Origin of the sequence: Pseudoalteromonas rubra, from assembly GCF_000967655.1 — a bacterium.
Lineage (GTDB): Bacteria > Pseudomonadota > Gammaproteobacteria > Enterobacterales > Alteromonadaceae > Pseudoalteromonas > Pseudoalteromonas rubra_A.
On record NZ_JXYA01000052.1, the window covers coordinates 1 to 56,785 of the forward strand.

The 56,785-nt window shown below is 49.6% G+C and carries 57 protein-coding genes (1 of these 57 cut by a window edge); 21 read left to right on the forward strand and 36 right to left on the reverse strand.

What is annotated here, in order from left to right; translation table 11 throughout:
- Positions 1–87 precede the first annotated feature (87 nt).
- Together aroC and prmB are read right to left on the reverse strand one after the other, a co-directional pair.
- Positions 88–1,188 carry a chorismate synthase gene (gene aroC, locus TW77_RS19405; RefSeq protein ID WP_046006632.1) on the reverse strand — a complete coding sequence of 367 codons (1,101 nt, stop codon included), beginning with the start codon at positions 1,186–1,188 and terminating at the stop codon, positions 88–90.
- Between the two features lie 55 nt (positions 1,189–1,243).
- Positions 1,244–2,179 (reverse strand): 50S ribosomal protein L3 N(5)-glutamine methyltransferase, encoded by a 936-nt coding sequence (gene prmB / locus TW77_RS19410; protein ID WP_046006633.1) that lies wholly within the window; start codon positions 2,177–2,179, stop codon positions 1,244–1,246.
- A gap of 85 nt (positions 2,180–2,264) precedes the next feature.
- Here prmB and smrB point away from each other — a divergent pair, with 85 nt between their 5' ends.
- The 3 genes from smrB to TW77_RS19425 all read left to right on the forward strand — a co-directional run bounded on the left by smrB (position 2,265) and on the right by TW77_RS19425 (position 4,343).
- Complete coding sequence (smrB, locus tag TW77_RS19415) at positions 2,265–2,819, forward strand: endonuclease SmrB (protein ID WP_046006634.1); 555 nt, start codon at positions 2,265–2,267, stop codon at positions 2,817–2,819.
- Between the two features lie 241 nt (positions 2,820–3,060).
- The gene (locus TW77_RS19420; protein WP_046006635.1) at positions 3,061–3,861 is read left to right on the forward strand and encodes a response regulator; all 801 of its coding nucleotides are present in this window, start codon (positions 3,061–3,063) and stop codon (positions 3,859–3,861) included.
- 194 nt (positions 3,862–4,055) lie between these two features.
- A complete protein-coding gene (locus TW77_RS19425) occupies positions 4,056–4,343 on the forward strand; it encodes a hypothetical protein (RefSeq protein WP_046006636.1) in 288 nt (95 codons plus the stop codon).
- A gap of 194 nt (positions 4,344–4,537) precedes the next feature.
- Here TW77_RS19425 and TW77_RS19430 read toward each other — a convergent pair whose 3' ends face one another.
- The 3 genes from TW77_RS19430 to TW77_RS19440 all read right to left on the reverse strand — a co-directional run bounded on the left by TW77_RS19430 (position 4,538) and on the right by TW77_RS19440 (position 6,994).
- The gene (locus tag TW77_RS19430; protein WP_010382361.1) at positions 4,538–5,143 is read right to left on the reverse strand and encodes a peroxiredoxin C; all 606 of its coding nucleotides are present in this window, start codon (positions 5,141–5,143) and stop codon (positions 4,538–4,540) included.
- A gap of 312 nt (positions 5,144–5,455) precedes the next feature.
- Positions 5,456–6,169 (reverse strand): fatty acid metabolism transcriptional regulator FadR, encoded by a 714-nt coding sequence (gene fadR, locus TW77_RS19435; RefSeq protein WP_046006637.1) that lies wholly within the window; start codon positions 6,167–6,169, stop codon positions 5,456–5,458.
- A 210-nt stretch (positions 6,170–6,379) separates the two neighbouring features.
- A complete protein-coding gene (locus TW77_RS19440; protein ID WP_205623890.1) occupies positions 6,380–6,994 on the reverse strand; it encodes a class I SAM-dependent methyltransferase in 615 nt (204 codons plus the stop codon).
- Positions 6,995–7,104: 110 nt separating this feature from the next.
- Between TW77_RS19440 and TW77_RS19445 the strand changes: the two genes are divergently transcribed.
- Both TW77_RS19445 and TW77_RS19450 read left to right on the forward strand, forming a co-directional pair.
- The gene (locus TW77_RS19445) at positions 7,105–7,509 is read left to right on the forward strand and encodes a helix-turn-helix domain-containing protein (protein ID WP_046006638.1); all 405 of its coding nucleotides are present in this window, start codon (positions 7,105–7,107) and stop codon (positions 7,507–7,509) included.
- 153 nt (positions 7,510–7,662) lie between these two features.
- The gene (locus tag TW77_RS19450) at positions 7,663–8,835 is read left to right on the forward strand and encodes a DUF418 domain-containing protein (RefSeq protein WP_162197975.1); all 1,173 of its coding nucleotides are present in this window, start codon (positions 7,663–7,665) and stop codon (positions 8,833–8,835) included.
- Here TW77_RS19450 and TW77_RS19455 read toward each other — a convergent pair.
- Positions 8,784–9,890 carry a helix-turn-helix domain-containing protein gene (locus tag TW77_RS19455; RefSeq protein ID WP_046006640.1) on the reverse strand — a complete coding sequence of 369 codons (1,107 nt, stop codon included), beginning with the start codon at positions 9,888–9,890 and terminating at the stop codon, positions 8,784–8,786. The genes TW77_RS19450 and TW77_RS19455 overlap by 52 nt on opposite strands.
- A gap of 16 nt (positions 9,891–9,906) precedes the next feature.
- A complete protein-coding gene (locus TW77_RS19460) occupies positions 9,907–10,314 on the reverse strand; it encodes a nucleotide triphosphate diphosphatase NUDT15 (protein WP_046006641.1) in 408 nt (135 codons plus the stop codon).
- A gap of 177 nt (positions 10,315–10,491) precedes the next feature.
- Between TW77_RS19460 and dsbB the strand changes: the two genes are divergently transcribed.
- Complete coding sequence (gene dsbB / locus TW77_RS19465) at positions 10,492–11,001, forward strand: disulfide bond formation protein DsbB (protein WP_428838751.1); 510 nt, start codon at positions 10,492–10,494, stop codon at positions 10,999–11,001.
- Between the two features lie 7 nt (positions 11,002–11,008).
- Positions 11,009–11,311, forward strand: coding sequence for a hypothetical protein (locus TW77_RS19470; protein WP_046006643.1), 303 nt, complete (start codon positions 11,009–11,011; stop codon positions 11,309–11,311).
- Between the two features lie 38 nt (positions 11,312–11,349).
- Here the strand turns inward: TW77_RS19470 and TW77_RS25270 are convergent, their stop codons facing one another.
- Entirely contained in the window at positions 11,350–11,508 is a 159-nt protein-coding gene (locus tag TW77_RS25270) for a hypothetical protein (protein WP_156158717.1), read from the reverse strand.
- A gap of 284 nt (positions 11,509–11,792) precedes the next feature.
- On the opposite strand from TW77_RS25270, the gene TW77_RS19475 reads away from it, so the two are divergent.
- Positions 11,793–14,144, forward strand: a complete 2,352-nt coding sequence (locus tag TW77_RS19475; protein ID WP_046006644.1) for a TonB-dependent receptor — start codon at positions 11,793–11,795, stop codon at positions 14,142–14,144.
- 12 nt (positions 14,145–14,156) lie between these two features.
- Complete coding sequence (locus TW77_RS19480) at positions 14,157–15,047, forward strand: hypothetical protein (RefSeq protein WP_046006645.1); 891 nt, start codon at positions 14,157–14,159, stop codon at positions 15,045–15,047.
- A 62-nt stretch (positions 15,048–15,109) separates the two neighbouring features.
- Here the strand turns inward: TW77_RS19480 and TW77_RS19485 are convergent, their stop codons facing one another.
- Complete coding sequence (locus TW77_RS19485) at positions 15,110–15,403, reverse strand: ComEA family DNA-binding protein (protein WP_046006646.1); 294 nt, start codon at positions 15,401–15,403, stop codon at positions 15,110–15,112.
- A 384-nt stretch (positions 15,404–15,787) separates the two neighbouring features.
- Here TW77_RS19485 and TW77_RS19490 point away from each other — a divergent pair, with 384 nt between their 5' ends.
- Positions 15,788–16,099 carry a YebG family protein gene (locus TW77_RS19490; protein ID WP_046006647.1) on the forward strand — a complete coding sequence of 104 codons (312 nt, stop codon included), beginning with the start codon at positions 15,788–15,790 and terminating at the stop codon, positions 16,097–16,099.
- 65 nt (positions 16,100–16,164) lie between these two features.
- Here the strand turns inward: TW77_RS19490 and TW77_RS19495 are convergent, their stop codons facing one another.
- The 4 genes from TW77_RS19495 to TW77_RS19510 form a co-directional block, all read right to left on the reverse strand.
- Positions 16,165–17,358, reverse strand: a complete 1,194-nt coding sequence (locus TW77_RS19495; RefSeq protein WP_046006648.1) for an amino acid aminotransferase — start codon at positions 17,356–17,358, stop codon at positions 16,165–16,167.
- A gap of 104 nt (positions 17,359–17,462) precedes the next feature.
- Positions 17,463–18,122, reverse strand: coding sequence for a GAF domain-containing protein (locus TW77_RS19500; protein WP_046006649.1), 660 nt, complete (start codon positions 18,120–18,122; stop codon positions 17,463–17,465).
- A 113-nt stretch (positions 18,123–18,235) separates the two neighbouring features.
- The gene (locus TW77_RS19505; protein WP_046006650.1) at positions 18,236–19,882 is read right to left on the reverse strand and encodes a fused response regulator/phosphatase; all 1,647 of its coding nucleotides are present in this window, start codon (positions 19,880–19,882) and stop codon (positions 18,236–18,238) included.
- A gap of 18 nt (positions 19,883–19,900) precedes the next feature.
- Entirely contained in the window at positions 19,901–20,206 is a 306-nt protein-coding gene (locus TW77_RS19510) for an STAS domain-containing protein (RefSeq protein ID WP_046006651.1), read from the reverse strand.
- A 145-nt stretch (positions 20,207–20,351) separates the two neighbouring features.
- Here TW77_RS19510 and TW77_RS19515 point away from each other — a divergent pair, with 145 nt between their 5' ends.
- On the forward strand, positions 20,352–20,681 hold the full coding sequence (locus TW77_RS19515; RefSeq protein ID WP_046006652.1) for a translation initiation factor: 330 nt from the start codon (positions 20,352–20,354) through the stop codon (positions 20,679–20,681).
- A 44-nt stretch (positions 20,682–20,725) separates the two neighbouring features.
- Here the strand turns inward: TW77_RS19515 and TW77_RS19520 are convergent, their stop codons facing one another.
- Positions 20,726–23,710, reverse strand: a complete 2,985-nt coding sequence (locus TW77_RS19520) for a putative bifunctional diguanylate cyclase/phosphodiesterase (RefSeq protein ID WP_046006653.1) — start codon at positions 23,708–23,710, stop codon at positions 20,726–20,728.
- Between the two features lie 316 nt (positions 23,711–24,026).
- Between TW77_RS19520 and TW77_RS19525 the strand changes: the two genes are divergently transcribed.
- Entirely contained in the window at positions 24,027–25,181 is a 1,155-nt protein-coding gene (locus tag TW77_RS19525) for a chorismate mutase (RefSeq protein WP_046006654.1), read from the forward strand.
- A gap of 40 nt (positions 25,182–25,221) precedes the next feature.
- Here the strand turns inward: TW77_RS19525 and tyrA are convergent, their stop codons facing one another.
- From tyrA to TW77_RS19555, 6 genes are all read right to left on the reverse strand, one after another.
- Positions 25,222–26,355, reverse strand: a complete 1,134-nt coding sequence (gene tyrA, locus TW77_RS19530; protein WP_046006655.1) for a bifunctional chorismate mutase/prephenate dehydrogenase — start codon at positions 26,353–26,355, stop codon at positions 25,222–25,224.
- Positions 26,356–26,515: 160 nt separating this feature from the next.
- The gene (gene rplS / locus TW77_RS19535) at positions 26,516–26,875 is read right to left on the reverse strand and encodes a 50S ribosomal protein L19 (RefSeq protein ID WP_046006656.1); all 360 of its coding nucleotides are present in this window, start codon (positions 26,873–26,875) and stop codon (positions 26,516–26,518) included.
- A gap of 33 nt (positions 26,876–26,908) precedes the next feature.
- Positions 26,909–27,673, reverse strand: a complete 765-nt coding sequence (trmD, locus tag TW77_RS19540) for a tRNA (guanosine(37)-N1)-methyltransferase TrmD (protein ID WP_046006657.1) — start codon at positions 27,671–27,673, stop codon at positions 26,909–26,911.
- A complete protein-coding gene (gene rimM, locus TW77_RS19545; RefSeq protein ID WP_046006658.1) occupies positions 27,673–28,206 on the reverse strand; it encodes a ribosome maturation factor RimM in 534 nt (177 codons plus the stop codon). The genes trmD and rimM overlap by 1 nt, the downstream gene beginning before the upstream one ends.
- 17 nt (positions 28,207–28,223) lie before the next feature.
- A complete protein-coding gene (gene rpsP, locus TW77_RS19550) occupies positions 28,224–28,472 on the reverse strand; it encodes a 30S ribosomal protein S16 (RefSeq protein ID WP_010382415.1) in 249 nt (82 codons plus the stop codon).
- A gap of 276 nt (positions 28,473–28,748) precedes the next feature.
- A complete protein-coding gene (locus tag TW77_RS19555; protein WP_046006659.1) occupies positions 28,749–30,839 on the reverse strand; it encodes a TonB-dependent hemoglobin/transferrin/lactoferrin family receptor in 2,091 nt (696 codons plus the stop codon).
- 240 nt (positions 30,840–31,079) lie between these two features.
- Between TW77_RS19555 and TW77_RS19560 the strand changes: the two genes are divergently transcribed.
- From TW77_RS19560 to TW77_RS19575, 4 genes are read left to right on the forward strand one after another with little or no spacing between them, the layout of a single operon-like run.
- A complete protein-coding gene (locus TW77_RS19560) occupies positions 31,080–31,898 on the forward strand; it encodes a heme/hemin ABC transporter substrate-binding protein (protein ID WP_052713281.1) in 819 nt (272 codons plus the stop codon).
- On the forward strand, positions 31,895–32,941 hold the full coding sequence (locus tag TW77_RS19565) for a FecCD family ABC transporter permease (protein ID WP_046006660.1): 1,047 nt from the start codon (positions 31,895–31,897) through the stop codon (positions 32,939–32,941). The genes TW77_RS19560 and TW77_RS19565 overlap by 4 nt, the downstream gene beginning before the upstream one ends.
- The gene (locus TW77_RS19570; RefSeq protein ID WP_046006661.1) at positions 32,934–33,731 is read left to right on the forward strand and encodes a heme ABC transporter ATP-binding protein; all 798 of its coding nucleotides are present in this window, start codon (positions 32,934–32,936) and stop codon (positions 33,729–33,731) included. The genes TW77_RS19565 and TW77_RS19570 overlap by 8 nt, the downstream gene beginning before the upstream one ends.
- Positions 33,724–34,464 carry a HugZ family protein gene (locus tag TW77_RS19575; RefSeq protein WP_046006662.1) on the forward strand — a complete coding sequence of 247 codons (741 nt, stop codon included), beginning with the start codon at positions 33,724–33,726 and terminating at the stop codon, positions 34,462–34,464. Before TW77_RS19570 ends, TW77_RS19575 begins: the two co-directional genes overlap by 8 nt.
- A 61-nt stretch (positions 34,465–34,525) precedes the next feature.
- Here the strand turns inward: TW77_RS19575 and ffh are convergent, their stop codons facing one another.
- Complete coding sequence (ffh, locus tag TW77_RS19580; RefSeq protein ID WP_046006663.1) at positions 34,526–35,905, reverse strand: signal recognition particle protein; 1,380 nt, start codon at positions 35,903–35,905, stop codon at positions 34,526–34,528.
- Positions 35,906–36,067: 162 nt separating this feature from the next.
- Between ffh and TW77_RS19585 the strand changes: the two genes are divergently transcribed.
- Both TW77_RS19585 and TW77_RS19590 read left to right on the forward strand, forming a co-directional pair.
- Positions 36,068–36,874: a cytochrome C assembly family protein gene (locus TW77_RS19585; RefSeq protein ID WP_046006664.1), complete on the forward strand. Its 807-nt coding sequence runs from the start codon at positions 36,068–36,070 to the stop codon at positions 36,872–36,874.
- A gap of 93 nt (positions 36,875–36,967) precedes the next feature.
- The gene (locus tag TW77_RS19590) at positions 36,968–38,251 is read left to right on the forward strand and encodes an HlyC/CorC family transporter (protein ID WP_046006665.1); all 1,284 of its coding nucleotides are present in this window, start codon (positions 36,968–36,970) and stop codon (positions 38,249–38,251) included.
- Between the two features lie 50 nt (positions 38,252–38,301).
- Here TW77_RS19590 and TW77_RS19595 read toward each other — a convergent pair whose 3' ends face one another.
- The 6 genes from TW77_RS19595 to rluD all read right to left on the reverse strand — a co-directional run bounded on the left by TW77_RS19595 (position 38,302) and on the right by rluD (position 46,091).
- Entirely contained in the window at positions 38,302–38,910 is a 609-nt protein-coding gene (locus TW77_RS19595) for a lipoprotein (RefSeq protein ID WP_046006689.1), read from the reverse strand.
- Positions 38,911–39,026: 116 nt separating this feature from the next.
- The gene (gene gshA, locus TW77_RS19600; protein ID WP_046006666.1) at positions 39,027–40,604 is read right to left on the reverse strand and encodes a glutamate--cysteine ligase; all 1,578 of its coding nucleotides are present in this window, start codon (positions 40,602–40,604) and stop codon (positions 39,027–39,029) included.
- A 71-nt stretch (positions 40,605–40,675) separates the two neighbouring features.
- Entirely contained in the window at positions 40,676–41,611 is a 936-nt protein-coding gene (locus TW77_RS19605) for an NADP-dependent oxidoreductase (RefSeq protein ID WP_046006667.1), read from the reverse strand.
- Between the two features lie 122 nt (positions 41,612–41,733).
- Positions 41,734–44,307: an ATP-dependent chaperone ClpB gene (gene clpB / locus TW77_RS19610; protein WP_046006668.1), complete on the reverse strand. Its 2,574-nt coding sequence runs from the start codon at positions 44,305–44,307 to the stop codon at positions 41,734–41,736.
- Positions 44,308–44,386: 79 nt separating this feature from the next.
- Positions 44,387–45,112, reverse strand: coding sequence for a peptidoglycan editing factor PgeF (gene pgeF / locus TW77_RS19615; protein ID WP_046006669.1), 726 nt, complete (start codon positions 45,110–45,112; stop codon positions 44,387–44,389).
- 1 nt (position 45,113) lies between these two features.
- Positions 45,114–46,091, reverse strand: a complete 978-nt coding sequence (gene rluD, locus TW77_RS19620) for a 23S rRNA pseudouridine(1911/1915/1917) synthase RluD (protein ID WP_046006670.1) — start codon at positions 46,089–46,091, stop codon at positions 45,114–45,116.
- Positions 46,092–46,212: 121 nt separating this feature from the next.
- Between rluD and TW77_RS19625 the strand changes: the two genes are divergently transcribed.
- Positions 46,213–46,974, forward strand: coding sequence for an outer membrane protein assembly factor BamD (locus TW77_RS19625; protein WP_046006671.1), 762 nt, complete (start codon positions 46,213–46,215; stop codon positions 46,972–46,974).
- 78 nt (positions 46,975–47,052) lie between these two features.
- On the opposite strand, the gene glnB is transcribed toward TW77_RS19625, so the two are convergent.
- Positions 47,053–47,391: a nitrogen regulatory protein P-II gene (glnB, locus tag TW77_RS19630; RefSeq protein ID WP_010382451.1), complete on the reverse strand. Its 339-nt coding sequence runs from the start codon at positions 47,389–47,391 to the stop codon at positions 47,053–47,055.
- Between the two features lie 134 nt (positions 47,392–47,525).
- On the opposite strand from glnB, the gene TW77_RS19635 reads away from it, so the two are divergent.
- Complete coding sequence (locus TW77_RS19635; protein WP_046006672.1) at positions 47,526–48,065, forward strand: GspH/FimT family pseudopilin; 540 nt, start codon at positions 47,526–47,528, stop codon at positions 48,063–48,065.
- 204 nt (positions 48,066–48,269) lie between these two features.
- Positions 48,270–48,785 (forward strand): GspH/FimT family pseudopilin, encoded by a 516-nt coding sequence (locus TW77_RS19640; RefSeq protein WP_046006673.1) that lies wholly within the window; start codon positions 48,270–48,272, stop codon positions 48,783–48,785.
- Positions 48,786–48,847: 62 nt separating this feature from the next.
- Here TW77_RS19640 and TW77_RS19645 read toward each other — a convergent pair whose 3' ends face one another.
- The 8 genes from TW77_RS19645 to ispH form a co-directional block, all read right to left on the reverse strand.
- Entirely contained in the window at positions 48,848–49,270 is a 423-nt protein-coding gene (locus TW77_RS19645; protein WP_046006674.1) for a type IV pilin protein, read from the reverse strand.
- Positions 49,257–52,376, reverse strand: coding sequence for a pilus assembly protein (locus tag TW77_RS19650; protein ID WP_046006675.1), 3,120 nt, complete (start codon positions 52,374–52,376; stop codon positions 49,257–49,259). Before TW77_RS19650 ends, TW77_RS19645 begins: the two co-directional genes overlap by 14 nt.
- The gene (locus TW77_RS19655) at positions 52,376–52,864 is read right to left on the reverse strand and encodes a hypothetical protein (protein ID WP_046006690.1); all 489 of its coding nucleotides are present in this window, start codon (positions 52,862–52,864) and stop codon (positions 52,376–52,378) included. The genes TW77_RS19650 and TW77_RS19655 overlap by 1 nt, the downstream gene beginning before the upstream one ends.
- Positions 52,864–53,841, reverse strand: coding sequence for a PilW family protein (locus tag TW77_RS19660; RefSeq protein ID WP_046006676.1), 978 nt, complete (start codon positions 53,839–53,841; stop codon positions 52,864–52,866). The genes TW77_RS19655 and TW77_RS19660 overlap by 1 nt, the downstream gene beginning before the upstream one ends.
- 1 nt (position 53,842) lies before the next feature.
- Positions 53,843–54,409 (reverse strand): type IV pilus modification protein PilV, encoded by a 567-nt coding sequence (pilV, locus tag TW77_RS19665; protein ID WP_046006677.1) that lies wholly within the window; start codon positions 54,407–54,409, stop codon positions 53,843–53,845.
- Positions 54,410–54,504: 95 nt separating this feature from the next.
- A complete protein-coding gene (locus TW77_RS19670; protein WP_046006678.1) occupies positions 54,505–55,179 on the reverse strand; it encodes a LytR/AlgR family response regulator transcription factor in 675 nt (224 codons plus the stop codon).
- Positions 55,157–56,200: a sensor histidine kinase gene (locus TW77_RS19675; protein ID WP_046006679.1), complete on the reverse strand. Its 1,044-nt coding sequence runs from the start codon at positions 56,198–56,200 to the stop codon at positions 55,157–55,159. The genes TW77_RS19670 and TW77_RS19675 overlap by 23 nt, the downstream gene beginning before the upstream one ends.
- A gap of 12 nt (positions 56,201–56,212) precedes the next feature.
- On the reverse strand, positions 56,213–56,785 hold the 3' portion of the coding sequence (gene ispH / locus TW77_RS19680; RefSeq protein ID WP_046006680.1) for a 4-hydroxy-3-methylbut-2-enyl diphosphate reductase. 357 nt of this gene lie beyond the right edge of the window; 573 of the gene's 930 nt are visible here — the last part of the coding sequence; the start codon falls outside the window, past its right edge — the gene reads right to left on this strand; its stop codon occupies positions 56,213–56,215.

Below are 56,785 nucleotides of genomic sequence, written 5' to 3' on the forward strand. Positions count from 1 at the left end.
ATAGAACACTTAATTAAGCAAATTGGGATAAACCATACAGACAAAAAAGCCAGCGTAAAAACGCTGGCTTTTTTCCCGGCGGCGCTGTTAAGGTCTTTGCGCCGCAATTGGGCCATGTTGCAAGTCAACATGCGGGTTTTGCCCACGTTGTCTGAGCAAATGATCCATCAGGGTAATGGCCATCATGGCTTCGGCAATCGGGATAGCCCGGATCCCCACACACGGGTCGTGACGGCCTTTGGTGATCATCTCTACCGATTCATTCTGGGTGTTAATGCTCTGACCTGGGATAGTAATGCTCGACGTCGGTTTAAGCGCTATCGAGGCAATGATATCCTGACCAGTCGAAATGCCGGCCAGCACGCCACCGGCATGATTGCTGGTAAAGCCTTCGGGTGTCAGTTCATCCCGGTGTTCTGAGCCTTTTTGCTCTACCACCTCAAAACCGTCGCCAATCTCAACGCCTTTTACGGCATTAATGCTCATCAGAGAGTGCGCCAGTTCGGCATCCAGTCTGTCAAATACCGGCTCGCCCAGACCAACAGGTACGCCTTTGGCCACCACTTTTACCTTTGCACCGACCGAGTCACCTTGTTTTTTCAGGTCGCGCATATATTCATCCAGCGCATCCAGTTTAGTGACATCGGGAAAGAAAAAGGGGTTCTGCTCGACCTGTTGCCAGTCGAACTGCTCGGCTTTAATCGGCCCAAGCTGCGACAGACAGGCATGGATCTCAATGCCATGCACTTGCTTGAGATATTTTTTCGCTATGCCACCGGCTGCAACACGAATGGCGGTTTCCCGGGCTGACGAGCGTCCGCCGCCGCGATAGTCGCGGTGTCCGTATTTATGCCAGTAGCTGTAATCACCGTGGCCGGGACGGAATACGTCCTGGATTTTACTGTAATCTTTAGAGCGCTGATCGGTATTCTCGATTAATAAGCCAATACTGGTGCCAGTGGTTTTGCCCTCGAACACGCCAGAGAGTATTTTAATTTCATCCCCCTCGCGACGCTGCGTCGTGTACCGGCTTTGTCCGGGTTTACGCCTGTCCAGGTCGACCTGGAGATCCGCTTCGTCCAGTTCCAGTCCCGCCGGGACACCATCCACCACACCACCCAGTGCAACGCCGTGACTTTCGCCAAAGGTCGATACCCTGAATAACTGGCCTATGCTATTGCCTGCCATTGATTTTCCTCATTCCAAAAAACACCTTTGCGCTTCCCTGACCACAGGAAAACGCTTAGTCGTTAAAGTAATCCAGTAATTGTTTTTTACTGATCACAAAGACACCCAGCCCGCCGCGTGCAAATTCCAGCCAGGTAAATGGCGCACCGGGATAAAGCGCTTCCATATGTACCATAGAATTACCCACCTCGACAAATAGCAGCCCCTCTTCGGTGAGGTGTGCTGCGGCTTCTTGTAGCAAAGTGCGTGTTACATCCAGCCCATCCTCTCCCGACGCCAGACCCAGCTCAGGTTCATGATGGAACTCCTCTGGTAAGTCCGCCATATCTTCCGCATCCACATAGGGAGGATTGGCCACGATCAGATCATATTGCTGTCCGGGCACCCCGCTGAACACATCCGACTGGATAGCAAAAACCTGCTCCTGGACCTGATGGTCATGGATGTTCATCTCGGCCACTGCCAGCGCATCAAACGAAATATCAACCGCATCCACCTGAGCCTGCTCAAACGCTTTGGCCAGCGCAATGGCAATGCAGCCAGAGCCTGTACACATATCCAGGATCCGGGTCACTTTCTCCGGCGACTTTAGCCAGGGCTTGAACTGGGTTTCGATCAGCTCAGCAAAGGGCGAGCGTGGTACCAGTACGCGCTCATCGACATAAAAAGGCAGTCCCGCGAACCAAGCCTGGTTGGTCAGATAGGCAACCGGAATGCGCTCATCGATACGCAATCGCAGGTATTCTACCAGCCTGACTTTTTCGCTGTGTGTCAGGCGTGCGCTAATTAGCTCTTTAGGTGCATCAACAGGCAGATTCAGCAATGGCAAAACCAGACTGACCGCCTCGTCCCACGGGTTGTCTGTGCCGTGTCCAAAGAACACACCATTGCCTGCAAACTGGCTGGCGGTCCAGCGTAACCAGTCCTGAATGGTGATTAAATCCTGATAGGCTTCTTCAGCCATCGCCTGAGAAATAACAGAGTCGCTCATGAGTTGCTCTCACTACTATAAGTATGGCGGCATTGTAACGGTTTTTACGCTAGGTTTTTACGCTTTTTTTCTTTAAAATGACGCTATGAACACAGATAAATCAAACTCACAATTGCCAGCCGACGATTTCGCCCTGTTCCGCGAAGCCGTCTCGGGCACCAGTCAGTTCAAGCAAGATACCGTGCAGCAGCCAAGGCGCCAGACGCGCTTTAAGGGTGAAGTCATCGCCGAGCAAAAGAAGCAGCATCAGGCTGAATTTTACTTCTCGGACGAATATGTACCAGATATAGATACACATGGCACCGTCAACTATGTCCGCCCGGGTGCCGACAAATACCTGGCCAAACAGTTGCGCCGTGGTGACTATGCGCCTGAGCTGATCCTGGATATGCACGGCATGAACAAAGAAACTGCGAAAGACGAGCTGGCGGCCTTGATCCACGCCTGTAAAAAACAGCACGTGGCCTGTGCCTGCGTGGTCCATGGCATTGGCGAGCGCGTGTTAAAGCACAAAGTACCGCAATATCTGGTGCAGCATCCTGATATCCTGGCTATCCACCAGGCACCGCTGGAATATGGCGGCAAAGGCGCCGTGCTGATCCTGGTAGACTTACCCCAAAGCATGGAATTTCGTCGCTAAGTTTAATGTTGGGCCATCGCCAATGTGCGTATTGCCCTTCATCCCAGCCCTTATCAAATCCCTCTCAAAACACCCGCTGACTGAGTTTTTGTTTTTACTTTGTGCGCCTTCTCACGCTAGATGTAAATTAGCGCCGAGATCCCGTTTTAACACCCTGCTCACTAAGCTAGCGACACGGTAACAAATACGTTATATTGCCAGTTAATCTGACTCTTTTTTATTGTAACCTGACTCTCAAACCATGAATGAACTTTTAAGCTCAGACTTGAGCATCTTACTCCTGGAGCCGTCCCAGACCCAAAGACGGATCATCAGCAACGAACTTCAGGAAGAAGGGATCCAGAATATCGAGTGTGTGGACACACTTGCGGCCGCCATAGAGAGCCTGAATAGCAGCAAACCCGACTTAGTGATCAGTGCACTCTATCTGCCAGATGGTGACGCACTCACGTTATTGCAGCATATCCATACGGTTTTAGCAGACCATCAGCTGCCCTTTATGCTGATCTCCAGTGAAACCCGCAGGCCGCAACTGGAAGCCTTTAAACAATCTGGCGTCGTGGCTATTCTGCCTAAGCCCTTTAACAAAACCCACCTTGGCAAAGCCCTCAATGCGACCCTGGATATTTTATCCCCGGAAGAGTTAGAGCTGGACTTGTATGATATTCAGGAACTCAGGATCCTGGTCGTGGATGATTCCCGCCTGGCACGTAATCATATCCGCCGGGTACTCAACAACCTGGGCGCATCCCGAGTCAGCGAAGCCGAACATGGCGCACAAGCGCTGACTATTTTGCAAGACACCATGTTTGACTTGATCATCACCGACTACAACATGCCAGAAGTGAACGGTCAGGAGCTGGCTGAGGCCATTCGTAACTCCAACGAGCATAACCATGTCCCCATCCTGATGGTGTCTTCTGAGGCCAATGAAACACATCTGGCCAATATCGCGCAGTCTGGTGTCAATGCCTTGTGTGACAAACCATTCGAGCCCCAGGTTGTAAAACAGTTGATCTACCAGCTACTTGAACAAAACTAACCAAAAGTTGGTGAAAACCGCTATTCAGGCTGGTCAAAACCCTCACCATGGGTTGTGACCAGCCTAAAACAAAAAAGCAAAACTCCATATATTTCAATGCATTAAAAATTTTCTTTAAGCTGGCACAACCTTTGTAATAGTTAGAACGACTAACACATTAACGTCATCGTGACTAACCCAAAAGGAACCAGACAATGAAAACTGCAACCCAACTTAGCATGCTTATCCTGACTCTTGGCCTAAGCACCAGCGCTGTCGCCGCAGGCAATACCAGCGTCGCAGCCAGTGTCAATGCCAGCACCATTACCAGCAATGCGACCGCAGCCGTAACGCAAGAAGTGCTCAGCGAGATTAAGTCTCATGTCAGTCAGACCATCAAAGCGAACCTGATTGAGCTGAAAAGAAGCACCAAAGCGGCGCTTATCCAATCTTTAACACCGGAACAAAAAACAGCCCAGCAAGCGCAAGATAAAGGACAATAACATGCTGAATGAAATAACACTGTTGAGCTTACTGGCCACACCCGTTATCAGTCTGATGCTGGCATATGGCTCAATTGAATTGATTAAACTTCTCAATCAGAAAAGGTCAATGGGACGTACATCATGACAGGGCAAAACCGGGGTATAAAAAAACCCGCACAAGGCGGGTTTTTTTCAGAAAAACTCAGTCGAACTTACAGGTCGCCTTCGTTTTCTGACAGGAACTTAGCAACGCCTTCAGGGCTTGCGTCCATACCTTTTTTGCCTTCAGTCCAACCAGCTGGACATACTTCACCGTGCTCTTCGTGGAACGCCAGCGCGTCAACCATGCGCAGCATTTCGTCGATGTTACGGCCAAGAGGTAGGTCGTTTACTACCTGGTGACGTACGTTACCTTCAGAATCGATTAGGAAAGAACCACGGAAAGCAACACCTGCTTCTGGGTGCTCAACGTCATACGCCTGACAGATTTCGTGCTTCACGTCAGCAACCAGGTCATATTTAACCGGACCGATACCGCCTTCGTTTACAGGCGTGTTACGCCATGCGTTGTGAGAGAACTGAGAATCGATAGATACACCGATCACTTCAACACCACGCTTTTGGAATTCTTCGTAACGCTTGTCAAATGCGATTAGCTCAGAAGGACAAACGAAAGTGAAGTCTAGTGGGTAGAAGAAAATAACCGCTTTCTTACCTTTGATACGCTCATGTAGATTGTAACCATCTACGATTTCACCGTTACCTAAAACTGCAGCTGCTGTAAAGTCAGGTGCCTTGCGGCCTACTAATACACCCATTGTTATCTCCAAATAGTTAGTTTGAGTTCCAAAGTCTCACAATCACACAGAGCAACATGCCATGTCAGGCAACGCTTTTCTGTATCACTGCGAATTGTCACTTATTATTGAGGCGTTTTATAAAAAAACAACCCCTATACCAGATGGTATTATTTGGCGCTCAGTGTATGCTGTTCCTTCAAAAGGATACAATCGAATTATCCGATAGCAGCCATCTAATAAATTGATGGCGCAGCGAATAACCAATATCACCAGAGTTTGCAGACACAAAAAAAGCACCCTGAGGTGCTTTTTATCATAGAGCCGTCAAACTTAGTCCATGATGTCGTCTGGCATGTCGCCACGCAACTGCTGCCAAATCTCACCAGAACGATGACCGTAACGACGCATCAGTGCAATGGCACCGTCATGATCACCTTTTTCTGCCAGCGCTGTCAGATCGGCGTAAAACTCGCGAGCCAGCTCACGGGTGCGCGGATCTGAGAAATAATGACAACCAATCTTTGAGTAAAGGCCTTTAAAGCCATTGAGGATCAGTACGTAGATTTTGTTGTTCCCGGCACTGGCCAGCTGATGGTGCACACGGTAGTCGTACTCGGCAAAGGCTTCTGCTGTGTCGGCCACTTCTGCATGCTTAGACAGAATATCAATCACAGATTGTGGATTAAACTTAATCGCAGCACGGGTATAAATGGCACTGATATTGGTGCGTGCAGACAACAGCTGATCGGTCAGTTCAGGCACTTTATCTTCATCCAGGCGAGCCAGCGTCTCAAGAATATTCAGACCAGAGGTTTCCCAGAAATTATTTACCCGCGTTGGTTTGCCATGCTGGATAGTCAACCACCCATCACGTGCCAGACGCTGCAGTACTTCACGCAGCGTGGTGCGAGTCACACCAATAAGCTCGGACAGCTCGCGCTCGGCTGGTAAAATCGAGCCTGGAGGGAATTCGCCATTCCAAATTGACTCAACTATATACTCCTCAGCAAAACCTGCTGGGCTCTTGGCTTTAAAGATTCTCATTTAGCACCACTTTTGACAACATAAGGTACGTCGACAAGCCTGTGCTTCAGTGTGTAGCACACCAACAGGCTTCTGCAACTCAATAATCCACTGATTGTACCAGATGATTTGCAACTAACAAGGCATATCTGTTCCACCTTATAACAGCATTCAACAAAGGCCGAGAAAAGCCCCATTAAAGGGACTATTCCCCGACTAAGCCGTCCTTTTTTACGGCTTGATGAGTGGTTTTATGGCAACGCCCTGAACCACGGCGGCGAGGCCTGTGTGATACTGGCCTTCGACCACCTGGCGCTCCAGCTGTTGCAGGTGTTTCCATTCCAGCGGGCTTAACTCTTCAGCGAGTTGAGTCGCACTCAGCATGGTGCTCACATCGCTGCCGCCGCCAGTGCCAAAATGTATTTGTTCTGGTGCGTAGGCCTCCGTTAAAAAAACACCACCGGGCTTGAGCGCCCGCACCACGCCTTGATGCAATTTTTCACGTAACGGACGGGCAAATGGCGCAAAAATAGCGATAATGTTATCCCAACATTGATTGCCGAGCTCAAACTTACTCAGATCGGCATGAATAAATTGCACCTTTACACCCACTGCCTGAGCCAGCTTTTGCGCCTTCTCTATCCCTTTAACAGAGCCGTCTACCGCTGTTACCTCAAAGCCCAGCTTTGCCAGGTACACGGCATTGCGCCCTTCTCCTTCTGCCAGACTCAACACACGTTTACCTTTTAATTGTTTAACCTGAGCCTTTAAAAAATCATTTGGTTCAGTGCCATACGCGTAATCAGGCCCAGCAAAGCGTACATCCCACATAGGATCAAAATTCATCACGGTCTCCTCTCGTCAAGTGATATAAAGCATGCTACAACTTAAAGTCGACTTTAGGTCAAGCCCTGACAGGCACACTTTTTCTTCACCTTCACATAAAAGAGAACCACATGGATATTGCCGATGTCGCCAAAGCCTCCGGGCTCAAGCCTTCCACCCTCAGATATTATGAACAAAAAGGGTTGATCCGCAGTGCAGGACGCCACGGTCTGCGCCGCTATTATGACCCCTCAGTACTGGAGAAACTGGCATTGATCAACCTGGGCCGTCACGTTGGCCTGTCTCTGGATGAAATTGGCCGGATGCTGCTGCCTCAGGGCGTTGATATTGATCGTGCACTGCTGATAGCAAAAACCGCTGAGCTGGATAAGCAGATTGCCTCTATGCAGGCTATCCGCGATGGTCTGCATCATGCAGCTCACTGCCCAGCCCCCAATCACCTCGCCTGCCCGACTTTTCAGCGCCTGGTGAAGCTGGCCGGAAAACGCCTCAAACCACTTACGCATAAAATCTAGTCTGACAACATTTATAATCATTATTATCAATTAGTTAGTTTATATGGCTGTGCCTTGTAAGCGTGCTACCATGTCAATTCCGGTCAGATTGACCAAGTACTCCGGCTCAGTATGTTAGCGTCTGGCTTCTTTTACATTTTACCGAGACCTGACGTGAACCAATCCCGACATACTTTACTGGACGTCATCAGAGGCGCTGCCGTACTGGGCATTTTGCTGATGAACATCCGCCTGTTCTCAGAACCCTATGCGGCTTATTTTTCACCACTGATGCTATCGGCTCAGTCATCGCTGGGGCACCTCTGGTGGCAGCTCCAGCACCTGCTTGCCGATCAGAAGTTTATGGCGATTTTTTCTATGCTGTTTGGCGCCAGTACCGCGCTGATCTGCGATAAACGGATACAGGCTGGCCAACCTCCCTATGGTTACTACCTAAGACGACAACTCATTCTGCTCGCGTTTGGCCTCGTTCATGCGTACCTGATCTGGCATGGGGATATTCTGGTGTATTACGCCGTGTGCGGTGTTATCCCTTTATTATTTGTCCGCGCCCCGGCTGGGCTGATGCTACTTTGTGGCCTGGCGATACTGGCTGTCGGCTCCATCAACAGCCTGACGACATTTGCCGCCCTGAAACAACTGCCCGAGCACATACTCTTTGACGTGATAACCCAGCACTTTGCCCACAGCGCCCTTATCAGCCAGGCAGAGCTGGACGCTTTCTCTGGCAGCTGGTTTGAACAATTGGCGATGCGCGCCCAGCTGGCCAGGGAGTTTCACCTTTCAACCTTTCCCGCCTGGGGCGTATTCCGGGTATCCGGCCTGATGCTGATTGGCCTGGCGTTGTACCGGTTCGGCTTTATCAGTGGCCATCTTTCACGGCGCTTTTATGGCTATTTTGCGCTCTGCACTATCTCCGCTGGGATCACTATGTCGCTGGCCGGGTTATGGTTTAATCATCAGCAACAGTGGCTGTTTCCGGACTACTTTTTTAAGCATACACTGTGGAATTACTGGGGATCTGTACTTACCGCCTGTGGTTACATGGCTTTGCTGGCATACATCAGTCTGCGAGGCTGGCTGAGTCGCTTGCGGGGCTACCTGAGCCTGGTTGGACGCATGGCGCTGAGCAACTATTTGCTGCAAAGCCTGTTATGCTCTGTGTGGTTTTACGGGCTGGGGTTTTACGCCAATACCGGGGCGGCAGGGGCCATTTTAACTATCGCCACGGTCTGGATGATACAACTGGGCCTCTCAAAATGGTGGCTGATGCACTATCCATCGGGCCCGGCTGAGTTACTCTGGCGTACGCTGTCAGGCCGTTGAAACTGAATACGCCATTTAGCGGGCGTGAGCTGGTGGTGTTTTTTAAATGCCGTGTAGAAAGCGGCCCGGGTACCAAACCCGCAGTCATAGGCAACCTCTTCGACCGAGCGGCTGGTATTCTTCAGCAGCTCAGTCGCATGTTTGACCCGCCAGTGGTTTATATAGTCATGATAATTGGTCTGCAGATGTTCATTGAGTAACTGCGACAGATTATGCGGGTTCAGCCCAACTTGCTCCGCCAATGCCGACAAGGTCAGTTCACTATCCAGATAAGGCTGCTTGTCGCGGATCAGGGTATCCAGTTTGCGCCCATAGTAGTCTGACAGCGCGGGCGTCAGACCAGACTTTTGATATTTCTGACGCGCAGCCTGGCGCTGCTGCTCAGTAAAAATAACCTGGGGTGCGTGAGCCGCACGCCAGGCAATCAGGAGTAAAAACAGCTGCAATACCGTGTTGAGCAATGCCCTGCTATTCATTGCTGGCAACACATCGAATTGACGAACAATATAGTAGCCAGTCTCCAGCAACAGTATGATCAGGTTGAGATAGCATAAGTAATTCAGCCAGCTCAGCTTTACAGGCGCCGACCCATCCGCAGTCTGACTGAGCACATGCGAGGTATGCCGTAATTGCGATATAGCAGCCAGCACATATATCAGCTCCATGAGAGCAATTGAATGCAAGACCGTATTGTGACTGAACACAGGCGTGGCAATCACCTGCCCCTTAAACAGCAGCAAATGCAACATCACCAGGGCGGCCGGAGAAAAAAGCAACACTCGCAGCCACGGGCTGGCTTTTGAACAAGGGGTCTGTGACGTCACATACAGATAAAAGAGCGGACCCAGCATCAGCGCCAGTGGCCCGATCAACAGGTGCAGGGTGTCACCCGGCTTGCTGGCAATGTCCACCAGCTGCACCGCGCCGATTAATAACAAGTAGACCAGCAAGTAGCGGCTGTTAGTGCGCTGCTGGTGCGACAAAGACAGCAGTAAAAACACAAACAGCAGACACGTTGTGGCACTGCTTACCAGGATAAGATCTTGAAATGACACTGGAGGACTCAGTTTTTCAGTCAAGTCCGCTTGGGTCTTGCGCCAATAAATTGCGCAACGACAAAAACAATGGTGCTGGCAGGGCATTGGGTGAAAACCAGCGCCACTGCACACATTTATTGGGTTCCAACAGCTGTGGCTCTCCTTGTTCGCACTCCCCCTGCATAAACAAGGTGATGTAGTGCTTGCCTTCGGACTCAAAAACATCATTGGTATAGCCCATTGGAGTGACCCGCGTTAGTTCCAGGCCAGTTTCTTCCAACACTTCGCGACGTGCGCACTGCTCAATGCTCTCGCCCACCTCAAGATGCCCTCCAGGCGTTGCCCAGGTATGCGCCCCGTGAGCACCAATACGCTCGCCCAGTAACAGTTTACCCTGACGTTTTATGACTACGGCCACGCCAACACGCACAACTGATTGCATTGCTTATTTTTCCTTTACTGTTAAATTGCCCAGAAGATAACACATTTAACCTCTGAAATAAGTCTGTCCCGGAAACTAATATTGCATTCAGCAGTCAAACCGCACGACTAGTCTGAAACCAGTTGCCCGGATGCAATGACAGCGCCATAATAACGGGCAAAAAAAGGAACACTTATGTTGAATAAACTCGCTGAATTTTCTCGTACCCGACTTGCCTGGGGCGTGTTGTTTTTGTCTGCTTTCACGCTGGAAGCCATCGCCTTGTATTTTCAGTATGCCATGGGCCTTGAGCCCTGCATTATGTGTATTTATCAGCGTACCGCAGTGCTTGGCATTGTGGTCGCTGGCTTGATTGGCCTGGCCTCACCGACCAGTTTGCCTGTCAGGTTCATCGCCATGAGTTGCTGGGGTATTTCAGCAATTTGGGGCTGGTTGCTGGCAAAAGAGCATATTGCGATGCAAACCACCACAGATCCGTTCGCCTTTACCTGTGACTTTGTGCCTAACTTCCCAAGCTTTATGCCTTTACATGAATGGCTGCCGGCTTTCTTCGCGGCGACCGGAGATTGTGGTAATATTGACTGGTATTTTGCGGGTCTGTCGATGCCAGGCTGGATGGAAGTGATTTTCGCACTTTACAGCGTCTGCTTTATCGCCTTTGCCGCCGTATTTATTGTTAAAAGATGAGACGTAAATGGTTTTCAGACTGAGTAAACTCACCGAACTGGATGACTTTGCACTGCGTGATAAACAGCGTATTAAAGCGCAGGCGTTGGCGCAGCTACCTGCATCACAAAAAATTATGCTTAATATCGCCAAGCTAATGCTGTTAACTCCGCTATTCATGGCGCTGGCATTTATCGAAGGCTGGATATTGCTGCCCGTGTTACTCGTATGCGGGTTGGCTTACCCCTTGCTCACCGTGCCGCTTGAGATCCAGTTTGCCCGGCCTTATATGCAGCAGGCCATTGTTGAGTTTCGCAAAACCAATCAATAAAAAAGTGGTGCCTTGCACCACTTATCTACTCGTCAGCTTTAAGCTCGGCAATCCGGGCCTTTACTGAGATCTTCACACCAAACCGTCCAGGGCTTCGTGGTATAACCGCCGCCTACCTGAGGGGTATTGGCCCGCGCCAACTGTTGATGTTGTTCATTAAGACGCTTTAGTTTGCTGGTTTTTAATTGTAGTTTCATTACTTCGCTTCCTTCTTGGTTATTGTTTCAACACCATAAAATCACAAAGGCTCTGCCATCCTCAAGTTCAAAAAACAAACAAATGTTACAAGATGATGCTATCGACATACCCTTTCACATTGTTGTTATTAACTGAATGCACCTTTGGCGATTGAAATCAGGTAAGCTGTCCGACGAGTCGTATTATAACTGCTATAATCAAGCTCAATGACCCGCAAGTTTGGGTCATCCGCGTTGCTTGTTCCTCCAGGGAGTTGGAATAATCATTATCATTGAGGTACTCAATGAAAAGTAGACTCCCTCGTATCGCAAGCTTCTGTGCAAGCTGTATGTTGTTTAGCGCAGGTTCTGTTGCCCACAAGACACCCGGCAATGACACCGATGTGTTCGCCTTATCTATCGATGAGTTGCTGGAAGTAACGGTTGAGGCCCGCAAAGTCAAAGAAAACGCACTTGCCATACCCGTTTCTATTTCGGTCATGTCAGATCAGTTTCTGCGCGAACGTAATGTCAATACCTTGCTGGAGGCCGCCTATTTTATTCCCAATATTGATGTCACCACAGTCGGTGAAAATTCTGGCTGTACACACTGTGCAAACATCACCATTCGTGGCATCGGCCAGGTTGACCCGCTGCCCACGGTCGACCCCAGCGTAGGGCTCTACCTCGACGGAGTTTACTACGCCCGCTCCCCCGGTGGTATTTTTGACTTATACGATGTGCGCCAGGTTGAAGTATTACGAGGCCCGCAAGGGGCTATTTTTGGTAAAAATACCATAGGGGGTGCTGTCACAATCTACACGCATGACCCCGTCGAAGACACGTTTGCCGATGGTGAAATCACACTGGGTGCGTTCGAGCGCAGGGATGTCCGAATGCGCGCAAACCTTGCACTCAGCGACTCCCTCAGCAGCCGCTTTACCTTCACTCACCTCAACCGCGATGGCTTTGTCATACGTGACAACGGCGAGTTTGAAGGTGGCCAGGATGAATGGGCAGCAAGTGCCAAGTTTCGCTATCAGGCCAGTGTGCAACTCACCGCTCAGCTGTCTTTGGACCAGCGCCGCATCAATTCGGGATCGGCACCGTCTGTTCTCGCAGCAAAGAACGATCAGGCTGATCTGCTGGTGCTATATAACGACCTGGTCGCACAAAGTGGTGTTGCCGAGCCCTACCCGCCGCTGCAGATCTTTGGCAATGCGCATCGCAGTGCCTCGCTGGGCACTAACTTTAACACGCTGGATCAATCTGGCGTTTTGCTCTCGCTCGAATGGCAAACGCCCCAGCAATGGCAGTTAAAATCACTCACCGCCTATCGGGAGTTTTATGCCACTTATGGCCGCGACTTTGATAATAACCCGGCCATCATTGGCGATACTCAGGACTTTCAGCGCCAGTTTCAGTTCAGCCAGGAACTGCACATCAGCGGCAGTGCGCTGGACGAGCAGCTTAACTGGCTGGTGGGCTTATTCCATTTTGATGAGCACATCAATCACCTCACCGACTTGGTTTTTATCGGCGGGCTATACCAGGCACTGGAAAGTGTTCCGGGTCCGCTCGATGGCTCTCCTCTGGATAATCCAACCAGCATCGGCGGGCCAGGCAACCCGCTGAACATTGGACTGGATATCGACAGTGGCTTTGACAACCAGGTGGATATTAAGAGTACCGCTGTGTTTACCCACATGAAATATGCACTAACACAACACTGGGCTGTGCACCTGGGCGGACGACTGACCTTCGAGGATAAAATGCAGCAGGTACAAAGTGATGCCGATAATGCCGGGGTCATTTTGATCGACAGAACACGCCACACGCAGGGGCAAAAAAATGGCGGCCCTATCGAGCGCAGCTGGCGGGTGTTTTCTCCTCAGGGAGGCATTGAATACCACTTCAGTGATAAACAATTCGTCTACTTAAGTGCATCCCGGGGCTTTAAATCCGGTGGGTTTAACGGCATACCTAATTCACCGACATCCGCTCAGCCCTTTGACCCTGAATACCTCACTGCATATGAGCTGGGCTACAAGACCAAATTACTGGAAGATACTTTGCAACTCAGCTTAGCCGCCTTTGATATGCAGCATAAGGACATGCAATTACGAGGCGGTCAGTCTACCGAAGCTGGCCTTGAGATTTTTATCGACAATGTCGGAGAAACCCGTATTCGAGGTATTGAAGCCAGCTTTGAGGCACTGCCAGCACCAGACTGGCGCTTGTCTGGCAACCTGTCATACACAGATGCCCGGTTTGATTCTGTGGGTACTGCCACTCAGGTCACCACGGACAGTAAACTGATGCGCTCGCCGCGCTGGACCGCCGCCCTGGGGCTCAGGTATCACTGGCACACCGCCATGCAACACCCCGTCAAGATTGGGCTTGACTGGGGGTTTCGCAGCAAAACGTATAACGATGTGTTTAATACTGAGCTGGGTGCACAAGGGAGTTTTGCCTTAGTGAATGCACGTATCAGTCATGCCATCACAGATCAGCTGGAGCTTGCCTTGTTTGTTCGCAACCTCACTGATAAGCGCGTGCTTATCGGTGGCAATGACTTTACCGAAGTATTTGGTGTGGCCGAGCATTACCTGGCACCACCCAGAGAGTGGGGGTTATCCCTGTCGTACCAGTTTTAAAGAAGTACTAATATGACCTTAGTAAGCACTTTTTTACTTTTTAGCACAGTCGCCTTGTCTGCCTGTGTGCCATTTATCGCAAGCGCTCAGCTGTTGCTACTCAGTGATGATCCACTGGACATTAAGATGGTATTTTCAGATCAGACACTGGATATATCGACCGACTCCAATAATCTGGTATTTGAGTATATAGCGCAAACCACACCGGCATTGACCCGCCCACAGCTACTGCTGGCACCCGGAAACCGTATTGACCAGTTGCTGAGAAGCAACCAGCCCTACTGCGCTCTGAATCGGATCAAAACACAAAAACGCGCTAAACAGTACTTATTCAGCTTACCAGTACACCTGTACCCCAGCCACAGGTTATACTTTTTACCGCTCAATATTGAATTATCCTCCTTTGTGAATGCACAAGGCCAGCTGACGGACCTCAATGCATTGCTACGGGCCCACCCTAAAACCACTTTACTTACCGAAGCGCAACGCTCTTATGGAGATTACCTGGATGCTCAGCTCGCCACTGTCAATAAAGACCAGCTTATCAGGCGTCCCGGTGGTGACAGCTACAAGTCGACAATCGCTATGTTCGAGCGCGGCCGGGCCAGTTTTATTCTCACTTATCCGACGACAATACAGCGTTATGCAAGCAAACTGACGCTGCAGCAAGTTCAGAGCCTTGAAATCGCGCACAATCCACCTTTTGTTCTTGGTCACATTGCCTGCTCTGATACCCCAGAGTCGCGGCAATTTTTGCAAACCGTCAACGACGCTTTGCGCCAGCTATATCAAACCGAGGGATTTTATGACTTGCACCTGCGCTACCTGCCTGAGTCTGAACGGGCTTATTTCAAAAAGCAGCTGGAACAACAGACCACCAGGGCACTCGAAACAACACAATGAAATGAAGTAAAAAGAGCAGCCTGAGCTGCTCCTGGAGATGACCAGACGACTCTGGAACAACGCTAAAAAGTGACCCTGCCTTTGAGTTTGGCAAGAATGTTGACGCCTATCCCTTTTACCCGCAATAAGGCATCCATATCCTGAAACTCGCCAGTTTCCTGGCGATAGCGAACAATGGCCTGTGCTTTTTTCATGCCGATGCCAGGTAAACGGGTTAGCTCTTCGGCACTGGCACGGTTGACATTAATGACCGCATCCGCGACTTGCGCAGCGGCTACGGGCGTTTGTTCTGGCTGAGCAATAACCGGAAGTGCGGCGGACAACGCCAATGTCGCTAACAGTGTTTTGATATTCATAGTAAGATCCCTCATATAATAAAGTGTCCATGTATCAGTGCATGCGTTGCGATGTATATGCACAGTTAAAATAAAGTAAACATCGGTAAATATGTCAAAATGATGTCAGCGTTTTTTAGTTGCTTATTTTTCATCTTGCCCTGTTATGCTAATTTCTGTGTCTTATGCTAAGGCCAAACCAGCGGTCTCATTGCAGTGTAGAGAAACCAAGCTAGCTGTTTGTTTTTATTTGAAATTAAGACCTGGTCGAGTGTGACCTGGCGGGTGCGAGCTGAGCTGCATGGATTAAATTTGGCGGTATAAACGCATAACAACACTTTATCGGTTGTAATTATTGACAAGACAAGTTACTGTATATAAAAACAGTGTTCGTGGAGAGTGATCATGGCAGTTATCGTAAAGTATGTGGTAGAAAGAAATGGAGTAGAGCGTATGACGTTTACCAGCAAAAAAGAGGCGGATGCTTATGATAAAATGCTGGATGTTGCAGAAGCGCTTGAAGGCATGTTAGAGAAAGTAGACGTCCCACTCAGTGAGCAACAGGTTGAGTCGCTTGCACTGGAAATTGCCAAACAAAAAGATGACTTTATGGCCATCCTGAAAGGCGGCAAAGTGTCAACAAAGAAAGACACAGAAGAAAAGCCTGCCAGTAAGAAAGGGAATGACGATAAGGTCACAGCCATCAAACAGGCCTAATCTTGCAGACCAGAAAAAAAAAGCCAGCTCCCGACGGAAGCTGGCTTTTTTCATATTAATGGCACTTATTTCAAAACCGTCGCAACGGCATCTGCAAAGTAAGCAATATTGTCTTTGCTTACTCCCGCTACGTTTACGCGGCTGGAGCCTACAATATAAATTGAGTACTCTTCACGCAGCCTGTCAATTTGCGCTTTGTCTATGCCCAGGAAAGAGAACATCCCGTTCTGACGCTCAATGAAAGAGAAGTCCTGTGATGTGCCTTTCGCATTCAGGCTGTCTTTTAGCAAGCTACGCAGACCATTGATACGGTCACGCATCTCTGCCAGCTCCTGATGCCACTCTTGAGTAAGTTCTTCACTACCCAAAATCGTGTTCACAATGTCCGCACCGTGTGCAGGAGGCATTGAGTAGATGCTGCGTACAACGCTAAGTAATACTGAATTAGCAACATCCGCCACGACTGCATCTTTAGCAATGAATGAACATGCACCAATGCGCTCACGGTACAGGCCGAAGTTTTTCGAGCACGAAGAACAGATCAGCATTTCGTCCACGGTTGCAGCCAGCAGACGCAGGCCTTGTGCATCTTCTTCAAGGCCACTACCAAAGCCCTGATAGGCAATGTCAACAAGCGGTGTAAAGCCCGAATCTTTCGCTAACTCTGCCACGATTTGCCATTGCTCTGCGTTTAAATCCATACCGCTTGGGTTATGACAACAAGCGTGCAGTAATACGATATCGCCTTTTGGTACCTGCTTAAGTGCTTCGATCATTTCATCGAATAACAGGCCTTTGTTCTCATAGTCATAGTAGGGGTATTCTTTAACTGTCAGACCAGCCGCTTCGAACAAGCTGATATGGTTTGCCCAGGTCGGGGTCGTTACCCAAACAGTCGCATCGGTATTGCAACGCTTAATAAATTCAGCCGCAACGCGCAAAGCCCCTGTGCCGCCTGGTGCCTGGGCTGTTCTGATGCGATTGGCCAGCAACGCCGGATGCTCATTACCCAGTAGCAGTTTTTCCATCTTATCGCAGTAATCCAGATTACCCGCCAGACCAATGTAAGATTTGGTTGTTTCATTTTCCAGGCGAAACGCTTCTGCCTTTTTTACCGCCTTCAGAACCGGGGTATGACCCTGCTCGTCTTTATACACCCCAACCCCCAGGTCAATCTTATTCGGGTTAGTATCTTTTTTATAGGCAGCCATCAGGCCAAGAATTGGATCCGTCGGAAGTGGTTTTAGTTCTGAAAACATGGTTCTCTCTTTCCTAATTAACGTTAACGAGGTTTTCTGACTCGTTTGTCGAGGGGTTAACTTTCAGCTCATATTAACATAAGTTGTCGCGAAGACGAGTCCGCTTAACCGGGAAGATTTTCAATTGCGCGGATGCAAGCGGCAACTAAAACTGCCAGCTTGTATTCATCAAAGCACTCTTGCTCAAAAGCTTCTGCATCTATGATCCCCTGGCACTTGCCTTGTGGATCTAAAAGCGGCAGGCAAACCTCTGACTGCACCTTAGGATCGCAGGTATAATATTCGCCACCTTTGGCAACATAATCCGGAATGTTATTGATAACCCGGGCCTGCTCAGACAAAAAAGTCTGGATATTGTTTGACGTCGCAGCAAATGCGTCGGTAATTGGGAACAAGGGTCGACTTGGTGCGCCGTAATAGGCCAGCTTCAACAACTGCTGCATGCCATCGGCCTCACGCGCCTGATAAATACCAAACCAGTCTACGCCGGTGGCGGATTTAACGTATTGCGCAATGGTCTGTAAACGCGACAGCTGCTGCTCAGTATCATTAGTTTTGGAAACATACTCAGCCAGTAAAAAAGGGGCTTCCTGTAAGTGACCAAACAGGCTGCAACTCCCCCCTTCTCCAAGCTCCGGAATTTGGTATGACCATATGGCATCCAGGTGATGTGTTTCAAGATACGCATCCAGCTCACTAAGCTGGCCAGCCACCGCGGTTTCGCTGATAGATAAATTACAATGAGAAAGATAGGTAGAAATCATTTGGCCATCCAAACATCTAAATATCCATCAAATTTATCACGGACGCACGGGGGATACCAGAGTGTCATTAGAATATTTTATTTTTTACAAGAAAAATTGCCTGCGGCCCCGGCTCATCTGAGCGAGTACACCAGTTCAACCTCATTGCCAACCTGGTTATAGGTCACACTTCGTGCAATTTCAGAGAGCAGCTCAACCCCTCTGCCATGCTCTTGTTGCGACTGATGCTGTGCTGTTGAGCTTTGGTCAAATCCATTACCTGAATCACAAATATTGAACACGAGACAATATTCTTCCGGGCAAAAACGGACATTAATAATGATCAGCGCATCCTTGAGGCTTTCCAGTGCACGAGCCCGCTGATGGTAATACTCAATAAAACCATCATCCTGATTTTTTAAATCCGACTTTAACCCCAAAACGCCGTGATCCAGCGAGTTGTTATATGCCTCTGACAGTAACAAAAAGACATTGGATCTGTGGGCGTGCAGGCCCTCTACTTTAGACAAAATGTCCACCAGCTCGAGTACTGGATCGGTAAAGCGCATCTGCTGTGCATTCAGCGAAATACTAATATTAAATGGCAAAGTAGAATATTCGGGCGGCAGGGCCTCACTTGAGTTATCAGGTAAGCAGTTAATGATCGCTATGCTTAAATCGTCCTGTTGCTCTTTGTGACCACTGTATTCTCGTACCTGCTGAATAATATCTCTGGTCGAAATATCAACCTTGCAGCGTAGCACATCGATCAACCTTTGCTCGCCAAACAGCTCACCATCGGGCGCTTCGCTTTCAATGATACCATCCGTTGCCATCACGAGGCGTGTGCCTACCTCAACTTCAAAGTGCAAGGTATTACGCTCAAATTCATCTTCATCGAGGATCCCTAGCGACATATGCTGAGATTCTATGGTTTTAAGCACCTGCCCCTGGTTATCTATCAGATAGATGTCGGGAAAGCCCCCCAGCCAGGCTGACAGGTTCCGCCCGGAGCCACTGATCTCGATAATCGCTGCGGCACAAAACATGTGCCCGGGCAATAAGGTATTCAATGAACTGTTCAGCTCGGCAGCAATGTCATTCACCGCCATGCCTTTTTGCACCATGGTATAAAAAATCTTCGATGCCGGGAGCGCGCCGACCGCAGCAGCCAGGCCATGACCAGTGAAATCCCCCAGCAGGCAATAAAACCCACCAATCGGGCTTTTTGCCATCAGAAACATATCACCGTTGAACATAGAGGCGGGAGACAGGTGATAGTCACATAAGTCGGCAAAGTCCTCCTGACCGGACAAGGCATTACGAAAGATATGCTCTACAATTTCGTGTTCGCGCTCAATCTGGTTGTAGTGATACTCGAGCTGCTTTTTTTGTTCGTGGGCTTCTTTACTGAGTTTTCGCGTGCGGGCATGGGCACGGATCTTTGCAGAAAGTACGATCCGATCAAAGGGTTTGTGGATAAAGTCATCGCCACCAACATGCAGGCACTTTTCAAAACTAGCGTGGTCTTCCAGGGCCGTGATAAATATCACGGGTAAATACACATCACCGGCATGCTCTTTGATTTTGGGGGCGGTCTCAAAGCCATCCATCACTGGCATCATGACATCCAGCAAGACAATGTCTACATCGTGCTGATAAAGCACCTCCAGGGCTTCCTGGCCATTGTTTGCCACCAGCACATCATAGTGTTGGTGCTCAAGCATGGTTTGTAGCAATCGACAGTTGAGTGGCTGATCATCCACAACCAAAATTAACATGCACGAGTCCCTCGTGGATTAGTCGATATCAAATTTCTTATCGAAGCGTGAAATCTGTAAAATCTTCTTCAGTTGAGGTCTGCAATTACTGATCTGGATGCTAGATACCGAGTCGCCTAAGGTTTTTTTCATATTAAGTAACATACCTAATGCGGAGCTATCCATATAATCGGTGTCACGCAGATCAACAACCACCTTCTCCGTTTGGCTGCCTACTTCGGCATAGGCCTGACGAAAAGACTGGACCAGGTTAAAATCAAACTTTCCTTTGATTTGAATCGTTAAAGTTTTTCCGTCCGCTGAAGCATTTTTGCTCAGGCTCATTGCAAGCTCCTACTTTGGTTGAATTTTGGTATCCATGATGTTGTTTTAAATATAAACCGATAAGTGGAATTAGCCAAAAAATTATCTCGCTTCAAAACGCTTTTTGTTACCATGGCAGGCGAGAGTTATTAACAGGAGAGTCAAAATGTCAGAGAGTCGTTTGGTGTATTCCACCGAGTCTGGCCGGATCAAACACACCGAAACCCCGGCTGAGCCAGAAGTAAAATTATTTAAAGACGGCGCAGTGCGTATTGAGCGACAAACGAAAGGTCGTAAGGGCAAAGGTGTTATGTTGGTTGTTGGCATAGACCCGGCTGAACACGATTTGAAGAAACTGGCAAAAACGCTGAAAAGCAAGATGGGTCAGGGTGGCGCGCTCAAAGACGGCGTGATTGAGATCCAGGGCGACGACCGTAATAAACTTAAAGCGCTGCTCGAAGCACAGGGTTTTAAAGTTAAAATCGCCGGTGGCTGATCCCGGTATCGTGCAAAGTCAGCTATCAGTGCACCACAGCAGGCCTACTTGGCCTGGCCAATGTCCGGATGCTGGCTTTGCAGCAAAATCTCATGTTCTGTCAGGGGCGCACTGTAATAGTAGCCCTGTACAATAAAGCAGTTATTTCTTTGTAAGAATGCCACTTGCTCCTCAGTCTCCACCCCTTCTGCAATGACCTTCATACTCAGTTTTTGTGCCATCGCGATGATTGCCGCAGTGATCTCCATATCATTGGAATCCTCGGGGATATCTTTGACAAAGGAGCGATCGACTTTCAGCACATCGACCGGAAAACGCTTGAGGTAACTCAATGACGAGTAGCCCGTACCAAAGTCGTCTATAGACAAAGACACGCCAAGCTTCTTCATTTCCAGTAGTTGCTCTATGGCTGCTTCAACATCGCCCATTAACATGCTCTCTGTCAGCTCTAAATGCAGCATCTGGGGAGACAGACCGGTTTCTTTTAGCGTCGTGGCAATGTGTTCGATTAATTCGACGTCTTTAAACTGGCGTGCCGACAAGTTGACAGAAATATCCGCAGCCCGTCCACTGCGGCGCAAGCGGGCTGAGAACTGGCAGGCTTCACGCAGTACCCAGGCACCCAGCTCAACTATCATGCCGGTCGCCTCAGCGATAGGAATAAACTTAGTTGGCGCAATAAAGCCTTTTTCAGGGTGATACCAGCGCACCAGCGCCTCATAGCCGACAACCTGCTCTGTGGTGCTGTCTATCTGAGGCTGATAGCGCAGGCTAAACTGCCCTTCTTTGATGGCCTGACGCAGCTCGTTTTCAATATATAACCGCTCGTTAGCTGCCGCATCCAACTCCTGTGAGTAGAAGTGAAAGGTATTTCGCCCTTTTGCTTTGGCTTCGTACATGGCCAGGTCGGCATGCTTCAGGAGTTGCTCTTCTTCTTTGCTATCAAACGGGGCCAGGGTAATACCAATACTGGCGCTGATAATCACTTCGTTATTACCAAGACGAATGGGCTTTGCCAGTGTGCGCTGGATTGTGTAGGCCACATCCATGGCGTTTTCCCGACTCTCGATACCACTAAGCAGCACAGCAAATTCATCGCCGCCCAGGCGCGCTATGGTGTCTTCTGCGCGCAGTCGCTGTTTGAGTCTGTCTGCCACTTCAACCAGTAAACGGTCGCCTGCATCATGGCCCAAGGTGTCATTGATCCGCTTGAATTCATCGAGATCAAAATAAAACAGGGCAAAAGCGTAGTGCCCGCGCTCGGCCAGCGCCATCGACTTGCGTAGCTGCATGCGGAAAAAGGTGCGATTTGCCAGCCCAGTCAGGGTGTCAAAATAGGCCAGTTCTTCCATTTTGCGCTGGCTTTCTTTCACAAAGGAAATATCCTGAGCCGACGCAACATAACTGGATATCCGCCCGCCATCTTCGCGAATGGGAGAAATACTGAGGCTGACCCAGATCTGTTCATTCGACACGCCCTGCAGCAGCGTATCACCACGCCAGTAATTGCGACTGCGCAGATCAAAATCAATGTCGTCTATGATGATGGCCATTTCTTTTGACACGATAGCCAGTAAAGGTGAGCCAATAAAATGTGCTTCGTTGTAGCCAGTCATCTCCAACATTTTGGGGTTTACATACTCTATCTTAAACCTGTCGTTGGTAATTATGACTCCAGTACCAGAGAACTCTACCGCCTTGCCAAGTCGGTTGGCCTGCTTTTGAGCCGATTCTTTTTCAGATACCCGGGTATTCAAACCCTGGATCAGTTTGCGAGTTTCACCACTCATATCATTGATTGACGCGTTCAGTACACCTAACTCATCATGTGCATCAGGCAGTGCGGGATGGTCAAGCTGACCTTTGCCAAAAGAATTCAAAGCATCGGCGGCGTAATTAAGGCGCTTAAGGATCAGGTGATAAATTATCTGATGCAGCAGCAAAGACACAAACAAGCCATAAAGGATAAATAGACCCGAGAACTTCCATTTTAAATCGTTGAGTGCAAACAGCGCGGTATCTCGTTGTTTGTAATATCCTATGTACCAATCCAGCTCCGTCAGATGAACAACATTCGCCAAATAGGCCGCCTCGTTATAACCGAATTCACTTTGTAAACTGGGCAGATTGACCTGCAAGGTACGCTCAATCATTTGTTTAAAAGCCTGAGGCAACGATGATTTATCTGCCAGCTCGTTGTTATGCGCCAGGATCCCCATGTTAGGTGCAGATAGCACGCGCCCCTGCTTATCAAAGACGATATACGCCAGATCCTCACTGGCTTCAGGCAAGTGTCTCAGCAGCACATCTAACTCCAGATCACTGCCAGTAAACCCTTGATAGGTGTCGTCTACGTATACGGGAACCAGCACACTGACGACCCATTTGCTCCAGACTTCATCGAAGTGGATCCCGGACCATAGCGCCTGACGCGTCGGGTTAAGTTCTTCACGCAGTAAAGGCAGTGCATGGGTGCTGAAATGATTGCCTCCCTTGCCCTCTACCAGCAAAGAGTTTGGCGGCGAGATACGTACAAAATCGTCTGTGGTATACAGGTAAAAATTGAAAAAATCCTGCAACAGCAAAGGAGACAGAGAGTTCCACACATATTCAGATTCAGTGAGCAGAGTTTGAGTTCGCTCATTCAGGTTCTCGGCGGGCAGGTAAGCGGCTGAAATGCCATTCGCTGCAATGCTATTAATACGCTCGTCGGTATGGTTAAGCTGTACCTGATGCTGTGTCGCCGTGTGTCCAGATTGCTCTGTAAACAAAGCGCGACTCACCACCATATTGGCCTGCTGAGCCAGCTTTTTCTTTGAGGTCAGAAATTCAGAGAAATGCATCAAGGTTTGTTCACTTTGCACTCTCAGCTTATGAAACTCTTCATAAACTAGCTGCCTTTCTTCGGTTTTCAGCAGCAAAGCGGCTGCGATGGCGCCGGCCATCAAACACACAACGGCAGTGAGCAGCGGGAGCTTGACACTGAGCGAGTTAAAACCAAAGCGAGACACAGGTCGTCGATAGCCCACGATAAACCTTTTAGCTAGTTACAGTTTTTCTATATTGAGTGCGCAGAATATACCAGATCATGGGGAACCTCGCCAAACACTTTGCCAGATATGTCAACATTCGGGCTTGTATAGTTAAAATGATCTGTGCTAATAATAGCGTTAATTAGATTAAGCACCACAAATTAGACAGATTTATGACTTTAAACACACGCAACTATTTTTTCTTTTTTAGCTTCTTTAGGTGAAGAGGCTTAACTGTTTGCGTGTAAAAGTTCAGATAGCTAAGCCTCCCACACTGGGAGGTTTTTTTTTGGCAAAATGGGAGTGAGGACCTATGACACAAGATACTTTGGATGCCCTGCGCAAGGACATCAATGAAATTGATTCAGAACTGCTGATCCTGCTGGCAAAGCGCCGCAGACTGAGCCACAGCGTTTTAGAGTATAAGATCACCAATAACAAACCGATCCGAGATGAAGCGCGCGAACTGGCGCTGCTGGAAAAACTGATCAGCTACGGGAAATCTCTGGGTCTGGACCCTTTCTATATCAATAACGTTTTTCAGGTGATCCTCGAAGACTCGGTATTAAATCAACAAGCAATGCTACAAAAGAGCCTGAACCAGGAGTCGTTGAGTGATACCCATAAAGTCGCGTATCTCGGCGGGCAAGGCTCTTATAGCCAGCTTGCGTGTCATAAGTATTTTAGCCGCCGTCCGGGCACCTTAGTTGAGCTTGGCTGTCAGACGTTTTCCGACATTACTCAGTCGGTTGAAAAAGGCCAGGCAGACTATGGTATTTTGCCAATTGAGAATACCAGCTCGGGCAGTATTAACGAAGTGTTTGACTTACTACAGCACGCTCAGGTCTCCATTATTGGTGAGGTGACACACAGTGTTGAGCACTGTTTGCTGGCACAAGAAGGCACAACACTTAAAGACATCAATAAGATTTTTGCTCACCACCAGCCTTTTGCACAGTGCAGCCGCTTCTTAGAGGGGCTTGGTGATCTAACACAGGAAACCTGTGACTCTACGTCCAGCGCACTGAAACTGGCAGCTGATACGCCAAACAGTGCCGCCATCGGCTCTGCACAAGCCGGCAAAGGGTTTGGACTGGAAGTCCTCAAAAGTGGCCTGGCTAACCAGGCAGAAAACCACAGCCGCTTTATTGTGGTTGCGCGTCAGCCGCTTCAGGTATCGACGCAAATTCCAACCAAGACCAGCCTTATCATGGCCACCAAACAAAAAGTCGGTTCACTGGCCGACGCACTGATGGTGTTTAAAGAGCACAATATCAATATGACCAAGCTGGAGTCACGCCCGGTACCAGGTAACCCGTGGGAAGAAGTGTTTTATGTTGACCTGCAAGCCAATGTTGCAGACAGGCTGGTGCAAAGTGCCCTGGAATCTCTGAAAGAGCATACTCAGTATGTGCGCATTCTGGGTTGCTATCAGAGTGAATCGCTGCAGGCAGTGGAAGTGGTGTAAAAAACGAGAGCGAGGCTTGCCTCGCTCTGCCATCAGTGCATTAAGAAATGACCTTTGCGTCATTGGCCTTATTAAGCAGACCGCGACTTTGTCGTAAGAAGGTTTGTGCACTGTCCGAGAAATAGCTTTTCGCCTCTTCAAACGCCGCCATCAGCGCCGCTTTATCACCTGCCTGCAAGCGACTCAGGGTTTGAGCAAAGGTATCCTGATAACTGGCAAGCAAGCCTTCTACTTCGTCAAATTGTGCCAGCATAATGTCGGTGTAGAGCTCTCCCGATTGCGCAAACAAGCGCCCAACCATCATCAGCTCAAGCTGGTAAATAGGCGATGAGCAGCTTCTCAGCTCTTCCAGTGTATGGCACTGGCGGGCCAAAAACTGACCGTATACAAACGTCGTGAGGTGGCGCATGACCTGGATGATCTGCATAGCCTGATCGTGCTTTTTCGCTGCCATATTTGCCAGGTGACAGCCCCAGATCTGCAATTGTTCAAGCAGCCCCTGATACGCCTGCTCACCTCGGCCGTCACACACTACGACGGTTTGTTTCACCCAATGTGAAATATCCGGGCCAAACATGGGGTGCAGGCCAACCACAGGACCTGCATGTTTGTTCATCATGGCCTGCAAAGGCGCTTGCTTAACCGAGGTAATATCGGCCAGTACGCAATCCTCGGGCAGCTCAGGCAACTCATTGATCACCTGCTCCAGAGCATTAATAGGCACACTCAGCAACACCAGTTTGGCATCGGCCAGGATCGTCTCTTGCTTCGCCTGTTGTGCTTTGTCGAGTATGCGTACTTGGTACCCGGAGCGCTCAAGCTGGCGGGCGAACAGCTGGCCCATTGCTCCTGCACCACCCACGATCACCACAGGCGATAGCTGAGGGGCTGCACACGCCAGTTCACTTTGCTGATTCTCATAGGCCTCACGCATCATGCGGCGCAAAATGTCTTCGACCAGATCCGGATTGACCCCTTTTTGCTCTGCTTGTGCTCGCCGGGCCTCAATCAGGCTGGCTTCGCGCTGCGGCACATGTAAAGGCGCCCCGGTGGCTTGCTTAATTTTACCAACCTGCTCGGTAAGCTCGCGGCGCTGTGCCAGCAGATCAACCAACGCGCTGTCACAGGCGTCAATTTTCTCCCGCAGCAAAGCGAGTTCAGATGTTTGACTCATTCCCATAGTGTAAACTATTATTTACTTCAGTAAACCAAAAGATACACCCAGTCTAACAGGAAGAAATAGGATAAGAAAGCGGATTGGAATTATAGGTATAAAAACCAAAACGGGCCACTCAAAGAGTGGCCCGTTTTTAAGCATTGGTAAATGCAACGTATTAGTTAAGTTTTTCTTTAATACGTGCAGACTTACCAGAACGCTCACGCAGATAGTAAAGTTTCGCGCGGCGAACTGCACCACGACGCTTCACTGCAATGCTGCTGATAAGAGGGCTGTGCGTTTGGAATACACGCTCTACACCTTCACCGTTCGAGATTTTACGAACTGTGAATGCAGAGTGAAGACCACGATTACGCTTAGCGATTACAACACCTTCAAAGGCCTGTAGACGCTCTTTGTCACCTTCTTTAACACGAACCTGAACAACAACTGTGTCACCAGCGCCGAACGCAGGTACGTCTGTTTTAAGCTGCTCTTCTTCAAGCGCTTTAATAATATTTTGGTTTACTTTTGCCATTTTATTTCTCACATTCCTAGGAGTAACTGTCTTCTAGCCACAAGCTTCATGTTCTTGCTGAAATTCAGCAAGCAAACGTGCTTGCTCCTCAGTCAGAGCTAGGTTACGCAACAAGTCTGGACGGCGTAACCAAGTTCTTCCCAGTGACTGCTTTAAGCGCCACTCGGCTATCGCTTGGTGGTTTCCACTGAGTAATACAGCAGGCACCTGTTTTCCATCCAACGTTTCTGGCCGAGTATAGTGTGGACAATCTAATAAGCCGTCTGAAAACGAATCTTGTTCTGCAGACTGGTTGTGGCCTAACACACCTGGCACCAATCGCGCGACAGCGTCAATCAATGTCATGGCGGGCAGTTCACCCCCACTTAAAATAAAATCCCCGATGGACCATTCTTCGTCGACATACGACTCGATGATCCGCTCGTCTATACCTTCGTAGCGACCAGCGACTAAAATCAACTTTTCGGATTGAGCCAGTTCGGCCGCACCTTGTTGATCTAACTTCCGCCCTTGTGGAGACATATAAATTACTTTAGCGCCTTCCCCTGCTGCCTGTTTGGCATCGAGAATGGCTTGTTTGAGAGGCTCGACCATCATCAGCATGCCCGGACCACCACCATAAGGTCGGTCGTCAACGGTTCTGTGCTTATCCAGTGCATAGTCTCTCGGATTCCAGCAGTGAAAGTCGATCAGTCCGTTTTTTACGGCCCGACCGGTGACACCTTGCTGAGTTACCGCGTCAAACATTTCAGGAAAGAGTGAGATCACCCCAACCCATAGTTTTTGCTGATCACTCATTAAAACGCCGGATCCCAGTCTACAGTAATTTCTCGTTCTTCGTGCTTAACCTCAATCACAACAGAATCTGTCAGGAATGGAATTAAGCGCTCAGACTGACCAAATGCATCTTTTTTGTTTGCTTTCACAACCAAAACGTCATTTGATCCTGTCTCCATCAAGTCATCAACATGACCCAGGTTATACCCTTTTGTCGTAACGACTGTCATACCGATGAGATCTCGCCAATAAAACTCCCCTTCTGGTAATTCAGGGAGCTGCTCTACATCCACTGAGATTTCTGCATTGGTCAGTGCCATTGCTTCGTCTCTGTCGTTGATGTTCGCAAACTTGGCGATAAAGCCCTTGCTGTGACGACGCCAGTCACTCACTTCAAGGGTTTGCCATTTACCTTGTTGACCTATCAACCATGGGCTGAAATCGAAGATCCCTTGGGGATCATCAGTAAATGAATGCACCTTAAGCCAACCTTTGATGCCATAAGGAGCACCAAGTTTACCAACAACGATTGTCGAGGTTTTTTCTTGACTCATGGTTACACTTACGCCTATTAAGCCGCTTTACGAGCGTCTTTAACCAGTTTCGCTACGCGATCTGAAAGACCAGCGCCTTGACCTACCCAGTGATCAACACGGGCAAGGTCTAGACGAAGTTTTTCTTCTTGACCAGCAGCGATTGGGTTAAAGAAACCTACTTTCTCGATGAAACGACCGTCACGCGAGAAACGGCTATCCGCAACCACGATTTGATAGAATGGACGCTTTTTAGCGCCGCCACGTTGCAAACGAATAGTTACCATACCGTCCTCTACATAGATTGACTGTTTTCATTAATAAGATTTGCTTCCCACTTTGGGAAGCTGGGGAATTGTACGTCTTTTTTCACGCATTGCAAGTGTGAAATCCATTTTATTACCAAATGATGAAGATGCTTGGTAATTGACAGAAGATGACGTCTAAATTGTGTGAATGCGATGGCCTGCCTGGGCGATATCGCATCTGAGGGCATAAGTATAAAAGAAGGGCCGTAAAACAGACACCCTTCTTTATATAGAGTAGCCCTTTAACTGTGCTGACTAGAAGGTGATTTTAACTTTGGCCGCCAGATAACGTCCTGGCATTGTATACTGAGACAAGCTGGTGTCGGCAGCACTGCCAGCAACCCGCTCGTAATTAACGTATTCCTTGTCCAACAAATTAAAGACCCCCACATTGAGTTGCCAGCTGTGCCACTGATAATCTGCAAACACATCGACCGTGGCCCAGCCAGCGGTTTTGATTGCAGCATCAGAGGGGACTTTGTCCATATGACTGGCAGCACGCAACGCCGTTGTCAGCGACCACTGCTCAGATTCGTAACGCGCTTTAACAAAGCCATTAAGCGGGCTCAACGATTCTATGTAGTCATCGGTCTGTGAATTTTTACCATGCAGGTAGGTCAGGCCACTGTCGATGGCAAGCTGGTCGTTCAGCCACAGGGTCAGATTGGCTTCAACCCCTTTGATTTTTACTTCTTCAATATTCTGGTACTGAAACACCTGTTTGCTGACATTGGGAATAAAGGTCGGCTCAGTGCGTACCAGTTGGTTGGCAATAAAATCATCAAAAGTCGAATGGAATACGGCTACGGAAAACTGACTGCTATCGAAATTGCCTTTTAAGCCCAGCTCTATGCTGTCACTGTATTCCGGATCCAGGTCTGAATTGGGGATGATCTGGTAGAAAGGCTCAACACCGTGACTCTGATAAGCCTGATCGTGGGGCGGGATCTTAAAACCACGGGCATACTGGCCCACCAGGCTGAGATTCTGGGACAAGCTGTATACCACGCCCAGTTTAGGCGACAAAGCCGTTGCATCAATTTTTTCAAAGACACCGTCGGTGTACAACGCACTTTGCTTAGGGTCCATCTGATAACTGTCCAGTCGCAAGCCCGCATTTACGCTCAAGGTATCGGGCAGCAGCGTCACGTTATCCTGGACAAATAGTCCAATCAGCCTTGTATCCGCGCCGGGGAACGCTTTTTGTGGCTCATGATCTTTAACCAATGTGCCTTGCAGGTTGCGCCGTGACTTATAACGCGGGCGTTGCGTGTCATATTGGTCGAAATCAGCCCCATATACGAGTTGGTGCGCAACATCGCCAACGTTTAACTGTTTGTCCAGTACCAATCGGGTGCCAACAATCTGCTGCTCAAAGCGATAGTCATTGGTATCAACGTAAGGACCTGAGCGGTCAGCACCAGCACGAGTTTGGTCGCTGCGCTGCTCATAATCGCTGAAGTATACCTGGGCCTCCAGATTATCGTACAAGGTGGTTGCCGCGCTGCTATTATATAGTACAGACACTGACAGGCTGTCGTTTTCTTCCTTTGTTTCGTGGCTTTGGGCTGCCAGTACCTGCTCGGTTTCCTGCGTGTAATAATCCAAAGTGGTTAACAGGCTGGACTGCGCCCCCAGGGTCAGCTCACCTTTGAGTACCGCAGCCGTAGAGGTGTAGTCCGCCTCAGGTAAGGTTTCATCATAATTCTGTGTCTGGCCGCCATCTCGGCGCGTCAACTGGACCGATGCAGCATGCTCGCCAAGGCGCTTTGCAAACACGCCGCTGAGGCTTTGCTCATCACTGGCACCGTGATAACCGGCGCTGAGATGGGCATAGCTGGCGGCATCCGCCAGATAATCAGACGGCGATTTGGTGGCTATCACGACGATGCCGCCGAGTGCGTCAGAGCCATAAAGTGAAGATGCAGCCCCCTTCGCAACTTCGATTTGCCTGACACCTTCTAAGTCCAGATAACCACGGCCGATTAACAAGCCCTGACCTCCTTCGTAGGCATCATTGAGTCGACGACCATCTTTAATATACACAACCCGGTTACCGCCAATGCCGCGCACGGTGATCGCCTGGGCGTTACCCGCACTGCCCTGTGTGGTAATACCGGTTTGATAACGAAATGCCGAGGCCAGGTCGATACTAACTTCCTGCTCCAGAGCCTGCTCGGTCACCACACTGACGCTGCCTGCGACATCCGACAGCTTCTGTTCGACCCGTGAACCGCTGACCACAATCACGTCTGCCGACTTTTCAAATTCATCGGCCTTAACATCGGTCGTACCAAAAAGTGCCGCCACTACACCAAGCGCAATACTGCTGTGCTTTAAAGTCATTAGAAACCTCATTCAGGGAATTAAACAGAACTATTTTGCTGAGCACTATAATGTTCCTAAAACTCATTTGCAAATGATAATGGTTTGCATTTTTATATTTATGTAGATTTATGCATTTTCATTACGTAGAATCACCTTCAGACCGGGGACGTGCTATCAGGCTGTCTGTTTTGATGGATTAATAAACTGTAAGCAAATACCCAGACCCACTTGATACAATTGAATTTAACGGGATAAAAAATGCAAAAACTTGTGTTTCTGATTGTGCTAGCAGTGCTCAGCAACCCAATACTCGCAGCTCAGCGGGTCGTCATCGCCGGCGGCTCCCTAACGGACATCGTCTTCGCTCTGGGTGGCGGGAAAAACGTTGTGGCGGTTGATACCTCCAGTACCTCGCCGCTTCAAGCAACTCAATTACCCAAAGTTGGCTACTATCGGGATCTGGCAGCTGAAGGGGTGCTCTCTCAACATCCCGAGCTGATCCTGGCATTACAAGGCAGTGGCAGGCCCGAAGTCTTAACCCAGCTGCGCAGCACAGGCGTTAAACTGAACCTGTACGATAAGCCAACCAATATTAATGAACTCTTTAACCTGATAGGTCAGCTGGGCCGGGATCTAAACCGCCAAAGCCAGGCACAGGGTCTTATCGCCCGCCTGAAACAAACCTTGCCTGCCAAAGCGCCGCCGTCGTCGCTCAGCGCCCTGTTTATTCTCTCTGCGGGCGATCGCGGTGTTACCGTGGCGGGCCCAGAAACTGTGCCTGATCTTTTGTTTGGCTACACAGGGATCCGTAATCTGGCAACGGCCCCCGGCTACAAACCCTTCAATCGCGAGGCCATGCTGGTCAGTGCGCCCGATTTTCTGGTGGCGCCCAGCCATGTTGTGTATAGCCTGGGTGGCCCTGAGCAGTTCTGTCAGCAAAGTGCCCTGGCATTACTGCCGGCCGCGCAGCAGTGCCGACTACTGGTCATGGACTCTCTGCTGTCGATGGGCATGACCACTCGATTGCCCGAGGCCATTGCTCAACTTGCTGCTTATCGGGAGCAATCTGCGCTATGACACCCACACTTGCTATTCTGACGGCGCGCCATCACCAGTTCTGGTTGTGGCTAAGCGCTGCCATGGTAATTGTGCTTGCCTGGTTATCTCTGAGTAGTGGCCCGGTTGGCTGGGACTGGCGCATGCCTCTGGTTGCCATATTGCCCGACGCTTTTGTTCAGGACATCAGCCAGCTACATGTGAGTGTGGTAACTCAGATCCGCTTGCCCAGGCTGCTGCTGGCACTGTTGGTGGGCTGTGTACTGGCCTGCAGTGGTGCTGCCAGTCAGGCATTGTGTCGCAACCCATTGGCGGACCCAAGCCTGATGGGCGTAACCGGGGGCGCGGCCGTAGCGGCCATAGCCGTGATTGCACTGTCGCCCAAGGTTGCCTTTATTAATGAGTCCATGGTCGCACCAGCTGCGTTTCTGGGAGCTCTGGCGATCACCTCTTTATTGTACCGGATTGCCAGCCACCAGGGTCAGGTCCAGATCACGGTATTGCTGCTTGCCGGTGTGGCCATCAATGCCGTGGCCATGGCCCTGATCGGACTGTTTAGCTTTTTTGCCGACGATACCTCGCTGCGCCTGATGACCTACTGGCAGATGGGCGCACTGGCCGGTGCGAGCTGGCCTGCGATGCAATATGGTGCGCCGCTGATCCTCATCTGTATCGTAATGCTGTTTATTCGTCGTAAACAGATCAACGCTTTGATGCTCGGAGAGCGCGATGCCAGACATTTGGGCGTTAACGTCAGACGATTGAAAAATGAAGTGATTTTTTTGATTGCGCTGGGCGTAGGTGGCGCCGTTGCTATGTCGGGCATGATCGGCTTTGTCGGCCTGCTGGTCCCGCATCTGGCACGCCTGCTGGTCGGCCCAGCTCTTCGCCGTATGCTGCCTTTGAGTATGTTACTTGGCTGTGTGGTACTGCTCACGGCCGACTGGCTGGCACGTCTGGTTGTCACCCCTTCAGAGCTGCCCATTGGTGTGATCACCGCCCTGTTCGGTAGTCCGTTTTTTGTTTATTTGCTGATCCAACAAAAACGAGGTGCACATGTTTGAATGTCGTAACCTGACAGTGACCCGTGGCGGCAAACCGGTACTGACTGAGGTGTCATTGACGCTTAAAGCCGGTCAGTTTATTGTCTTGCTGGGTGAAAATGGCGCCGGTAAGTCGACCCTGCTGAGCGCGATTTGCGATGATATTCCTTATCATGGCGAGATCTTATGGCGCGACGCACCCCTCAATACGATGGACCCGTTAACGCTGGCCACACAGCGGGCCGTGCTGTTGCAGCACAATCGGGTTAACTTTGCCTTTAATACCACCGAGCTTATCGCCATGGGCCGCTACCCTTATCAAGAAAGCCCCAACGAACAAGCTGCCGTGGTGGATCAACTCATCAACCAGCTGGCACTTGAGCAGCTCGCCAGCCGAGAGGTTACGCAACTGTCTGGCGGCGAGTTTCAGCGCGCCCAGTTTGCCCGCTGCCTGGCCCAGCTAAATGCACATGACCCGGGCACCCGAAATAAACTGATGTTGCTGGATGAGCCAACTTCGGCACTGGATCTGCACCACCAGCATCGGGTTCTCAGTGCCGCGCAACGCTTTGCCCATCAGGGCAATACCGTTATTGCCGTGTTACATGATTTAAATCTCGCGTCGCTTTATGCCGACCGGATCCTCTTGCTGGATAAGGGCCAGATCCGCAGCGATGGCCCGCCGCAGGACGTCCTCAGGCGCGATGTATTGCAACCCATTTACCAAACAGGCATGCAGATTAACCTGCATCCCGGATATAATATACCTATGATATTCTCAGAACCGCTAACAGGAGCTCCCAATGCGTGAACAAGCTGTTTTTGAAGCGCGCCAGCTACTCAGACATTCGACTGTCTGTGTGATGTCTACACTCTCTAAAAACCTGGCCGGCTACCCGTTTGGCTCAGTCACGCCATTTATGAGTGACGACCAGGGTCGGCTGATTTTTTACATTGCAGGCATTGCACAACATTCACGCAACCTGACAACCGACAGCAGAGTGTGCGCGACCATATTTGATGCGGCGCAAAGCGGCGATCAGAACGAGCATGCCCGCGTCACCATAGTCGGCGACGCCACCCCGGTGCCAGATGAAGAAGCAGCCGAGTTACTGCTGCGCTATGAGCGTCACTTTCCTGAGGCCATCAGCTACCGCCAGGCACATGATTTCAAATTGTGGCGTATGGACATAAAACGCGTGCGTTATATCGCCGGCTTTGGCCAGATATTCTGGCTGGAGGCAGATGAATGGGCACAGCCTGCTGCCAATTGGGATTTGGCCAGCGAAGCGCATATGGTGGCACATATGAATGACGATCATCAGGATGCCAATCAGTTGATCCTCAAGCTGGTGCATAATGTTGATGCCGCAGAGGTGACGATGACGACGATCCTCACTGAAGGCTGCTATTTAAGAGCCAATGACAAGTCTTATTACGTGCCCTTCGACGCGCGCTGTGAAGACGCGACGGCAGTGCGTAAAGCGCTGGTGCGCCTAACCAAAGCCGCCCGCGCACAGTTTGATGAAGCCGTGGAAAGCTAAACATTAAAAAAGGACAGAGTGATTTGCATCAGTCTGTCCTTTTCTTGATTTTGAGTCTGAATTAAAACTTCGGACCACCACCACCGAACATGCCCGGTGGCATCATGCCTTTCATGTTCTTCATCATTTTCATCATGCCGCCCTTACCCTTCATCTTTTTCATCATTTTTTGCATCTGGGTAAACTGCTTGAGCAGCTTATTGATATCCTGAACCTGAGTACCTGAACCGGCCGCGATCCGCTTCTTACGTGAGCCTTTGATCACTTCCGGGCGCGCGCGCTCGTGCGGTGTCATGGAGTTAATGATGGCTTCCATCTGATTAAAGGTCTTGTCATTCACCTGACCTTTAACAGCATCCGGCAGGTTTGACATACCAGGCAATTTATCCAGCATCGACATCATGCCACCCATGTTTTTCATCTGACGCAGCTGCTCAGCAAAGTCTTCGAGCGTGAAGCCATCGCCTTTAAAGACTTTCTCGGCCACTTTGGCCGCTTTGTCTTTATCAACCTTAGACTCCACCTCTTCAATCAATGACAGCACGTCACCCATACCAAGAATACGTGACGCAACACGATCCGGGTGGAATGGCTCCAGTGCATCCGTACGCTCGCCCACACCGATGAACTTAATGGGTTTACCTGTGATATGGCGGATAGACAGGGCCGCACCACCACGGGCATCACCATCTGTTTTGGTCAGGATCACACCGGTCAGCGGCAGCGCTTCGTCGAATGCCTTCGCGGTATTTGCAGCATCCTGACCTGTCATGGAGTCGACCACAAACAGGGTTTCAATCGGTGAAATGGCCGCGTGGAGATCTTTGATCTCGCCCATCATCTCGTTATCAACGTGCAAACGACCGGCAGTATCCACCAGCACTACATCAATGAACTTTTTCTTCGCGTGTGAGATGGCATTGGTAGCAATGTCCACCGGCTTTTGCGAAATATCACTGGGGAAGAACTCAACGTCTACTTCTGTGGCCAAGGTTTCCAGCTGCTTGATAGCCGCCGGACGGTAGACGTCGGCACTGACCACCAGCACAGATTTTTTCTTACGCTCTTTTAAGAACTTAGCCAACTTGCCCACACTGGTGGTTTTACCCGCACCTTGCAGACCGGCCATCATGACAACCGCTGGCGGTTGCGCTGCCAGGTTCAGCTCTTCATTGGCCTCCCCCATGGCTTTTTCGAGTTCTTCACGTACGATCTTGATGAAAACCTGGCCCGGACTCAGGCTCTTAGTCACTTCAACACCCACTGCACGCTCTTTAACCTGCTTAACAAAGTCTCTGACGACGGGCAAAGCCACGTCCGCTTCGAGCAGTGCCATACGCACTTCACGGAGCGTTTCTTTAATATTGTCTTCGGTTAGTCGGCCGCGGCCGCTGATGTTTTTAAGCGTTTTTCCTAAGCGTTCTTGGAGGTTCTCAAACATTTATCGCTTCCAGTATGTCGTAATTGCCCAGCATTATACTGATATGCGCGTCACTAATACAGTATTCAAGTCAGTTAAGAAACTTTTTCCCTGCCCCTATGCAAGAACCCGTGCTTAAAATACAATAGCCTACAAAAGGAGCATGTAAGTAGAAAGCCACTCATGTTGATCATCAGTTTATCTTTGTTTGCCAGTCTGTTTTATGTACTTGCCACCGGGCATGTGTTGTCGCGCCTATTCCATAAGGAAGGCCCCAGCCAAAAGCTGACCATTATTTTCAGTACGGTGGCGATACTCAGCCACATGCTGGTGCTGGTAAATTCCGTGTTTACACAGGATGGACAGGACCTCAGTACCATTAATGTGGCACTGCTTACCTGCTGGGTCATTGTGGTGTCCGTGACAACGGTTTCCCTGAAGTTTCCGGCCACTTTATTATTACCCGTTGTTTATGGGTTTGCTGCGCTGCTCTTGGTTGCCAGCTTGTTTGTGCCACATCATATCGTGATGAAATCACTGGACGTGGACATTGGCCTGGTCGTGCATATTTCCTTATCTTTGCTGGCTTACTGCGTGCTTATCATCGCCACGCTTTATGCGGTGCAGTTTTACTTCATTGACCGCCGTCTGAAAGAAAAAGACCTGGCCATCATGCACAGTCATTTGCCGCCATTGATGCAGGTTGAATCACAGCTCTATCAGCTACTGACTGTCGGTACGGGCCTGTTAACTCTGGCGCTGCTCTCTGGCTTTGTGTTCCTTGAAGGCATGTTTGCCAAAGAGTTTTTACACAAAACCGTGTTGTCACTGGTTGCCTGGTGTATGTTCAGTGCCGTTACCATTGGCCACCACCAGTTTGGCTGGCGGGGCAAGTCTGTGGTATTTGCGGTGTTAGGTGCGTCAAGTATCGTTACCTTGGCCTATTTCGGCAGTCGCTTTGTTCAAGAAGTGATCTTAGGTAAGTTTTAATCTAAGTTTTAGCTTAAGTTCACGGTTTTTGACTTGACTCTGAATTCTGGCTAACGCTTAATACTCCTTCGTAAGCAAAAAAGGGATCCTCTGTTGGACGACATATCAACCAGCGCCTTGTTTATTATTCTTGGCGTGCTTGTTCTGCTCTCGGGTTATTTTTCCAGTTCGGAAACCGGGATCATGTCTATCAATCGCTACCGATTGCGTCACTTGGTCAAAGAAAAACACAAGTCGGCACAACGCGTAGACGAACTTCTGAAGCGCCCAGACCGCTTAATTGGTCTGATCCTTATCGGTAATAACCTGGTTAACATTGCGGCCTCTGCGGTTGCCACTGTCTTAGGTATGCGCCTGCTGGGCGATGCCGGTATCGTGGTTGCCACCTTTGCACTGACGCTGGTCATTCTGATCTTCGCTGAAGTGACCCCCAAAACACTGGCGGCACTGTATCCTGAAAAAATCGCGTTTCCCAGCTCTGTGATTCTAAAGCTGCTGTTAAAAATACTTTTCCCTGTGGTTGTCACGGTTAACTGGATCACCAATGGCATGCTAAAGCTGATTGGGGTTTCGCCAGAGCAAATCGAAGAACACAGTCTGAGTAAAGAAGAACTTAAAACAGTCCTGAATGAATCCGGTGCCATGTTGCCAACTAATCACCAGGATATGATGACCTCCATCCTGGATTTAGATCATGTGACGGTTGAAGACATTATGATCCCGCGCAATGAGATCAATGCCATCGACATTAATGATGACTGGAAAGACATTTCCAAGAAACTGACCAATGCACAGCACACTCGGGTACTGCTGTATCGCGATCAGATTGATGATGCCGTCGGTTTTATTCACTCGCGCGATGCCTTACGCCTGCTGACCAAAGAGCAGTTTGATAAGCCTTCATTGCTGCGTGCGGTACGCGAGATTTACTATATTCCGGAAAGCACCTCGCTCAATACTCAGCTGCTGAAATTTCAGCAGAACAAAGAGCGTATCGGCCTGGTGGTAGATGAATACGGTGACATTCAGGGTCTGGTGACGCTGGAAGACATTCTGGAAGAAGTTGTGGGTGACTTTACCACGACCAAAACGCCTGCCCCAAGCGACGAAGTGGACGTACAAAACGACGGCTCCGTGATGGTTGATGGTGGTGCTAACGTGCGCGACCTCAATAAAGAGATGCGCTGGCATCTGCCAACAGAAGGGCCTAAGACTTTAAGTGGCTTGATTGTTGAGCACCTTGAGGATATTCCACAGACCCAGCTGGGCTTGAAAATAGCGGGCTACCCGATGGAAGTGGTCGAAATCAAGGAAAATATGATCAAGGTGGTGAAGGTTTATCCGCACAAGAAAAAGAAGTCGGTCAAACCTCACTAATAAAAAAAGCCGCAATCGCGGCTTTTTTTATTTCTGTATGCGTAGGCACTTCAGGAAAACAAACGCTCGAACCAGTTCTTGTCCAGATCCGCTTCACAGCGTTTGAGCTGTGCGCCATAACGAGACGCTCTGTGCTTCACCTTGTTGGCAACTTTCATCAGCCACTTTTTCTTTTTGTAGGTACCCCGACGATAGCCACCCCAGCCTTCGTGATAATTGAGGTATTGCGCATAGGCATCCCACTTCGACACACCATTGATTTTATGCGTTTTATACACAAACCACCCCATGAAATCGATGGCGTCTTCAAAGTCGTCTCTGTCGGCGCCTGAGTTGCCCGTCTCACGAATATAATCGCTCCAGGTCGGGGTTTTGGCCTGCGAGTAACCATACGCACTGCTGGCACGGCCAATAGGAATGACCCATAAAAAGTATTCCATCGGTGGTGCGGCATCGTGCCTGAATGAGCTTTCCTGATACATCATGCTCATCAGCACATGTTTGGGCGATCCCCATTTTTCTTGTGCATCTTTTGCATCAAAGTACCAGTCGTCCTTTTCTTCAAAAATCTTACAAATATCATTAGGTTGCTTAGGAGGTGCCGTGGCACAACCGGTGAGCGCAGCCAACAAAGGTAATAAAATTATTTTTTTTCTCATTTTTTTATGAACTCGTTGAACTTTTTTAAATTGTGCCGGTCCTACTTTCTGAATGCAGCAGTTTAGCATTGTTTCATCCCTGAAATTTATTTGCGCAGCCTCTCGGCTGCGTTTTTTTATGCCCGTGAAAAATAGTCTCGCAAGAACTCATTAAACGGTGCACTATCCGCTGCAACCACGCCTTGCTCATCCGTAAATGACTGCGCGCGCATTGTATCCAGCGTTTCAACTTCATAGGCCTGATACTGGGCTGAGGCATGTTGCTGCTTGTAACGCGCGGCCAGTGATAAAGCCAGCTCGCCACTGTCCCTATCCTCGCTGGTAAGCTGTGCAACAATACGCCCGGAAATGGTCAGCTCTGGCTGAGTCACCCAGGCTTTGAGCTTTTCAATCACCTCAGCGTAACACTGTGTACCCTGTGCCTCGTCCATTAACGCAGCCACGTTCTCAAGCTGAGCAAAGATGTCCTGGCCCCATTGCTGCAAAGAGCAAGCCTCAGCGCCGCGCTGCAACATGACCTGCGGGTTGCGCCCTTCGTTAATTACCTGCTGCAAGTTGGCATCACAGGTTTTTTGCTCCTCCCAGCTCAGCTCAGGAGAATCTTTCAATAAACAGTAACTGAGGAAAACGTCCAAAAATAGGATCTGCTCCAGATCAATGCCGGTTTCACTGAAGGGGTTAACGTCCAGCGCCCGGATCTCTACATATTCAATCCCGCCCCGACTCAATGCCTGAGTGGGCGTCTCACCTGAACGTCCATTACGCTTTGGTCGGATAGGTGAATAGAATTCGTTTTCGATCTGCAGGATATTCTTGTTGAGCTGCTTAGGTGTCTCATGCTGATAGTCCGGGATATGGTGATACAGATCCGAGCGACAGCGGATGGCGTTTTGCAATCCGGTAATGTATTCATCCAGGCTGTTATATGTCACCTTCAGCGATGACTGAGCACTGTTGGTGTAACCCAAATCTCCCAGCCGCAGCGCGGTACCGTACTCCAGATACAGGGTGCCTTTACCCAGCTTTTTAAAAGGTAACTGGCTATTTTTGCCCTGCAAAAAGGAGCTACACAAAGCCGGCGATGCGCCAAAGAGGTAGCTTATTAACCACAGTTCACGCTTGAAGTTACGGATAAGCCCAAGATACTGTGCGGAGATAAAGTCCTGCAGAGGGCGCGTATCCTGCTCAAGCAGTTGCAAGCTTTTCCACAAGGTATCCGGGAAAGAGATATTGAAGTGCACGCCGGCAATGGCCTGCATCATACTGCCGTAACGGTTTTTCAGGCCTTCCCGATACAGGGTTTTCATCCGACCTATATTAGAGTCACCAAACTGGGCCAGCACGATATCGTCTTCGTGTTGAATGAAGCATGGCATACTCATTGGCCACAAAAGTTCATCGCCCATATGGCTCAGGGTGTACTTCTGTAAATCGCTCAGCTGCGCAAGCGTCTCCTGTGGAGACTCACTCACCGGGGTAATAAATTCCAGTAACGATTCAGAAAAATCAGTGGTGATCGCACCATGGGTCAATGCATGGCCCGCGCCCTGTGGATGGGGCGTTTTGGCTATCTCTCCGGATGGCTTAATCCTCAGCGCTTCGCGTTCTATCCCGCGTTTAATGCCACGTAAAGCACTCAGGTGTGCTGGTGTTGCAAGCGCTTTTAACTTGCCTTGTAAATTTAATTGTTTCAAAAACTAATACCTCGAGGCCCGGTGCTCAGTAGTACACAATGCTACTGTCAATTGGGGCAAATTACGAATACTCAAGCGGTAATGATCACTTTGCCACAATGAGTGCCCTGTTCAAGATACTCATGTGCCCGCTGAATATCGCTTAATTCATATTGCTGACTGACGACCACCTTTAATTGCCCGCTCTGGAACGCTTGATATAAGTGAGTCAGTTGCGTCTGATTTGCTTCAACCAACAGACCGCGTCCGCGAACCTGTTGCTCACGAGCAACCGCTAATATCTGCTCTTTGGTCACCGTTGGAATTGTCACTAAGTCTGAACCTGGCAGCAGGTTTCTTGTCATCTGCTCACCAAGTGCTCCACCCACCAGATCGATCAGGATACCGCCACGCGGCTGTGCCAAATAGTCCGTTGGCGTCATCGCCTGGATCTTCAGAGTCTCGAACAGTTCATGCTCAGTCCGACGGCTTACCGGGATCACTTCAAAACCACGGAGTCTGGCTATTTGCAGCAATAAATGGCCAACGCCACCGGTTGCGGCATTAATATACACAGGCCGGTTGTCAGGCTCAAAATCAGCCAGCGCCTGCCAGGCAGTTAACCCCGCCAGACACAGACCGGATAAACTGGTATCCGCTTTCTCATCCACCTTGATTAACTCATCGGCGTCAGCATAAACATGGGTTGCATAACAGCCGGGATGCGCCGCAAAGCCAACCATGCCAATCACAGTATCGCCCGGCTGTAAGCGCGTGACACCATCACCGGTTTGCACAATTTTGCCAAGCACATCATACCCCAGGGGCAAAAACGCATCAGGCAATTTAGCTGCGGCAACATAGCCAAGGCCGCTGCGTGTTTTAATATCTATGGGATTGACGGATGTTGAAATAACTTGAATCAACACCTGTTGACTTTGAGGTGGTGTCAGCGGTAGCGCCTGCTCACACAGTTCAGTGCTGCCACCAAATTGAAAAATGCCATACTGGCGAAAGTACTTTTCCATGGAAGATGCGGGTTTGAATGTTGATAAGGAACTCTAACATATCAAGCGAAAACCCCCAACCTCAGCACGTTGAATTTAGGTATGAAACGGGACAGCGTTGTGCTGCCCCGTTATTGCTGTGTTTAGCGGGTAAATACGATGTCATCGCCGCTGACATCGACCTTAATCACATCACCGGCGTCAAAGTCTCCATGCAAAAGCTGCTGCGCCAGCGGGTTCTCAATATAATGTTGCACCGCGCGTTTAAGTGGCCGCGCACCATATACCGGATCGAAACCACTGGCGGCAATTTTATCCAATGCCGCATCGCTCAGCTCAAACCCGAAGCCTTTGTCGTGCAAACGCTGACGTAATTTCGCCAGCTGAATGTCGGCGATTTGCTTAATGTGCTCATTAATAAGTGGATGGAACACCACAGTTTCATCAATCCGGTTAATGAATTCCGGTCTGAACTGAGTGACCAGCACGTCCATCACCCGCTGTTTCAGTGTCGCATAATCATTGCTGCCCGCCTGCTCCTGGATCACATCGGAACCCAGGTTAGAGGTCATGATGATCACCGCATTTTTAAAATCAACGGTGCGACCCTGACCATCCGTCAGGCGCCCGTCGTCAAGCACCTGAAGCAAAATATTAAACACATCCGGATGGGCTTTTTCTACTTCATCGAGCAAAATCACGGAATAAGGACGACGGCGTACCGCTTCAGTCAGGTAACCTCCCTCTTCATATCCTACATATCCCGGCGGTGCACCCACCAACCGTGCTACGGAGTGTTTCTCCATAAACTCAGACATATCAATGCGCACCATGGCATCTTCGGTGTCAAACATAAAGCCTGCCAGCGCTTTGGTCAGCTCGGTTTTACCGACCCCGGTTGGGCCCAGGAATAAGAATGAGCCAATCGGGCGGTTAGGATCGGCAAGGCCCGCGCGAGAGCGACGAATGGCATTGGCCACTGCGCTGACGGCTTCATCCTGACCAATCACTTTTTTATGCAGCTCGTCTTCCATCTGCAATAATTTATCACGCTCACCTTGCAGCATTTTCGCCACTGGTATCCCGGTCCAGCGCGACAAAATCTCTGCAATTTCATCTTCACCAACCTGGTTTTTCAGCAAGCTCATTTCCTGCATTTCGGCCTGAGAGGCCAGATCCAGTTTGCGCTCCAATTCAGGAATACGGCCATATTGCAGCTCCGACATACGCTGTAAGTCGCTTGCCCGGCGCGCCACTTCGAGATCTAGTCGGGCCTGTTCCAGCTCAGCTTTGATCACCTGAGTCCCCTGTAGTGAGGCTTTCTCGGCATTCCAGACTTCATCGAGCTCACGGTATTCCGTTTCGAGCTGCTGGATCAGTGCCTGCATTTCACTGCGGCGCTTCTGGCTGGCCTCATCTTTTTCTTTTGCCAGTGCATTATCCTCAAGCTTGAGCTGGATAATACGCCGTTCCAGCTTATCCAGTTGCTCCGGCTTAGAGTCTATTTGTAAGCGAATAGATGAACCCGCTTCGTCGATCAGGTCAATGGCTTTATCGGGTAGTTGTCTGTCACTGATATAGCGGTGCGACAGCTGAGCCGCGGCAACAATAGCGGGATCGGTGATGTCCACAGAATGATGCAGCTCGTAGCGCTCTTTTAAGCCACGCAAAATCGCAATGGTGTCTTCGACACTGGGCTCAGCGACAAAGACTTTCTGGAAGCGTCGCTCCAGTGCCGCGTCCTTTTCAATATACTGACGATACTCATCCAGCGTTGTGGCACCCACACAGTGTAATTCACCGCGCGCCAGCGCAGGCTTGAGCATATTACCGGCATCCATCGCGCCGTCGGTTTTACCAGCCCCGACCATGGTATGGATCTCATCGATAAACAGGATCACCCGGCCTTCTTCTTTGCCCAGCTCATTCAGGACCGACTTCAGACGCTCTTCAAACTCACCGCGATACTTGGCACCAGCGACCAGGGCACCCAGGTCCAGCGACAATACTCGCTTGTCCTTGAGCCCCTCAGGCACCTCACCATTAATGATGCGTTGCGCAAGGCCTTCAACTATCGCGGTTTTACCTACCCCCGGCTCACCAATTAAAACCGGGTTGTTCTTGGTGCGACGTTGCAACACCTGCACCGTGCGACGAATTTCATCGTCACGCCCGATAACCGGATCCAGCTTGCCCTGCTCTGCTCGCTCGGTCAGATCTATGGTATATTTCTCCAGTGCCTGACGGGTATCTTCGGCATTGGGGTCATCCACTTTCTGACCACCACGGATAGCCTTAATGGCTTTTTCAATTTTATCCTGCGTGATATTTAACGAGCGGAAAATGTCGCCCAGCGGGCCTTTGTCTTCGCAGGCAGCAAATACAAACAGCTCACTGGAGATATATTTGTCTTTGCGCTTTTGCGCATATTTATCACATAAATTGATCAGTGAAATGAGGTTATTCGACAGCTGAACATCACCGCCCACCCCTTCCACCTTGAAAAGCTTTTCAATGGCCTGAGAAAGTTTAGTGTTGAGCTCATCGGCACTCACACCGGCCTGCGCAAACAGTGCGCGGACACTTGAACCATTTTGTTGTAACAGTGCGTACATAAGGTGCACAGGTTCAATGAACTGATGGTCACGCCCCAATGCGAGAGATTGCGCATCAGACAGCGCTGCTTGAAATTTACTGGTAAATCTATCTATTCGCATACCCGAAATAACCTTATAAATAACTTAGTTACCTATAAAATGGGTATCAGAGGGAGTTTGATCAAGGTGCAGGCGACAATTATTTGCGCCAAATCAAAGAGGCCATGCGGCCACAACGACCATCGCGACGATAAGAAAAGAAATGCTCAGGATTGGACACAGTACATTGCGCCTGTGCGAAGACAGATTGCACGCCAAGCTCTTTCAATTGCTGTGTTGCCAGGGCATAAATATCAGCCAGATAGCGACCATTTGCTTGTGCTTTGAAAGCATTCAGGTGCGCCTGATGACGGGCGACAAACTGATCTCGTACTTCTTCACCCACTTCAAAGGCCTGAGGGCCAATGGCCGGACCCAGCCAGGCATGTATTCGGGATCTCGGCGCGCTGAAATGTGCAATCGTTCTGGCAAGAATATCCGCCGCCAAAGGACGCCAGCCACAGTGCACTGCGGCTATCTCCTCGCCATCGTCACTGGCCAGCAACACAGGCAAACAGTCGGCTGTCATAATTGCCAGGGCAAACTGGCGGGAGCGCGTAAAGAGTGCATCGGCCTGCGGCGTCTGAGTTATATCGTACTGTTCTTCTGCCAGGATCACCGCATTGCCGTGTACCTGCTCAAGCCAAACGATAGGAGCCGGGACCTGAGCCTGCAACTGTGCCCTGTTGCGTGCAACGGCTTGTGGATTGTCTCCAACATGACAGGCCAGATTGAAACCATCAAAAGGGGCCGTCGAAGCGCCACCCTGACGCGATGTCGACAAGGTGCCAACAACCTCCTTTAATGGCCAATCCGGGTGCAGCATTTTAGTAGTCTATCTGTGGATTAAGCTTAAAGTCTTCACGCAATGCGGCTGTAAGCTTTTGCATATCTTCCGGAATAGGTGCTTCCCAGGTCATGATTTCGCCGCTCACCGGGTGTGCTATACGCAGCTTAACGGCATGCAGCGCCTGACGTTTAAAGCCACGCAAGGTATCGAGGAACTCTGGCGATGCATTGCGCGGTGGGCAAGGACGGCCCCCGTAGAGCTGATCACCAATTAGCGGGTGCTTAAGGTATGCCATATGGACACGGATCTGGTGCGTACGGCCCGTTTCAAGGCGTAAACGCAGGCGTGTATGTGCGCGAAACTTTTCCGCAACCCGATAATGCGTAATTGCCGGTTTACCCATTTCATGAATCGCCATGTGGGTACGTTTAGTGGCATGACGGCCAATAGGCTTTTCAACCACGCCACCCGCAGTCATAGTGCCGTTACAGATGGCTTCGTATTCACGGGTAAAGTTTTCACGTGCCTGGAGGTTTTTAACCAAATGGGTTTGTGCGACTATGGTTTTGGCCACCACCATTAGCCCAGTGGTGTCTTTGTCAAGACGGTGTACAATACCAGCACGCGGGACATTGATGATTTCCGGATGATGATGCAACAGGGCATTGAGCACAGTCCCATTTGGGTTACCGGCACCAGGGTGTACCACCAGACCCATAGGCTTATTGATCACCAGAATGTCATCGTCCTCATAAACGATGTCTAACGCGATGTCTTGCGCTTCGTATTCCCGCTCCGCCTCAATTTGCGTTTCCACCGCAACGACTTCACCGCCCAGTAATTTTTCCTTGGGGATCGCCAGAATATCGCCATTAACGGTAACTTTTTCATCGAGGATCCAGGTTTTTATTCTAGAACGTGAAAAATCGGGGAACAATTGCGCCAAAATCTGGTCTAGACGTTTACCGCCCAGTTCCACTGGCACATCGGCTTGTAGAGAAATTTGCTCAGACATGTGTAACTTTACCTAAAATACCAGTGCAAGCCATGCTCGACTGGGTTAGAATCGCATAAATGCATAGTTTACTCGGTTTTGCCGACTTGGCCTAGCCTGATAACGAAGGTAGTAAAATAAAATGATAAAGACGTTGGGAAAACGCGCTTTTGCAATCGTACTGAGCGCATCTGTATTGGGATTAGCAGCTTGCTCATCCGCCCCAGAACAAGAAGAAATCGAACGCGTACCAAATAAATCTGTGCAAGCATTGTACGAAGATGCCAAGCAAACACTCGACTCAGGCCTGTATGCACGTGCCATCGAGCTACTCAGTGCCATCAACTCACGTTACCCGTTTGGTCCTTATTCTCATCAGGTACAGATGGACTTGGTTTACGCTTTTTATCAGACCGGGAACACCGAGCAAGCGCTGGCCACAGTGGATCGCTTTTTGCGCCTGAACCCCAACCATAAAAACCTCGACTATATGTACTACATGCGAGGCCTAATCAATATCAAAGCAGACGAGAACGGTTTTCAGGAATACTTTGGTATCGATCGCGCAGACCGTGACCCGAGCCGCACACGGGTTGCTTTTCAGGATTTGACAACGCTTGTGAAAAACTATCCGGACAGTACATATGTCCCGGAGGCCAAAAAACGCCTGGCATGGCTGCTTAACAAGATGGCGCGTTATGAGCTGAAAGTCGCCAACTACTACTTTGAACGAGAGGCATACCTGGCTGCCGCGAACCGCGGCAAGTATGTGGTTGAGCATTTTTCTCAGAGCAGCTACCTGGTACCTGCACTTGAAATGATGGAAAAAAGTTATGCTATGTTAGGGCTGGATGAGTTAAGCGAGAATGCCCGCAAAGCAAAAGAGCTGAATCAGCAGCGCTAAGCACCCATTATTGATACTGAATACAACAACGCCGGATCGCACACAGCATCCGGCGTTTTTATTTGAGTGAAATAGGGTTTAGATGGCTTCTTCGTCTTCCTCGCCGGTACGGATACGGACGACACGTTCGACTTCGGTGACAAAGATTTTACCATCACCAATTTTGCCGGTTTGAGCCGTTTTCAAAATCACGTCGATAGCCCGGTCTACGTCTTCTTCTGCCAACACAATATCTAATTTCACTTTTGGCAGAAAGTCGACCATATACTCCGCACCACGATATAGCTCGGTGTGCCCTTTTTGTCGGCCAAACCCTTTGACTTCGCACACGGTCATACCGGTAATACCTATATCGGATAACGCTTCTCGCACGTCATCCAGCTTAAATGGTTTAATGATGGCTTCTATCTTTTTCATGGTTGATTCTTATCCCTTTGGTAATGCGTCGATTTTAGACAATCCCATAAAACAAGGCAAACAAAGCAATTGAATAAATACACAAAAAGACGCACTATAATAAGTAGTCTTTATTCCTGTTTTTGGCTGTAATCATGAGAAAAAATACAGGCTTCACGCTTTTTGAGTTAGTTATCACTATTGCTATTTTGGGTGTACTGGCCACACTGGCGTTCTCATTCAGCGGCGGCCTGACCACCTCAACCCGCGCCGAAGCTTACCTGAGAGAACTTAAGCGCACCATAACTTTTGCCAGGGCACAAGCGACTGCAACCGATGAGATCATCGTTATATGCCCGGCAGCCGCAGTACTGGTTGAAACCAACAGCAGCTTTGTCTGTCAGAACGATTGGCAGACCAACCGGATCGCTGTCTTTCTCGACAGAAACAATAACGGCGCATACAACACAGGAGCCGACGACTTGTTGCGCGTGATGGAACGAGTCCCTAATAATGATAGCCTGACCTTTCCGGCAGCCAGCTTGCGCTTTGACTCTAGCGGTCGCACCGCGATGCAGCAGACCAGCAGCTTTATTTATTGCCCCGCTGCGACAGATTTTCCAAATCAACAACTGGAGGTCAGTGTTGTGGGCTCTGCACTCTACCGTGGTGACACAACTCTCACCTGTGACTAAGGCATCAGCTTGCGCGGTTATGCTTTAACCTGTAATTGAGTCGCTACTTTCGTAGGAATTCACTTTTTTACATCAGTAAAAGAGGCTGAAAAAAAGCGCGCCCACCTCACCAGCCACGCCCGACAATGATATTTACTCATATGCCTTGCGGTTGGGGCTCAAACAACTAGGCTAACACTATGACTGATGCACGGATGCATACTCATGGCCTTAAGGACTATTGGTGGGTTTACCCTACTTGAATTGATTATCAGCATGGCGCTGTTTGGCGTCTTTTTACTACTTGCAGCACCGGCGGTACATTCGATAACTGAACAGGACAGAGCTAAACAGGCTTTGGTGTTGCTTGACCGCCACCTGACTTTGGCGCGACTGCATGCGATAACACATCAGACACCAGTCACGATTTGCCCCCTGGTTAAAAACCGTTGCACAAACTTGTGGCATCAGGAACTCACCATTTTTACCGATCGGGGTGAGCGCGCATCCTTTGACAAAAACGATGTAAAACTGATGGTGCTCTCTGAAGTACATTCATCAGATACGCTGGATTACCCACGAGCGGCAATCACTTTTAAACATACCGGCACGTTAAAGGGGTTTGGCAATGGTACCTTTGTGTATTGTACACAACGCCTCACGGGTGACCGTCTTGGCCTGGCATTGTCAATCAGTGTGGTTGGACGCAGTCGGCTCAGAGAGACCAACAAATGCATGTGACAAGCAGAGCCTTAACGCCCTGCTCTGCTTGAACTTCGCTATATAACGCGGGCCTATGTTCGCTATCGACCCCAACAGCGGTCAGCGGTGAATGTGCCTGTACTGCCCCGGACATTTAGGTTGTTAATAGTCAAGGTGGTGCACTCAGTGTCACCTGCCAGCGGACCACCGCTTGCCGACGCTCTGATCAAAAAAGCGTTTAAATCATTATTCAACACAATCTCTAGCGAGAAGTAATCATTTTCTGTGGTCGTCGGCAACCCCAGGTCCGCCAGTGAACTGGCATATTGGCGGTTATCAACAAAATACTGCTCTTGTTTATTCGCCGCATCCAGCAAGGTTGCCGCCGCCTCCGCTCTGGCTGCGCGTCTGACATATTCCGAATAGCTGGGATAAGCAATACTCGCCAATATCCCCAGAATAGCAATGGTGATCATCATCTCAATCAGGGTAAAGCCCTGCTCTGTGCGCTTAGTTCTTTTCATCATGCTCTTCTTTTTTGTAAATGTACAACAGCCGTGTTTGCATCTTAATTTCGACCGCGTTATTTCCGGTCGGACCACCCACAGTGTTATCCGGCTTGCGGTATGGCTCAGCGGCGTCTGGCTCAACCGGCTCTATCGTGTCTCCAATTGGGTCGCCACCATCAACCACAACGATTGGACTGATCAATTGGGCTTTAATCGTGGTACTGCCATCTTCGTTAGTATGCTCACTGAAGTGGACTCTGGGCGTGTCCGGCACTTCGGCGGTGGTCTGGTAACTGCGCTGATCTAACATCTGCATGCCGTAATTGAGGTGCAAAACATACAACCGCCCTTTACCTGCGGTGATCGAACATTCGTTCACTTCGACACTGGCCGGGGTAAAGGTGGTGTAATAGGCCACACCCGCAAGAACAGTCGCGGCAGACATAGACTTCTCGCCATTGCCCAGTTTCAACTTCCAGCCCTTGGCCGCCCCCAGCTCGGCTTCTTTTTCCACAAACCTGTCGAAATCATCAAGGCGGGAATAAAACGGATCATTTGTTACATTCAGTAAATCCGAGGACCGAATAACATCCGGTGTCGTCTCACGGTCAAATGATTGGGTTTTAGTGTTTTCATCCCTGATCATGTAGAGAAAGTCTTGTACAGAGGTTGATGTAGGCTTAGCCCGGTTACCACTGCCAATCAGCAAACCATCATAGGGGATGTCCCGACGAATGGTTACCGTCTGACCATTTACCGTTTTGGTTGAGACCTTAGAGAAGTAGGTGCGAGCAACCACCGGACGATAGAAAAAGCGCCGTTTATTGTTATCGGTTCCACCACTGAGGTTTGCCAGCTGAAAGTGCGTCCAGGGGGTCTCACTGTCATTGGGTTTTGTGCCGGGTAAGTCAAACCGCCATACTCCGCCCCCGGTATCCGTGGCATAAATACGGTCCGTATAACCGTCGTAATCAGAGTCAATCGTGCTGACGTCAGCAGCGATACTGTGTTTACCCTTAAAGCCGTTGTCAGCGGTCAAACTCCAAAATGGTTTACCAGTTTCTATATCAACAATATAAATCCCGCGACCTTTGTTGTCCTCGCTAAACAAGGCATTGTCTTTATTGGTGTCATATCCGCCTCCAAAGATAACCATCGGCGTGTCTGGCTTTGCCTTAATAAAGGTGATTAGTGGTTTTGACCAGGTTTGCGCTAACTCCTCATATGGTGCCACGCCTCCTTTTATCGGCCCGCCCCAGAGTAATCTGGGGTTATCTGGTGAGGTTATATCAAAGCCATAATATTCATTGCCGCCACGGCGCAAGCCCACAATGAGCCACACTCGCTCGCCACTATCAACTATGCCATTATCATCTTTGTCCCAGAAGTAAACGGTTATCGGCCCATCAACTCCATAGAGTTTAGTGTCGTCCTGACGATCCATTTGCGGCTTAAGGATATCTAACAATGAACCTGGTACGAACGCCCAGCTTTCGGTGACCGTATCACCATTATCTTTGAACATATGTAAGAAGCCCGCGTTGGTACCAACAACGACTCGCTGATCACCATTACCATAGTCAATGGTCACAGGCCTGGAGTGCAGCGGATCGCCAAAAATGGTGCTGCGCCTATCCTGAGTTGAGTTGTTATTGTTCTCATCATTGACATCAATACCCCGGGACCAGTTAATCACGTTGGGCAGTACGCCAGCATTGTCAACGGAAAACAAAGTGCTAAGTTTGCTCAGGTCACCGCCCGCCGCAATTAGCGCGGTCGCATAGTCAAACGACATTAAGGTGCCCTTACCATAATCTGAGTAGATCTTACGCGTGGTTTGTCTGGACAGTTGATAATTTACGCCACCGACACCCACTTTAGAGCCATCTTTGGAGCCTGGCTGAGACCAGTAGGTCGTGACATTATCAGCGATGGTCCCTTCTTCGTTAATGGCATGACTTTCGTTCCCCATACCGTGGATCACCGACCCTTTTACCTTAAGCTTCTTAAGGTTGCCGCGCCAGCGGGTATGGGTTTCAGGGTAAAACATGGTGTAGTAGATTGAATCCCCACTACGGCTCAGGTCTGAGCTGCTGGTTGATACCGAAGGCGACGAAAAGCTGTCGCTTTTTTCACGGATATTAGTAATTGTGGCTTTCAGAGCCTCCGACAGCTCTGAAGCCGTATTGGCGTGCTTGTATTCCCCACCGCCATCTAGCGCGGTTTGCTCCAGCAAAGCTTTACCTGCATTCGACATTCCGGTACCAAACCCTATGGTATAGGTGCGGGCGAAATCATGTTCCTGCGGCGTTGCAGGGTAAAGGTCCACCTGAGTTTCCGGTGTGCCTCTCATCACTTTGGCCAGTGAGTTCAGGTAATTATTCGACACTCTGCTTGGCGTTGTGCCAAAGGTAGACACATATTTATTGTAGATATCCGTATTGCGCGCCGAGTCACTAGTCGGGTCGCCGTCGGTCATCAGGATAATATTAGTAGAGGTATCACAACGCTTAGGCGAAAGTGGGTCCGGCTTAAACGGTGAAATATAAACTCCGTTGCTTTCAATACTGCGGTCACGGTCACTCTTATCTCGACCATACAAGACGCTCTTTCCGGTCAGATAAAGGTACGCCTCCCAGAGCGTTTCAGACAGAGGCGTATTACCACTGGCCGGCAGGTTAGCAATTTTGCTTTTTAACGTCGTTTGGTCGGCTCCCAAACCATTGAGTACATAGCCGCCAGAGCTGGAATAGAGTCGCATCAAACCAATATCAAAGTCGGGATTATCATCTACCAGCGTAGTGATGGCATCCTGGGCTACTTTTAACCGGCTGTCACCACAATTTGACTCCCGATACCAGCCATTACGCACCTTGTAACAACGCTTACTCGTCTGTGATGAATCAAAGCAGTCTATGCTGCGAAACCGTCCGCTGCGATACTCATAGCAGCGCTGGCCATCTTTAACATCCCACGCCATACTGCCTGAGGTATCAAATACGACCAATACCCGCGACTTTTCTGAATTCGAAATATCGTGCTTTACAAACAGCTCAATGTCTTCGGCCTGGGTGCTGAATATCAGTAAAACGCTCAGGGTCAGTACAATTTTATGCCACATTATTGATTCTCCCGGTTACTGAGCACCTCTTGCGCAATACCTATTACCACAGTCACATCGTGCCGTGACTGGTCACCATATTGCACACTGCTTTGCACTTCAGTGATGACACAGCTGAGCCCCTCGGTAAAATTAAACACACGGGGACACTCAAGCAACAATTGACCACTATTGAGATTCGACTGCGCGCTCGTCAGGTTAAGCTCGTTATCAACGTGTATGGTGCGGCTGACCATTTCATCACTTGCGTTCAAAAACTGGCCATTGAGCGAGTTAAATACACTATTGCCACGTTGGGCTTTTTCCCGTGTTATCAACCGCTGTACTTCACCCATTAGTAAGGCTTCGGCCGCTTCACGCTCCTGCGCTGCATTCGTCACTTTGATATCTATGGTACTGCTGCTCATCAGGGTCACCGCAACGCTCATCACGGCCACAATAAGCACCATAGAAACAATCAACACCATACCCTGCTGTTTATGTGCCATTACCATGTTGAGATCCCCATGTTATAAAGCTGAATGGTCGTCGAAAATACCGTACGCCGATAGTTGTCATTGAAGGTTAAGGTACGCTTGTCCGGGTCATTACCAAGCGTGTATGTCTGGCTTTTTAGCTCCAGGCCCGCATCGGGCTCCAATACCCGAACCAGTGCAATGATCTGGACTGTTAGAATACCACCCGAGCGTTCCCAGTCTCCGGCTGTCATATTCTGTGTACTGCGGTAAGTATCCACCCGGCTGTCACCATTGGTATCCAGACCAAACAAGTAGCGAATGTCCTCAACCCCCTCTATGACGGCTTCTGCGTTCATACCACCGCCCACCGTCAACCTTCTGCGCATTAAAATAGGTGTTGTGACAGTCTGACTGTTAATGCGAATAGGCTGCTCTTCGATGTAATACACGTGATGGCTATATGGCCAGGTTGTCGCATTATTGGTCGGTGGTGCAACGTAATTACTCCCCGCTACAAACGTGCCCTGTTCTTGCTGCGCGATAAAATAGTAACGGCTCTGTTGTGGGTTGTTGCCCTGAATGAGCTGCTGACCTTCAAGAAACTTGAGCTGTAAGACCTCAGTATTATTTTTAGCTCCTGCAATGCAGCCCAGTGCTTCTCCATTTGTTTGCGTTGCAAAAATAGAGCGGAAATTAGTCTGATCCGTATTTGGAAAACTGCCATTATTAAGGCCATCAGAGCAATCATTGACTGGATTAGCCGGGCTGGTTGAGTTGTTCGTAGTCAACCCTTGATCATAAAACGTCCCCCAAAAGCCAACCTGCTCAAGATCGCGTCGCAGCAAAGTTAGCGTCAAACGACCAACCTCCTGTAATTCGCCAATGGCCATCGTATCGCGGGTCGTCACTTTCATACTGACATAAGCCGTCACCACCCCACCGAGCAGGAGTGCCCCGATAAACATCGAGATCAGTAGCTCAACCAGCGTGAAACCTGAGCGTCTCATCTTAATCCCTCACCAGAATATAGCTGTTGATACTAACCACGCGCCGAAAGTCATTGTTTTCGCCACAATCTATCGCCTTATTGGCAGCATTCATTGCAAATGCCTGTCGGCCAGCCCAGGCCACACTCACGGTGACGTCAAACCCCCGTCCATCTGAGCCCGCCACTGGCGCTGTGGTGATACACACTGTGGTATCATCAAGTGAACCGGTATTTTCACGGGCCTGAATGGCCATGATCCATTGCTCCAGATCCATCGCAGCAATTTGGTTATTGGTACAAACGTTATTGAAGCAGCTATTGTTGCCATTCACCGTTGCGGTGCTGCTAAATACTTGTTGGTACTGGTTTTCCAAATTTAGCGTGTCGTTACTGCGGATCCGCTGCATAATGTCGCCAGCCAGTGCAACAGCAGCAGCGCGTTGCATCGAATCGAAACTGGCTTGCTTGGCTTTTGCCTGCAGTGCCACCGCACCCAGCAGGCCAAAGCTCAGCACCATAAACGCGATAAGCGATTCTAAAAGGGTAAATCCGCGATTTGCGTTAATGCACACAGTGTTTGCCATCATTTTTCAAAGTCTATTTGCTCCACTACATAATATAATGAATCACTTCTGCACGAACCTGGTCGTGGTCTCAACGGTCAATCAGCTGGGTTTAATGGTCAGAACAGCGATTTAAAGCTGGCTGCAGCACGGCGACTCACGGTAATGGGATCAGCAAACCCCTCCAGTCGTACGCGGTGACTGCCCTCGACAGATTCCAGACTCAGAACAGCTTGTTTTTTTACTAAGGTGTTTCTGTGCACCTGCACAAAGTGCCGGGGATATGCGGCCACGAGCTTTTTTAATGGGATATCGATGAGCGCTTCACCACCGGTAAAATAGATGTGGGTATAACGCTCGTCGCTTCTGGCAACCAGGATATCAGACACGGCCACCCAGCGCGTATCATGGCCAACCTGGTATTGCAGTCGCTGCATTTGTTCACCATAGATATGTTCCAGTAGCGCAACCAGACGTTCTTTATCTATCGGTTTAACCAGGTAACCCTCCGCCAGCAGATCAAACGCCCGCAAAGCATGCTCGGCAAACGCGGTCACAAAGACGATTTTACACTCTGGCATTTGCTCTCTGAGCTGACCGGCGACCTCGAGCCCATCGATGCCCGGCATGGCAATATCCAGAAACACCAGATCCGGTGAGTGAAGCGCGCACAATTGTAACGCTTCAGTGCCATCAGCGGCTTCTGCCACACACGTGAAATGATCAAACTCCGACATCAAGCGCCGTAACCGCCTTCTGGCGATTGGCTCATCATCCAAAATCAGATAATTCATAAGCTCCGGTGTCAGGTAAAAGGATGGTAGCTACGAATTTATCACTATCTCGCTCAATCCTCAAACTAGCCCGGCGCTGATAGTACAGAGACAGTCGTTTATCGATATTTTTAGTGGCAATACCATTGCCACTGGAATGATGTACTGAATGAGGCAATGGGTTAGTCACACGCAGTATAATCACCTCATCCACTTGCTCAATCTGGATGTGAATGGTGCCGCCTTGAACGCGCTTTTCTATGCCGTGTAATACCGCATTCTCGACCAAAGGCTGGAGGGTTAAGGTCGGAATGGGCACGCTCAGTAAAGCGTCTTCAATCTGCCATTGAACCTGTAGTCTTTGCTCAAAGCGAAAGCGCTCCAGGCTCAGGTAATCTTTTGTTAAGGCCACTTCATCGGCAATGGTGTGCCATTTCTTTTCGGCCAGTGACACTCGCATCAGACGTGCTAGTAATAATGCGGCCTGCTCTGCGTCTGCGGCATTTTCATGGGTCAGTTCTGCCAGCGTATTAAGGGTATTATGCAAAAAATGCGGTCGGATCCGTGCCTGGAGGGCGTCAATTTCTGCGCGTGACGCCAGTGCCAGTGCATTGACATTGTCGATATAGATAGACATAAAATACAGTAAGATCACCACCACAAAGCAGCAAATAGCACTGTGGCTAAACACTGGCCCCCAGTCAATTGGCACATGCGAAGACAAAGGCGTGAACTGGATCCCTATGCTCAAGCCAATACACACACTGATGAACACCACAAATACGATGCTCAGCTCAAGCACACCATTTTGCTGCGGTTTAGATACTTTGAAAACACTGATCAATGCAATGAGTGCCAAAGACAATAAGGCGTTGCTGTGGGTAAATAAACTGACCAGGCCCAGCGTCAGCCAGAAGTCATCATAGTCGGCGAGCGTGTAAATAAAAGAAAGGGATTGCGAGGCGATCAGCATGGCCAATACGCCTCGTTCAGACACCATGGCTTTTAACAGTCCCAGGCCAATTGCCTCTGACTTATCCATGGTCAGGGAAGCTTACCTGAGCTCGACAGGCACGGCGAAGACCACGTTCTCTTCCTGTCCAGGGTTTTCGACCACGGTTTCACCGCCCAGCGCTTTCAATCGGGCAATCACTTGCTGAACCAGCACCTCGGGAGCTGACGCACCGGCTGTCACACCGACTTTGCCAACGCCCTCAAACCAGCTCGCTTCGAGGCACTTATCATCATCGATCAAAAATGCTCGCGTGCCCATTTTATCGGCAAGTTCGCGCAGTCGATTTGAGTTAGAGCTGTTCTTTGCCCCAACCACAAGCAACAAGTCAACCTTGTTAGCCAAATCTCTGACCGCATCCTGACGATTTTGCGTGGCGTAGCAGATGTCGTCTTTACGCGGACCATGGATCTGGGGAAACTTAGCCCGCAGTGCCTCAATGACATCTGAGGTGTCGTCCACAGATAGCGTGGTCTGGCTGCAATAGAACAAATTGCTGGGATCTTTTACTTCAAGCGCTGTCACATCTTCGGGTGTCTCGACCAGATAAATCCCACCAGCAGGGTTATCATACTGGCCCATCGTGCCCTCCACTTCCGGGTGTCCGTGGTGGCC

What these genes read in the sequence shown, in the direction of transcription:
- glnB (WP_010382451.1), bottom strand. Translation starts at nt 47,391, where the DNA reads ATGAAAAAGATAGAAGCCATCATTAAACCATTTAAGCTGGATGACGTG.
- TW77_RS19515 (WP_046006652.1), top strand. Translation starts at nt 20,352, where the DNA reads ATGTCAGAGAGTCGTTTGGTGTATTCCACCGAGTCTGGCCGGATCAAA.
- TW77_RS19480 (WP_046006645.1), top strand. Translation starts at nt 14,157, where the DNA reads ATGACCTTAGTAAGCACTTTTTTACTTTTTAGCACAGTCGCCTTGTCT.
- TW77_RS19650 (WP_046006675.1), bottom strand. Translation starts at nt 52,376, where the DNA reads ATGTGGCATAAAATTGTACTGACCCTGAGCGTTTTACTGATATTCAGC.
- TW77_RS19595 (WP_046006689.1), bottom strand. Translation starts at nt 38,910, where the DNA reads ATGAGAAAAAAAATAATTTTATTACCTTTGTTGGCTGCGCTCACCGGT.
- trmD (WP_046006657.1), bottom strand. Translation starts at nt 27,673, where the DNA reads ATGAGTGATCAGCAAAAACTATGGGTTGGGGTGATCTCACTCTTTCCT.
- rpsP (WP_010382415.1), bottom strand. Translation starts at nt 28,472, where the DNA reads ATGGTAACTATTCGTTTGCAACGTGGCGGCGCTAAAAAGCGTCCATTC.
- TW77_RS19655 (WP_046006690.1), bottom strand. Translation starts at nt 52,864, where the DNA reads ATGGCACATAAACAGCAGGGTATGGTGTTGATTGTTTCTATGGTGCTT.
- ffh (WP_046006663.1), bottom strand. Translation starts at nt 35,905, where the DNA reads ATGTTTGAGAACCTCCAAGAACGCTTAGGAAAAACGCTTAAAAACATC.
- TW77_RS19570 (WP_046006661.1), top strand. Translation starts at nt 32,934, where the DNA reads ATGTTTGAATGTCGTAACCTGACAGTGACCCGTGGCGGCAAACCGGTA.
- rimM (WP_046006658.1), bottom strand. Translation starts at nt 28,206, where the DNA reads ATGAGTCAAGAAAAAACCTCGACAATCGTTGTTGGTAAACTTGGTGCT.
- TW77_RS19470 (WP_046006643.1), top strand. Translation starts at nt 11,009, where the DNA reads ATGGTTTTCAGACTGAGTAAACTCACCGAACTGGATGACTTTGCACTG.
- TW77_RS19430 (WP_010382361.1), bottom strand. Translation starts at nt 5,143, where the DNA reads ATGGGTGTATTAGTAGGCCGCAAGGCACCTGACTTTACAGCAGCTGCA.
- TW77_RS19605 (WP_046006667.1), bottom strand. Translation starts at nt 41,611, where the DNA reads ATGGAAAAGTACTTTCGCCAGTATGGCATTTTTCAATTTGGTGGCAGC.
- TW77_RS19495 (WP_046006648.1), bottom strand. Translation starts at nt 17,358, where the DNA reads ATGTTTTCAGAACTAAAACCACTTCCGACGGATCCAATTCTTGGCCTG.
- TW77_RS19555 (WP_046006659.1), bottom strand. Translation starts at nt 30,839, where the DNA reads ATGACTTTAAAGCACAGCAGTATTGCGCTTGGTGTAGTGGCGGCACTT.
- rplS (WP_046006656.1), bottom strand. Translation starts at nt 26,875, where the DNA reads ATGGCAAAAGTAAACCAAAATATTATTAAAGCGCTTGAAGAAGAGCAG.
- rluD (WP_046006670.1), bottom strand. Translation starts at nt 46,091, where the DNA reads ATGTCTGAGCAAATTTCTCTACAAGCCGATGTGCCAGTGGAACTGGGC.
- TW77_RS19625 (WP_046006671.1), top strand. Translation starts at nt 46,213, where the DNA reads ATGATAAAGACGTTGGGAAAACGCGCTTTTGCAATCGTACTGAGCGCA.
- TW77_RS19645 (WP_046006674.1), bottom strand. Translation starts at nt 49,270, where the DNA reads ATGAAAAGAACTAAGCGCACAGAGCAGGGCTTTACCCTGATTGAGATG.
- TW77_RS19670 (WP_046006678.1), bottom strand. Translation starts at nt 55,179, where the DNA reads ATGAATTATCTGATTTTGGATGATGAGCCAATCGCCAGAAGGCGGTTA.
- TW77_RS19640 (WP_046006673.1), top strand. Translation starts at nt 48,270, where the DNA reads ATGGCCTTAAGGACTATTGGTGGGTTTACCCTACTTGAATTGATTATC.
- TW77_RS19525 (WP_046006654.1), top strand. Translation starts at nt 24,027, where the DNA reads ATGACACAAGATACTTTGGATGCCCTGCGCAAGGACATCAATGAAATT.
- pgeF (WP_046006669.1), bottom strand. Translation starts at nt 45,112, where the DNA reads ATGCTGCACCCGGATTGGCCATTAAAGGAGGTTGTTGGCACCTTGTCG.
- TW77_RS19485 (WP_046006646.1), bottom strand. Translation starts at nt 15,403, where the DNA reads ATGAATATCAAAACACTGTTAGCGACATTGGCGTTGTCCGCCGCACTT.
- tyrA (WP_046006655.1), bottom strand. Translation starts at nt 26,355, where the DNA reads ATGAGTCAAACATCTGAACTCGCTTTGCTGCGGGAGAAAATTGACGCC.
- TW77_RS19585 (WP_046006664.1), top strand. Translation starts at nt 36,068, where the DNA reads ATGTTGATCATCAGTTTATCTTTGTTTGCCAGTCTGTTTTATGTACTT.
- TW77_RS19675 (WP_046006679.1), bottom strand. Translation starts at nt 56,200, where the DNA reads ATGGATAAGTCAGAGGCAATTGGCCTGGGACTGTTAAAAGCCATGGTG.
- TW77_RS19475 (WP_046006644.1), top strand. Translation starts at nt 11,793, where the DNA reads ATGAAAAGTAGACTCCCTCGTATCGCAAGCTTCTGTGCAAGCTGTATG.
- TW77_RS19575 (WP_046006662.1), top strand. Translation starts at nt 33,724, where the DNA reads ATGCGTGAACAAGCTGTTTTTGAAGCGCGCCAGCTACTCAGACATTCG.
- TW77_RS19420 (WP_046006635.1), top strand. Translation starts at nt 3,061, where the DNA reads ATGAATGAACTTTTAAGCTCAGACTTGAGCATCTTACTCCTGGAGCCG.
- TW77_RS19425 (WP_046006636.1), top strand. Translation starts at nt 4,056, where the DNA reads ATGAAAACTGCAACCCAACTTAGCATGCTTATCCTGACTCTTGGCCTA.
- TW77_RS19660 (WP_046006676.1), bottom strand. Translation starts at nt 53,841, where the DNA reads ATGAGACGCTCAGGTTTCACGCTGGTTGAGCTACTGATCTCGATGTTT.
- smrB (WP_046006634.1), top strand. Translation starts at nt 2,265, where the DNA reads ATGAACACAGATAAATCAAACTCACAATTGCCAGCCGACGATTTCGCC.
- TW77_RS25270 (WP_156158717.1), bottom strand. Translation starts at nt 11,508, where the DNA reads ATGAAACTACAATTAAAAACCAGCAAACTAAAGCGTCTTAATGAACAA.
- TW77_RS19510 (WP_046006651.1), bottom strand. Translation starts at nt 20,206, where the DNA reads ATGAGCCTGAGCAAAAATGCTTCAGCGGACGGAAAAACTTTAACGATT.
- TW77_RS19635 (WP_046006672.1), top strand. Translation starts at nt 47,526, where the DNA reads ATGAGAAAAAATACAGGCTTCACGCTTTTTGAGTTAGTTATCACTATT.
- TW77_RS19440 (WP_205623890.1), bottom strand. Translation starts at nt 6,994, where the DNA reads ATGAATTTTGATCCTATGTGGGATGTACGCTTTGCTGGGCCTGATTAC.
- prmB (WP_046006633.1), bottom strand. Translation starts at nt 2,179, where the DNA reads ATGAGCGACTCTGTTATTTCTCAGGCGATGGCTGAAGAAGCCTATCAG.
- TW77_RS19500 (WP_046006649.1), bottom strand. Translation starts at nt 18,122, where the DNA reads ATGATTTCTACCTATCTTTCTCATTGTAATTTATCTATCAGCGAAACC.
- TW77_RS19560 (WP_052713281.1), top strand. Translation starts at nt 31,080, where the DNA reads ATGCAAAAACTTGTGTTTCTGATTGTGCTAGCAGTGCTCAGCAACCCA.
- fadR (WP_046006637.1), bottom strand. Translation starts at nt 6,169, where the DNA reads ATGAGAATCTTTAAAGCCAAGAGCCCAGCAGGTTTTGCTGAGGAGTAT.
- pilV (WP_046006677.1), bottom strand. Translation starts at nt 54,409, where the DNA reads ATGATGGCAAACACTGTGTGCATTAACGCAAATCGCGGATTTACCCTT.
- TW77_RS19505 (WP_046006650.1), bottom strand. Translation starts at nt 19,882, where the DNA reads ATGTTAATTTTGGTTGTGGATGATCAGCCACTCAACTGTCGATTGCTA.
- clpB (WP_046006668.1), bottom strand. Translation starts at nt 44,307, where the DNA reads ATGCGAATAGATAGATTTACCAGTAAATTTCAAGCAGCGCTGTCTGAT.
- TW77_RS19445 (WP_046006638.1), top strand. Translation starts at nt 7,105, where the DNA reads ATGGATATTGCCGATGTCGCCAAAGCCTCCGGGCTCAAGCCTTCCACC.
- TW77_RS19460 (WP_046006641.1), bottom strand. Translation starts at nt 10,314, where the DNA reads ATGCAATCAGTTGTGCGTGTTGGCGTGGCCGTAGTCATAAAACGTCAG.
- aroC (WP_046006632.1), bottom strand. Translation starts at nt 1,188, where the DNA reads ATGGCAGGCAATAGCATAGGCCAGTTATTCAGGGTATCGACCTTTGGC.
- TW77_RS19490 (WP_046006647.1), top strand. Translation starts at nt 15,788, where the DNA reads ATGGCAGTTATCGTAAAGTATGTGGTAGAAAGAAATGGAGTAGAGCGT.
- TW77_RS19565 (WP_046006660.1), top strand. Translation starts at nt 31,895, where the DNA reads ATGACACCCACACTTGCTATTCTGACGGCGCGCCATCACCAGTTCTGG.